Origin of the sequence: Paraburkholderia oxyphila NBRC 105797, from assembly GCF_000685075.1 — a bacterium.
Lineage (GTDB): Bacteria > Pseudomonadota > Gammaproteobacteria > Burkholderiales > Burkholderiaceae > Paraburkholderia > Paraburkholderia oxyphila.
On sequence record NZ_BAYD01000054.1, the window covers coordinates 1 to 57,671 of the forward strand.

Below are 57,671 nucleotides of genomic sequence, written 5' to 3' on the forward strand. Positions count from 1 at the left end.
AAAAGCGCGAAAAGCGCGAAAAGCGCGAAAAGCGCGAAAGGCACGCACAGCACGGCAACTGCACAAGGCGCACCAGCCTTAGCCACCCTGTACCCGCTTGCGGGCCTCATCATACATCCACCGCAGTGTCGCCTCGATAGGCGTGCAAACCGACTCCCCAACAATCGACCGCAGCTTCGCGTTCGAGCCCACAAGATGGCGCACTTCATTAGCGCGCACGAACCGCTGATCGACCTTCACCTCGATCTCATACCCAGCGATACCCGAAAGCATATCGAGCACTTCACCGAGCGTCCAGCCGGTGCCCGAGCAGACATTGACCGTTTCGCCGCGCGGCGCTGCCGCGATAAGCCTGGCATAGGCATCCACCACATCGCGCACATCGGAGAAGTCGCGGCTCACTTCGGTGTTGCCGAGCGAGATCGTCCGGTCGCCACGCGCATAGTGCTCAACGATCTTGGGCAGCAGAAAGTCAGTGCTCTGACCCACGCCCGTATAGTTGAACGGCCGTGCGATCACGATAGGCAGTTGCGCGTTCCAGCACTTCGCGAGATATTCCATCGCGAGCTTGCTCACTGCGTAATCGTTCGCCGGCTGCGGGGCCACCGCTTCGTCGATGACGCCGGGTGTCGCGTTGCCGTAGACGTTGGCGCTGCTCGCGAGCAGCACGGCGCGCGGGACATGACGCTGGCGTGCGAGCGCGTCGAGCAGGTTGCGCGTGCCGACTACGTTGACGATGTAGGTGCGGGAAACGTCGCCGTTGGCGACGTTCGCCACTGCCGCGAGATGCACGACCACATCGGGTCGCACCGTTTCCACAGCGTGCGCGAGCGCTTGCGTGTCTAGCAGGTCGGCGGCGATCGTGGCGATGCCGCCCGGCACGCCATCTTCGCCCACGGACTCGCCGGGGCGCACGGTGCCCCAGACCTGATAGCCGTCCGCGGCGAGACGCGCGGCCATGTAGCGGCCCGTAAAGCCGCCCTCGCCGGTGATGAGCGCGCGTGGCGCGCGCGTAGCTTCAGAATGTGTCATGTCGCTCGTTGCGTGCGAGGTCGGCCGTGACCATCATCTGGCAGAGTTGCTCGAGCGAGGTCTGCGGCTCCCAGCCGAGCTTGCTGCGCGCCTTGTCCGCGTCGCCGATCAGCAGATCGACTTCGGCGGGCCGGTAAAAGCGCGGGCTCACGCGCACCAGCGTGCGGCCCGTCGCAATGTCGACAGCGGTCTCGCGCTCGGCACGGCCCGACCATTCGAGCTGGAAGCCGGCCGCGGCGAAAGCCATCGTCACGAAATCGCGTACGGTTTCGGTGCGGCCCGTGGCGAGCACGTAGGTGTCCGGATCGTCAACCTGCAGCATGCGCCACATGCCTTCCACGTATTCGGAGGCGTAGCCCCAGTCGCGCTTGGCATCCATGTTGCCGAGCTCGAGCACGCTCTGCTTGCCGAGCTTGATCTTCGCGACCGCGTCGGTGATCTTGCGCGTGACAAACTCGCGGCCACGCAACGGCGACTCGTGATTGAAGAGAATGCCGCTGGTCGCGAAGATGTCGTAAGACTCGCGGTAGTTGACCGTGGACCAGTGCGCGAACAGCTTGGCAATGCCGTACGGGCTGCGCGGGTAGAAGGGCGTGTCCTCGCGCTGCGGCACGGCCTGGACCTTGCCGAACATTTCGGAGGTCGATGCCTGGTAGTAGCGCGTGCGCGGGTTGACGACGCGAATGGCCTCGAGCAGATTCAGCGCGCCGATGCCGGTCACTTCGGCCGTGGTCACAGGCTGATCGAAGGACACGCCCACGAAGCTTTGCGCGGCGAGGTTGTAGACCTCGCTTGCCTGCGAGCGCTCGAGCAGGCGCAGGGTCGAGCCCGCGTCGGTGAGATCGTGCTCGACGAGTTCGAGCGAGGGATGATCCGTGACGCCGAGTTCGTTCATGCGCCAGAAGTTGACCGAGCTGGTGCGCCGGTAGGTGCCGACCACCTGATAGCCCTTGTCGAGCAGCAGCTTGGTCAGATACGCGCCGTCCTGGCCGGATACGCCGGTGATGATCGCTTTGCGTCGTTCGTTCATGTGTCAGTACCTTTGAAGTAGCGAACGTGGATTCGGAACCTGTTTATCGGGTTTGAGATTCAGGACTGCGAGGTGGTGGCGCTCACGCGGGCGCGCACGGTGGCTTCCGCAGACAGGTGCCGGCGGCTCGGCCCACGCGTGAGGCGCTTTTCGATGAGGAACCAGCTTGCGCTCGCATAGACAAGCGTGATGGAGAGCGCGATTGCGGCGCTCACCGGGCGGCTGAAGTGGAGCGGCCACACCGCATAGAGAATCGTGAGGTGAATCAGGTAGATCGTGTAGCTGATGGTGCCGATGTAGACCAGCACCGGGTTGCAAAGCAGGCGTTTGATGAAGCCCTTCGATTGCAGCGCGATGACGACGATCGACGTGCAGAACACGAGCGAGACGCTGTAGAGCAGGGCGTTCGAGAGCGGCGTGTTGGCGGCGCGAAAGCGCGGGTAATGCAGGTGCAGCCACGCGAGTACGGCGAGCATGGCGAAGAACAGAATCGCGGCGGGCACCTTGAAGGGCTCGAGCGCATTGCGGTCGCGCCGCACGAGCACGGCAAGCAGCGCGCCGGAGGCGAGCAGGTCCATGCGGAACGGCGTGAGGTAGTAAATGGGCCAGAAGGAATCGAACCACGGCGTCGCGACGGCGCGCAGCACGGGCACGATGAAAACGAGCGCCGCGGCCACGACGGCGAGCGCGCGTTCGGGCAGCAGCAGCACCACGAAGGGCCAGAAGATATAGAACTGCTCTTCGACGGCGAGCGACCAGAGGATGTTCAGGCTGTCGTGACCGCTCTGGTTCAGCGCGTCGCCAATATTGGTCGCGAAGAACGCGTACCACGGCCAGTAGTGTGCCCAGCCGAAACCGAACAGCAGCGACGAGACGATCATCAGCAGAATGTACGGCGGCAGGATGCGGCGCACGCGGCGCGCGTAGAAGTAGCTGAAATACGATTGCCCGCGCGCCTTGCGCTCGAGCAGGATGCCGGTGATCAGAAAGCCGCTCAGCACGAAGAACAGGTCGACGCCCATCCACAGCGGTGCTTTCAGTGCGTGCTGCGCGAACACAGCGAGCACGGCGAAGGCGCGCAGGCCGTCGAGCTGGACGATGCGGTGGGAATGTTGCGGCGGGCTGGCGAGGCTGTTTACGGTCATCGGCTATCCGGTTGTTTCATGCATGCACAGGCCGGTTCATTCTAGAAAGAATTAAATGGTCAAAAAGCCGAAATATATTGGTGGGCGATTTTGAAAATGAAAGCGATTTGATTAGCCGGAATATGGGCGTCAGTATCGTGGCGATTTCGTTGCAGTTTCGTTTCGGGAATCGGGACAAGTTCGCGCTGGGGCCGCGTCGCGGGCCTTCGCGCGGCACGCGGCGATTTATTTCGCATGTGCGCCGGCAGGCACCGCGAATACTGAATTTTTTTGAATTATTTTCGCTTTTTGTGCTGTGATTTTTCTTCGTGAATGTACGGCATGATCCAGACGGATTCAACCGACCGGAGGAATTGCTTTGCCGTTTCCGATTCCCGACCGCCGTATGCGCAGGACGCTGGCGCTCGCTGCACTCAGTGCGTTCGTCTGCACCTCTTCGGTTCAGACCCTCGCCGCGCCGCAACTCAATGTAACGACATCGTGGATCGGCAACACGTACGGCAATGGCCAGGGTACGTGGACTCAGATCAACATCACCGCCATCGCCGTGACGCCCGATGGCAAGGTCTACACGGACGCGCCCTGGGATGAAAGCGGTGCGGAGATCAGCGCGTATCAAAACGGCAAGGTGCTCGGCTTTGCCGGCGGCACGCATGGCTGGGGCGGATACGGCGGCAACGCCGTGGCCGTGAACCACCGCTATCTGTATGCGGCCGTGGCCGTGGGCAACGAAAGGGGCCACCTGGTCGGCCCCGGTATCTGGCCCGAGAAGGGGCGCCAGTGGTACGGGGTCACGCGCAGGCCGATTGACGATCCCAAGCGCGCCGCGGCCTTCCAGGCCGCACCCGATCCGCTCAATCCACACGCGCAGCTTGCAAGCGCATTTCTCAAGGTCTCCGACGTGCCGGCCGTCGCCCATCCCGACCCTGCTATACACGTCGCCGATGTGGGCGGTCTCGCGGCAACCGATTCGCTGCTCTACGTGAGCAACACGATGGCGAACCGTATCGAGATCTATGACGCGAACTCGATGCAGCGCAAGTCGCAATTCGACGTGCACGAGCCGGGCAAGATCGCGGTGGCGGGAGACGGCTCGCTGTGGGTGGTCACGGGCAGCGTGACCGATCAGACGCCGCGCATCGCGCACTATTCGGCGGATGGCAAGCCGCTCTCCAGCACGATCGAGCTGCCTGCCGACTCGGTGCCCGTGGACGTGGCCGTGGATCCCCAGCAGCGCGTGCTGGTGGCCGACAACGGCCCGCGCCAGCAGATCCTCATCTATTCGCACGAGGGTGGCGGCTACAAGGAGAGCGGCACGCTCGGCGAACGTGGCGGCATCTTCTCCGGCGACGCGGGCCGGCCGGGACCGGGCCGCTTCAACGGCCTGACCGGCGTGGGCACGGACGCGAAGGGCAACATCTACGTGTCGACCAACGGCATCGGACCGCGCCAGGGCACGATCGGTGCCGGGCTGGGCGCCACGCTCGAAAGCTATTCGCCCGACGGCAAGCGCTTGTGGAACGTGGAAGGGCTGCTGTTCGTGGACGGAGCATGGGTGGACCCTTCGCGGCCCAATAGCGTCTACACCGGCAACAAGCGCTTCGAACTCGATCTTTCGAAGCCGCCGGGGCAGGACTGGAAATATGTAGGGTTCCTCTCCAATCGATTCAAGTATCCGCAGGACCCCGTGTTCAACGGCGACATGTGGCCGGGCCTGCCCACCGCGCGCGAGCTGAACGGCCACACGTTCCTCTATCTCACCGACATGTATGCGGATCACCTGAAGATCTACCGCTTCGATTCGCAGCGCGACGGCGAGACCGCCATTCCCTCGGGCTTCATCGCGGGGCGTGCGCGGCCCGTGGAGCACGTCCCGAACGCGCCGCCGGGCGGCGACTGGATCTGGCGCGACTCGAACGGCAACGGCGCGTTCGATGCCGGCGAATTCGCGAAGTATCCGGGACCGGGCCATCTGGCCGGCGGCTGGGGCTGGTGGATCGACACACGCGGCGACATCTGGCGCGCGCGCGACAACAAGGGCATCACGCGTTTCCGCTTCGGCGGCCTCGATGCGAAGGGCAACCCGATCTACTCGTACGACAAGATGGACCAGTACGCGATGCCCGCGCCCTTTACCGAGGTGCACCGCGCGATCTACGAGCCGAAGACCGACACGCTTTACGTGGCGGGCTATACCGCGGACTCGCCACACGATCCAGGCTTCGTGAAGGAAGCGGGCCGTGTGCTCGTGCGTTACGACAAGTGGTCGAGCGGCAACCCGCAGCAGCGCTATCTGCTGCAACTGCCCTGGGACCCCAAGGCGAAGCCGCCGGTCACGCCGGCGGGCGTCACCGTGGAAGGGCAGTACCTGTTCGTGGTCGAGCCCGCGGGCAACGTCCACGTGTACGACAAGGACAGCGCGAAGGAGATCGGCACGTTCGGTCCAGGCGCGGAAGTCGGCAATACCTCGGGCTGGGTGGACGTGCCCTTCGGCATTACCGCACATCGTCAGCCCAACGGCGAATACCTGATCTTCGTTGAAGAAGACGCGCGCGGCAAAGTGATGATGTACCGCTGGAAGCCGGCTTGAGAGTCCGACTGAGGGGCTCATCGAGGACCCAACCGAGGACCCAGCCGAAGGGCCGACTGAGGCCCGCATTCCCAAGCCGCGCCGCACGCTACCGGAACACATATGGATAAAGGCATACTGCGCAACGTCGCGATCAATCTGTTTGGCCTCGTGCTGCCGACCTTCGTGTCGCTGGTCACGGTGCCGCCGTACATCAAGATGCTCGGCGTCGACCGCTATGGCGTGATCGCGCTCGTGTGGACGCTGATCGGCTATTTCAGCGTGCTCGATCTGGGCATGAGCATGGCCGCGCAGAACCAGATTTCGAAGGCCTATGCGTCGAAGGATGCCGAAGCCTGCGAGCGCGTGTTCTGGAGCGCGTTCTGGCTGAACTTCATCACGGGCGCGATCGGCGGCCTCTTGATTTATTCAGGCGGCGCGCTCTATACGGCGTACTTCACGCACGTGAGCGCCGAACTGCGCCACGAGGTCTATCTCGCGCTGCCGTGGCTCGCGGTGGCGATTCCCATTGCCAACGTCTCGTGGGTGTTCGCCGGCGCGATCAACGGCGCGGAGCGCTTTGGCATCTACAACACGAATCAGACGCTCGGCACGTTCCTGTTCCAGTTGCTGCCGCTCGGTGCCGCATGGGCGATTGCGCCGAACCTGCAGACCGTGATTGCCGCCGCCGTGTTCGCGCGCCTGCTGGCGGGCCTGCTGCTCGGGCGCGCCGCGCTGCGCGTGCTCGGCATCAAGCAGGTACGCGGGCCGCGCTTCGACACGTCGAAGGCGCTGTTCAATTTCGGCGGCTGGATGCTGGTTGCCAGCGTCTCCACGATGGTCGCCGATTCGCTCGACCGCATGATGCTGGGCGCGGGCCTGGGCGCGCGCTTCGTCACCTATTACACGGTGCCGCAGAACCTCGTGACGCGCCTGAACATGGTACCCAACGCGCTCGTGCGCACGCTGTTCCCGCGGCTTTCCTCGCTGCATCGTGAACATGCGGACGAAATAGCGGCGCAGTCGCTGCAGTTTCTCAACGCGGTATTCACGCCGGTGGCCATTGGCGCGATCGTGGTGCTCGAGCCCTTCCTGCGTGCGTGGGTGGGCCCCGAGATCGCCGGGCACGGCGCACCGGTTGGGCGCTTCCTGATCATCGCCGTATGGCTGATCGGGCAGGCCGGTGTCACGCGCATCCTGATCCAGTCGCAGAACAATCCCGCCGCCGCCGCGCGCGTGGGCCTCGTCGAGCTGCCGCTCTACGCCGGCTTGCTGTGGCTGGGCATTTCGCGCTTCGGCCTGCCTGGCGCCGCTGCGGCGGTGCTGTTCCGCGCGCTCTTCGACTATGTCGTGCTCTTGTGGCTCTCGCGCATTCACAGCCGCACGATCGCGGTCGACATGTTCGCACACCTGAGTTTTCTCGCTGCCGCGCTTGCCATTGCGTGGTGGCTGCCCGATGCGATCTATGCGATCGGCGCGGGCGTCGTGCTGGCGCTGGCCAATTGCGTGTGGTCCGTTGCGACCACGCCCATGCTGCGCGGCTACGCCCGTTCCCTTCTGTTTCGTCTGAACCTACGGAAAAGCGCATGAGTCACGAACTGATCGACGAAGTGGCGCCGTCCGAAAGCGCCGCCGCGCCCGCCCAACGGCGCGATACCCACACCCATGCCCGCGGCGAGTCCAGCGTGACCGTATTGCGGCCGCACCAGGAAGCGCGCCCGCAGCACCTCGAGCGACCCACGCGCGCCGCCAACCGCAAGCCGCGCGTGGCCATCGTGCATGACTGGCTCGTCACCTATGCGGGCGCCGAGCGCGTGCTCGAGCAGATCATCGACTGCTTCCCCGACGCGGATCTGTTCTCGGTGGTCGATTTCGTCGAGGACAAGGACCGCAAGTTCCTGCGCGGCAAGCGCGCGACGACCTCGTTCATCCAGCGCCTGCCGAAGGCGCGCACGAAGTACCGCGCGTATCTGCCGTTCATGCCGCTCGCCATCGAGCAGCTCGACGTTTCGGGCTACGACGTGGTGATTTCGAGCTCGCATGCGGTGGCCAAGGGCGTGCTGACCGGCCCCGACCAGTTTCACATCAGCTACGTGCATTCGCCGATCCGCTACGCGTGGGATCTCCAGCATCAGTACCTTCAGGAGTCGCAGCTCACGCAGGGGCCGAAGTCGATGCTCGCGCGGCTGATTCTCCACTACATCCGCAACTGGGACGTGCGTACGGCCAACTCGGTCGACCAGTTCGTGGCAAATTCGTCGTTCATCGCGCGGCGCATTCACAAGGTGTATCAGCGCGAGGCCGAGGTGGTGTATCCGCCTGTCGACGTCGACGCGTTCGAGCTCGAGACGCAAAAGGAAGACTTCTATCTGACCGCTTCGCGGCTCGTGCCGTACAAGAAGATCGACCTCATCGTCGAGGCGTTCTCGCGCATGCCGGAGAAGCGCCTCGTCGTGATCGGTGACGGTCCCGACATGCAGAAGGTGCGCGCGAAGGCGAGCCCGAATGTCGAGGTGATGGGCTATCAGCCGTTTTCGGTGCTGCACGATCGCATGCGCCGTGCGAAGGCCTTCGTGTTCGCGGCCGAAGAGGACTTCGGCATTTCGGTCGTGGAAGCGCAGGCGTGCGGCACGCCCGTGATCGCCTACGGCAAGGGCGGTGCGCTAGAAACCGTGCGCGACTCGGGCTCGCAGCCCACGGGGCTGTTCTTCGAGGAGCAGCGTGCCGAGTCCATCATCGCGGCGGTCGAGTCGTTCGAGCGCGATCCGGGGCGTTTTCGCGCCGAGGATTGCCGCGCCAACGCGGAGCGTTTTTCCGCGGCGCACTTCCGCGAGCAGTTCTTCGCGCGCGTGGCGCGGGCCGTGCCGGCCATCGCCGAGGCGGGGCTGCAGCGCGACAGCGCACCTGAGGCGCGCGCGGGCGACGATGACGAAGGCGGGCGAGCGGCGACGCAAGACACGGCACAAGAAGCCCCGCAAGACGCGCCTCGTGTGCTGGCGATCGACCAGAGCGGCATGCTGGGCGGTGCGGAGCTTTCGCTGCTGGAAGTCGTGAAGGGTCTGCGCGCGCGCATCGAGGTGCTGCTGTTCAACGACGGGCCGTTTCGCGAGGCGCTCGACGCCGCGGGCGCCCGCGTGGACGTGCTCGACTCGGGCGCGTTGCGCAACGTGCGCCGTGACGGCGGCGCCGTGCCCAAGCTCGGCGTGCTCGCGGGCATTGCCGCGCTCGTGCGCGAGACGCGCCGCCGTGCACGCGGCGCCGACGTGCTCTACGCCAATACGCAGCGCGCGATGGTGATCGGCGTGCTGGCAGGCAAGCTCGCGCGCAAGCCGGTGGTCTGGCATCTGCGCGACATCGTGAGCGACGAGCATTTCGGGCGCGTGCAGCGCGCCGTCATCAAGGGTTGCGCGAAACTCGGCCTTGCGCACGTGATTGCGAACTCGCACGCTTCGGCGCAGGTGTTTGCCGATCTCACGAAGTTCGACGCGCGGCGCATCGACGTCGTGCACAACGGCGTGGACGAGTCGCCGTTCCGCGCGCTCGCCCGCGTGCCGCAGGCGCAACTGCGCGCGCAGATCGGCCTGCCGCAGGACGCGTTTCTGGTTGGCGCATTCAGCCGCCTCGCGCGCTGGAAAGGCCAGCACGTGCTGCTCGAAGCGCTCTTGCTCGAGCCGCGCGCGCATGCGGTGTTCGTCGGCGCGCCGCTGTTCGGCGAAGATGCCTATGCGCAGGAACTGCGCGATTTCGTTGCCGCGCGGGGTCTCGCGGACCGTGTCCATTTCCTCGGCTTCCGCCACGACATTGCGGCCTGCATGCGCGCGATGGACGTGGTCGCGCATACCTCCATCACGCCGGAGCCGTTCGGCCGCGTCGTAGTGGAGGGCATGCTCGCGCAGCGGCCCGTGGTGGCCTCGCGCGACGGCGGCGTGAAAGAGATCGTCGAGCACGGCAAGAGCGGGCTGCTCTGCACGCCGGGCGACGCGCAGGAGCTCGCGAAGACGCTTGCCGCGCTCTGCGATGACGCGGCGCTGCGCGAGCGTCTCGCGCAAAACGGGCTTGCAGTGGCGCGCGAGCGCTTCGGCAAGGAGCAGTACGTGGAGGCGGTCGGGCGCGTGCTGGATGGCGTCGTGACGCGCGCGCGATAGAGCCTCAGGGAGAAGCGAGGGGCCGTCGAATCCGGGCGGCGAGGGCGGGGCCGTGTGAGAGCGGCCCCGCTATTTTTTCGCGTGTAGCGCGCCACTTTTGGAGGAAGCGCGCTCGCCTGGGAAGACCCGATTGAAAAGGGCCGCTATAGCTTTGGCTATAGCGGCCCGTCTTCACGAAACATCGACGCGCAATCTAAACGTTCATCAAGCAGCCCGCTTGCGCAGGCGTGCAGCGACGTTGAGCGCCGGCAGCTCGAAGAGGCGATAGAAGACCCACGCGACCGGCAGCACGGCGAGCGTGAAGCCGAACGAAGGCCAGATCGAGGTCTGCAGGGCCGAGCGGAACAGCAGCGAGCCGAGCAGCACGAAGAGCGGCAGATGGATCAGGTAGAGCGAATAGCTGAAGGCGCCGAGCTTCGAAAACGCCTGCATGAGCACACCGCCGGTTGCGGCCGGCTGCGCGAGCGCCTTCACGAGATAGCAGGCGAAGGCGCAGGCCCAGAGCTGGAATGCGCCGTACTGGCCGAAGTGGAACGCCACGCAGCCCGCCACCGCGAAGAGCGCCGCGGCCACGTAAGCGAAACGGAAGCCTGCCGCGCCGCGCAGGCGCGCTTCCGCAATCCACGCGCCGAGCATCCATGAGAACCAGTACGACGTGAAGACAACGATCTCGTGCCGCGCGAGCGTGAGCGCCGAAATCACGTTGATGGCGGCGATGCCAGCCAGCACCGCGTTGAATCCGACGCGGCGGCGCACGGCGAACAGCAGGGGATAGAGCAGGTAGAACTGCACTTCGAGCGAGAGCGTCCACAGCGCGCCGTTGGAGCCGTAGGTCGGGCCCGCCACGCCTTGCAGCGAGAGCAGGTTGACGAGGAACGCGTGCGGCCCGATGTCGAGAATCTTGTGGCTCACGGGCGTCATCGTGAGGCTGAACGAATCGGCCACGAAGGTGAGCACGAGCGCGGCGAGCAGCACGGGGTAGATCCGCACGAAGCGGCGCAGCCAGAACTGCCCGGCATCGAGCTGGAAATCGGGGTTCTTCAAGAGGCGCGCCGCGCCGCTGCGGTGAATGCAATAGCCGCTGATGACGAAAAAGATCGGCACGCCGGCGGAGCCCCACGCAACGGGCAGCGTGAGCCACGCGGCGATCGTGCCGGGGCTCGCGAGGCTCGCGTGGGCCTGATGGAAGGCGCCCATGCCGATCCAGGTGACCTGGCGGCAATGGAAATACGCCACCAGCAGGGCGGCGAAGCCGCGCAGCGCATCGATCAGGTGATCGCTGGCGACGGCACCGGCAGGCCGCGCCACGGCGGCGGGCAGGGTAGTGGCTGGCGGCAGGACGGTTTCGAGTGCGGGATCGCTCATTGGGGCGTGGCGTGCGTGATGGTGGGAGGCTACCCGGCGATCATAGGGGGCCTCGCGCGAGGAAATTATGCAAAAGTTTTTCAAAAAATATTCATGGCGCTTATTCGGCTTCACTCGGGCCGCATACGAAAAATCCATAGCCGAATCGAAATCGAGAAATAAAACCTTGTAACGAGAAAGCGATTTATTTGTGTGATTTTAAATGCTAATTTGATGGGGATCGCCTAAGGTCGATGGAGATTTCGATGAACCTGCATTTGCTGGCCGGCATTGCCGTGCTGTTGATTCTCGTCGCGGTGTCGGCGTATCGCGAGGCGCTGCGAAACGAGCCTATCCGGCGTTCGCGCACGCAAACGAGTAGCTTGCCGCCCGCCGACGAAGTCGAGTAAACTGCGCGGTCATGCAATATCTGCCATTGCGCCGCGATTGCAAGCCAGCTTGAAATTTGCTTGCTTGACGATCGAAACCGGATCAGGAAATTCATGCCGATTATTCGGGGCGCATGGCAATCAATCAGGCAATAATTGCCGCTGGTCTGCTTGACCGTCGCATTCGGAATTTCGTCTCTTTTTTTAGTGGTGGACGGACCCGACCCTTTTGAACACAAAAACTGCCCAGCAGAAAGACCCAACAGAACCCTCGGGGACGCCGGCTTGCCTTGCTGCGAGACCGTTACTCAAACGATCGAACTGGGAATGAACATCATGCTCAAAGTTACCAAAGCGGTATTTCCTGTTGCGGGCCTCGGTACGCGCTTCTTGCCCGCCACCAAGGCCAGCCCCAAGGAAATGCTGCCGATCGTCGACAAGCCGCTCATTCAGTACGCGGTGGAAGAGGCGATCGCTGCGGGAATCACCGAAATGATTTTCGTGACCGGCCGCAGCAAGCGCGCGATCGAAGATCATTTCGACAAATCGTACGAGATCGAAGCCGAGCTCGAAGCGCGCAACAAGCAGAAGCTGCTCGACCTCGTGCGCAGCATCAAGCCGAGCAACGTGGACTGCTTCTACGTGCGCCAGGCCGAAGCGCTGGGCCTCGGCCACGCGGTGATGTGCGCCGAAAAGCTCGTGGGCGGCGCGCCGTTCGCCGTCATTCTCGCCGACGACCTGCTCTATAGCCCCAAGCCGGTGATGAAGCAGCTCGTGGACACCTTCAACCACTATCACAGCTCGGTGGTGGGCGTGGAAGCGATCGCGCGCGAAAACAGCGCGTCGTACGGCATCGTGGACGGCCGCGAGTGGGAAGAGGATGTGTTCAAGCTCTCGGGCATCGTGGAAAAGCCCGCGCCGGAAGCCGCGCCGTCCAATCTCGGCGTGGTGGGCCGCTACGTGCTGATGCCCACGATCTTCAATCACCTGCGCGCGCTGAAGCCCGGCGCGGGTGGCGAGCTTCAGCTCACCGACGCGCTGCAATCGCTCCTCGCGGAAGAGCAGGTGCTCGCGTATCGCTACATGGGTACGCGCTTCGATTGCGGCAGCAAGATCGGCTATCTGAAGGCCACCGTCGAGTTCGCATTGCGCCACCCTGAAGTGAAGGACGAGTTCGAGGCCTATCTGCAGAACCACCTGCCGCAGGCATTGGCCGCGGCGGCCTGAAATTAGCGATCCTTATTGAAGCACGCTGTGCGCATGGGCGCCCAGCGTGCTTTTTCTTTTGGTGCCCACTTGCGCGGATTGCGTGCGGGCATGTGCGTTCGGCCAGCCCCGCGCGATGCGTGATGCATTGGCAGCGTCGGCATCATCGGCAGGGAAGTGCCGGCTGCGTGTGCCCGCGGGCCAGGCCGATGGCGCAAAGGCGTCGACGACTCGCTCGGCGCGTGGAACTCGCATAATCGGTTGTGTGTCCGAATGCGAACGACTACGTGCTCATCGAGGAGATCAGGCCATGATCAGGCGTCCCGTAGCAGGCAGTGAACACCCGGTGCCGACCGGCGCGCAGTGCGTCGGTGCGTGCGATCCCACGGAACATTTCAACGTCGTCGTGATCGTGCGGCGTCAGGCCGAGCCCGCGTTCCGCGAGCTGGTCGAGCGCATCGCGTCGGGCGCGCCCGGCGCGCATCCGATCTCGCGCGAGCAATACGACCAGCGCTTCGGTGCGGACGCCGCCGACATCGCGCGCGTGGAGGCGTTCGCGAAGGCGCACGGCCTGGCGGTCGTGAAGGCCGACCCCAGCGCGCGCCGCGTCGTGCTTTCGGGCACCGTGCAGCAGTACAACGCCGCATTCGGCGTGGACTTGCAGCGCTTCGAGCATCAGGTTGGCAAGCTCAAGCAGCACTTTCGCCAGCCCACTGGCCCCGTGCATCTGCCCGACGACCTGCACGGGATCGTCACCGCGGTCGTCGGCCTCGACAGCCGCGCCAAGGCGCGGGCGCATTTCCGCATCGATTCGACGGCGCTCGCGACAACCCCGGCGAAAAGCCCGCCGGTTGTCACGGCCACGGGCTCCGGCGGGGCCGTGCACGCGCCGATCCGCGCCGCGCGCGCGGTGAGCCGTTCATTCACGCCGCTGCAACTCGCCGCGCTCTACGATTTTCCGGCCGGCGACGGCCAGGGCCAATGCATCGCGCTGATCGAAATGGGCGGCGGCTACGCCCAGTCGGACCTCGATGCCTATTTCAGCGCGCTTGGCGTCTCGCCGCCGCGTGTGGAAGCCGTCTCGGTCGATCAGGCGACCAACGCGCCGAACGGCGACCCCAGTGGACCCGACGGCGAAGTCACGCTCGACGTGGAGATCGCCGGCGCGCTCGCGCCCGGGGCGCTGATCGCCGTCTACTTCGCGCCGAACAGCGAAGCCGGTTTCGTCGACGCCGTGAGCGCGGCGCTGCATGACAGCCAGCGCAAGCCATCGGTCATTTCGATCAGCTGGGGCGCGCCCGAATCGGTGTGGTCGCAGCAGACGCTGGGCGCGCTCAACGACGCGCTGCAGACCGCTGTGGCGCTGGGCGTGACGGTGTGCTGCGCGGCGGGCGACAGCGGCTCGTCGGACGGCGTGGGCGATGGCGCCGACCATGTCGACTTCCCCGCGTCCAGCCCCTATGCGCTCGGCTGCGGCGGCACGCAACTCAGCGCGGCAAACGGCAAGATCGCGCGTGAGACCGTGTGGAGCAGCGGCGAGAACGGCGCGACCGGCGGCGGCGTGAGCGCGACGTTCGCGCTGCCCGCGTGGCAGCAGGGCTTGAAGGCGGCGCGCAGCAGCGGCGCAGCGGTTGCGCTCGCGCAGCGCGGCGTGCCCGACGTGGCCGCCGACGCCGACCCGTCCACGGGCTACGAGGTGCACGTCGGCGGGACGGACACCGTGGTGGGCGGCACGAGCGCCGTCGCGCCGCTGTGGGCCGCGCTGATCGCGCGGATCAACGGGAGCAGCGGCAAGGCGGCGGGCTTCGTCAACGCGAAGCTCTATGCGCAGCCCGGCGCGTTCAACGACATCACGAGCGGCAACAACGGCGACTACGCGGCCGCGCCCGGCTGGGACGCCTGCACGGGGCTCGGCACGCCCGTGGGCACGAAGGTGGCAGCCGCGCTTGGCTCGGCGTAGCATCGGGGACCTGCGTGCCGCGTGACGGAACGCGGCGCGCATGCAAAAGTTTTCCTGGTTTCCCAAGCGAAACCGCGTTCCGGGCGATCGATATACCACGGCGTACCACGAGCAAGGAGACAAGATGAACGAAGAGGCTCAGACCAACGAAGGCACCGCAGCGGCAAGCGGCAACGGCAAGCACCGCAGCCCGAACGACCAGCCGTGCTTCGATCCCACCGCTTATGGCAACGGTCCCGACGACTTCGTGACCGACATGACCGAGAACGCCGCCATCACGCATCATGCGATCCAGATCGGCAGCGAGGTGATTGCCTATACAGCGACCGCGGGCCATCTCGTCACGGTCGACCCGAGCAGCTCGCAGCCCAACGCCAAGATCTTCTACGTGGCGTTCACGAAGGACGGCGTACAGGCCCAGGACCGTCCCGTCACGTTCTTCTATAACGGCGGCCCGGGTTCCTCCTCGGTGTTCGTGCTGCTCGGTTCGTTCGCGCCCAGGCGCATCAAGACCTCCATGCCGGGCTTCACGCCGCCCGCGCCCTATACGCTCGAAGACAACCCCGACAGCCTGCTCGACAAGAGCGATCTGGTCTTCATCAATCCGGTGGGAACGGGCTACTCGGCGGCCATCGCGCCGCATCACAACCGCGACTTCTGGGGCGTGGATCAGGACGCGGATTCGCTCAAGCAGTTCATCAAACGCTACCTGAGCGCCAACGACCGCTGGAATTCCCCGAAGTTTCTTTACGGAGAATCGTACGGCACGGCGCGCAGCTGCGTGCTCGCGTATCGCCTTCACGAAGACGGCGTGGACCTGAACGGCATCACCTTGCAGTCTTCGATTCTGGACTACACGCAAAGCGGCAATCCGGTTGGCGCGCTGCCCACGGCGGCGGCCGACGCGTGGTATCACCAGCGTTTGGGTGTGAAGCCGGCGCCCAAGGATCTGCAGACGTTCGCGGCTCAGGTAGCGCAGTTCGCGCGCACCGACTACCGGGTCGCGCTGGAAAAATTCCCCGATCCGAAAAATCCGGCGATCCCCGCTACGCTGAAGACACTTTCGGAATACACGGGTATCGACACGCAAACGCTGCAGGCCTGGGACCTCAACATCGCGGCCTACGACAGCCGCGGCAACTCGCTGTTCCTCACCACGCTGCTCAAGGACAAGGGCGTGGCGCTCGGCTCGTACGACGGCCGCGTGACCGCGATCGACACGGGCATTGCCGGCAACATCGATCCGAATTCCGGCGGCAACGACCCCACCATGACGGCGGTGAGCGGCGTGTACACGGCCATGTGGAACAGCTATCTGAACGAGACGCTCAAGTTCCGCACCAACTCGTCGTTCACGGACCTCAACGACCAGGCCTTCAAGAACTGGAACTTCAGTCACATCGACCCGACGGGCGCGCAAAAGGGCGTCGACGCGCAGGGCAATATCGTGCTCTACACGGCGGGCGACCTGGCCGCGGTGATGGCGCTGAATCCGGATTTGCGCGTGCTCTCCGCCAACGGCTACTACGATTTCGTCACGCCGTTCTACCAGACCGTGATCGATTTGCAGAAGATGCCGCTCGTGGACCAGAAAGTGCGCAACAACCTGAGCGCGCGCTTCTATCCATCGGGACACATGGTGTATCTCGACGGCGCCTCGCGCACCGCGCTCAAGGCCGATGTCGCGAAGCTCTACCAGACCGCGGTGGCCGACCGTCCGGCGGTCGCGCGCATCCGCGCGCTGCAGCGCATGAGCACGATGCACCACTGAGGGCGCCACGCCGCCTGGCGTGCAGCGGGTGCCGCGAGCGCAGCGGCGCGGCGTGATGCGCCGTCGTGCGCGGTGGTGCGCCGTCGTGCGGCGGGGCGGCTAGTCCAGCCGTCCCCGCGCCATGGCCGCGAGGCACGCGCGCGCGTCGCCCGGCACGATGCGCGCCGCGCACGCGATCATGAGGTTTTTCGGCAGCCCGAAGTCCTCGACGAGAAAACCGCGCTCGCAGACCCGGCCCTGCGCACTGGGGTGCGAAGGCACGCGCTCGATCAGCGTGCCGGTGTCGGCTGAATAAGCCCAGATCTCCTTGCCTAGTGCGGCGGCAAAGCCGATCTCGAAAGCCGTGCCCGAGTCAGGCTCGCCCGGGCCGCGAAAATCGTTGACATTGGCCATCACGATGTCCGCGCTGCGGATGGCGTCGATGTTGGCGCGGTAGATCCACGCGGCCTGGCGCGGGCCGTCGAGATCGGCGGGCACCTGTACGTCCAGCGGGTAAAGACCCTCGAAGCCGAAGTCGCCACATGCGGCGACGAGCTGTGCGCCGTATTCGAGCGCGTCGGGGCGAAACACGTCGAATCCCGCGAGATAGACGCGCGGGCGACGGGGCGGGGCGGCATGAGTCATGGCGTGCGCTTCTCCATGCAATGTATCCGATACGAAACTCGACCGATGATTGTAGCCCTGCACCGGGCGTGCCCACAGATTCGGCCTTGCTTACATAATGGTGACAGTGCCGATTGCGTGCCGCTACGATTGTCCACTTTCCATTCACTGCAAGGCAGGGGCGTGGCCGGTAACATCGCGCCTGCAACGCCAGGCATAAGACCCGATTTTCCTGGCCGGTGCAGCGATGGCTCGCATGAACAACGCACGACCAACGCATGCAAGCGCCAGACCCATGATGGGGAGACCATGAATACCCTTACCAGCGGCCTTGCGAGCGCCCAACGGCAGCAGCTCGAATCCCGGGCCTACGCGAAAGCGACACTGCACCTGTTGCCCTTTCTCTTTCTTTGCTACGTTGCGGCCTATCTCGACCGCGTGAACGTCGGCTTCGCCAGGCTGCAGATGCTGAGCGACCTGCAATTCAGCGAGACCGTCTACGGCCTCGGGGCGGGGATCTTTTTCATCGGCTATTTCTTCTTCGAAGTCCCAGGCAATCTGCTCATGCATCGCGTGGGCGCGCGCAGGTGGATCGCGCGCATCATGCTCACGTGGGCGGTGATATCGGCGGCCTCGCTGTTCGTTAAGATGCCCACCCAGTTTCATCGGCTGGATGAAGGACGTCACGCATAGCACCAACGCGGGCATGTACTGCGTGGCGGCGGCGATGGTGCTGGGCGCCGCGCTCTCGCTGCCGCAGCCGAAGGAGATCGTCAACGGCTGAGCACGCGAGGCGGACCCATGCGACGCGAATGCAGCGGCTGCGGCCGCTGCTTTTTTTTCGCCTTGCGTTTCTCGCGACGGCGCCCGCGCGCTAACATCGCATTGGGCGGCGCGCCGTGCGAGCCATGCGGATCGGGCGCGTTGTGCAGGGCGCATCACTTCACGAATCGAAACGTCCATCGGGCATGGGGGAGCGAGTCATGAACCGGCTCAAGCGCGTGGCGAAGGGGCGGTGCCGGGCGTTGCGCAGTCTCGCCGGCGCGGCAATGCTGGCGCTGCCGTTGCTATTGCTGCAACCGGCTGGCGCACAGGTTGCGCAGCCCACGCTCGATAAGGTCCGCGCCGCGAACATGATTGCAATCGGCTATCGCGAGACGTCCGTGCCATTCTCGTATGTGGATGCGAACGGCAATGTGATCGGCTTTTCGCAGGACATCTGCAATCATGTCGTCGATGCGATAAAGGCGCAGATGCATCGCCCGAATCTGCAGGTTCGCTTCATTCCCGTGACTTCGCAGAACCGCATTCCGCTCGTGCAGAACGGCACCGTCGATCTCGAATGCGGCGTCACCACCAATCTGCAGGCGCGCCACAGCCAGGTGACGTTTTCCGATACGTTCTTCATTGCGAGCACGCGGCTCTTGACGCGCAAGGACTCGGGCATCCACGACTTCGGCGATCTCGTGGGCAAGACCGTGCTCACCAATCAGGGCACGACGTCCGAGACGATCCTGCGCCGCATGAATCTCGAGAAGCATATGAACATGCAGGTGATCAGCGCGAAGGACTACCGGCAGGGGCGCGAGATACTCGAATCGGGGCGCGCGGTTGCGTACATGATGGACGACGTGCTGCTCGCCGGCACGCGCTCGCTGACCGCGCATCCGTCCGACTGGGTGATCGTCGGCACGCCACAATCCTGGGAGCCCTATGCATTCATGCTGCGCAACGGCGATCCGGCTTTCCAGCAACTCGTGAACGAGACGATGAGCGCGCTCATGAAGAGCGGGCAGATCGGCGCGCTCTATACGAAGTGGTTCGAGCAGCCGGTGCCGCCCAAGGGCGTGAACTTTCACTTTCCGATGAGCGATACGCTGCGCGCGCTCTACGCGGCGCCGAACGACCGCGCGCTCGATTGATGGCGTGGTTGTCCTGCGGGCTCGTGCCATGTACACAAGCCGGGGCTTTGCCGTCCGCCGTGCAGACGTGAGATGATGCCGGTCCCGGCGCGCGCGGGCGGTGCGCGTCGTCAAGCCCAGACTGGCAAGGTGCCGTGCTCGATGGCCATGGCCCATGCGTGCGGCGAATCAATGAACGGGAGCGGACATGCAGGAAGCAGGCAACACAGTGGTGATCGTCGGGGCAGGGCACGCGGGCGGCAACGCGGCGGCGCTGCTGCGCCAGTACGGTTTCGAGGGGCGCATCGTGCTGGTGGGCGAAGAGCCGGTGCCGCCGTATCATCGTCCGCCGCTGAGCAAGACCTACCTGAAAGGCGAGGCCGATCTCGAGCGGCTCTGGCTCAAGCCGCGCCAGTTCTACGACGATCAGCGCATCGAACTGAAGCTCGGCGCGAGCGCGCAATCGCTCGACCGCGCGAGCCACACGCTGACGCTCAGCGACGGTACCGCGCTGCACTACGACAAGCTCATTCTCGCGACCGGCTCGACGCCGCGTGCCTTGACATTGCCGGGACACGACCTCGCGGGCATCGTGGCGCTGCGCTCGCTCGCCGACGCCGACGTGCTGCGCGAGCGCGTGAAGCCCGGCGAGCGGCTCGTGGTGATCGGCGCGGGCTACATCGGCCTCGAGGCCGCGGCCGCCGCCCGTCAACTGGGGCACGAGGTGACGGTGCTCGAGGCCGCGCCGCGCGTGCTGGGGCGCGTGACCGGCGAGACGGTCTCCACGTTCTACGAGAACGAACATCGCGCGCAGGGCGTCGACCTGCGCCTGAATTCGAAGATCGAGGCGTTCGTGGGCGAGCACGGCAAGCTCACGGGCGTGAAGCTCGCGGGCGGCGAGATCGTGCCCGCCACGCTCGCGCTGATCGGCATCGGCATCACGCCGAACGTCACGCTCGCCCAGGTGGCCGGCATCGCGTGCGCCAACGGCATCGAGGTCGATGAGGACGCGCGCACGTCGGACCCCGACGTGTTCGCCATTGGCGACTGCGCGAGCCGGCCGCTCGCGCACTACAGCCGCACGGGCCGGCTCGAGAGCGTGCACAACGCGGTGGAGCAGGCGAAGCTCGCCGCTTCGGCCATCGTCGGGAAGGCGCGGCCCGCGTGCGACGCGCCGTGGTTCTGGTCCGATCAGTACGACCTGAAGCTGCAGACGGTGGGGCTGCACGAGGGTTACGACGAAACCGTCGTGCGCGGCGACCCGGCCGCGCGCCGCTTCGCTGTCTACTACCTGAAGGACGGCGCGCTGCTGGCGGTCGATGCGGTGAGCTCGATGCCGGATTTCCTGTGCGGCAAGAAGCTCGTGGGCTCGGGCAAGCGGCTCGATCTCGCCGCGCTGCGCGACCCGGCCACGGATCTCGGCAAGTTCGCGGCGGCGGCGCTGGCGTAGCGCGCGAGCGCACCTTGAATTGCGGGGCTTGCTATTTGGCGAAGTTTTGATCTGCGTGCCGGGGCGCGGGGGCGGTGCTGCACTATCATCGCGGGCGCGACGGATCCGGGCGTTCTGGCTCGTCCGTCCGTCTCGAATATCGCAGCCACGCCAACAAGGTCCGCACGGTGCATGCATCCGATCATCCAGAATCGCGTCCCGCTCCTGAAGTTTCCGGGTTTTCCGATACGCAACGCGGCAGCCACGCGGCCAGTTTCGCGCGCGTGGACGCCCCTTGCCTTGAAGGCCCCGAGGGCATCCGCTACGACTTCAACTACGGGTGCCGTGTGCAGGTGCCGGTGGCGGGCTGGCGCGTGCGCATGGTCGATCTCGACACGCAGAACCTCGTGTTCGACGCCGCGCCTGCGGCCGGCGAGATCGTGGCGAGCCGCCGCAAATACTTCGTGCGATTCCTGCTGGAGGTGTTCGACGGCACCCGGCTGGTCTTCTCCCATGCATTCGATGCCGCCGACAAGCACGTCTGGATGACCATCGGCTCGGGCGCGCTGGGCGACGCGATCGCCTGGGTGCCGGCTATCGAGGCCTTTCGGCAGCGACACGCCTGCTCGGTGACGGTGCAGATGCGGCCATGGCTGCACGCGCTGTTCGAAGCCGGCTATCCGGCGCTGCGTTTCGTATCGGAAATGCCCGAGGCTTCCGGTACCCTGGACGACGACGGCAAGCCCATCTATGCAACCTACCGCGTGGGCTGCTTTTCGCCGTATGCCGACCGCGATCACCAGCCCACCGATCCGCGCGTGAGCAGCCTGCAAGACTTTGCCTCCTATCTGCTGGGCGTGCCGGCGGTGGAGCGGCGCACCCACGTCGTAGTGGCCGACCGCTCGCGCACCGTGGCGCAGCCCTATGTGTGCATCGCGGCACAGGCCTCGACGCAGTGCAAATACTGGAACAATCCGGACGGCTGGCGCAGGCTGGTCGCGCACCTGAAGGCGCGCGGCTATCGCGTGCTGTGCATCGACCGGGATCGCGAATATGGCCTGCCCGGCGCGCTTAACACGATGCCGGAAGGCGCCGAGGACTTCACCGGCGAGCGGCCCCTGCAGGAACGCGCGAGTCTGCTCGCGCACGCGGACTTCTTCGTCGGGCTGAGCAGCGGACTCTCCTGGCTTGCGTGGGCGGTGGGGGCGCCTGTGGTCATGATCAGCGGCTTTTCGCATCCGAAAAACGAGTTCCATACACCGTGGCGCGTGATCAATTTTCATGGCTGCAATAGCTGCTACAACGACAGCACAGTCGAGTTCGACAGCGACTTCGGCTGGTGTCCGCGCCACGCGGGCGACGCGCTGCGCTATCAGTGCACGACCGTGATCACCGCGGGCCAGGTCATCAGCGTGGTGGAAGAGCTGATCGCAGCGCGTGGCGCATCGTTAAGGGGCGTGTCTTGACTCTCGGCTAAAATGCAGGCGCGCGCCGGTGCGGCGCCGCAACCCGAGGAGATCGAAGCGATGGAACAACGCTCCCGTTTCGGCGCGAGCCTGCTGCCTTATCTGCTGGTCGGCCCACAACTCGCGGTCACGGCCGTATTCTTTCTCTGGCCCGCGGGCGTCGCGCTCCTGCAATCCACCGAGGCCGAAGACGCCTTCGGCACCTCCTCGGAATTCGTCGGCTTCGCGAATTTCGCGCATCTGTTCAAAGACCCGCTGTATCTGGATTCCATCAAGACGACGGTCGTCTTTGCCGCGCTCGTGACCGTGTGCGGCCTCGTGCTCTCGCTCGTGCTCGCCGCCATGGCGCATCATGTCACGCGCGGCAAGCGCTTTTACCAGACCTTCCTGATCTGGCCGTACGCGGTGGCGCCGGTGATCGCGGCGGTGCTCTGGGGCTTTCTCTTCAATCCGAGCATCGGCCTCGTGACTTACACGCTCGCGCGCGTGCATGTCGTATGGAATCACGCGCTCAATCCAGGGCAGGCCATGACGCTCGTGGTGGTGGCGTCCGTGTGGCAGCAGATCAGCTATAACTTCCTGTTTTTCTACGCGGGGCTGCAGGCCATTCCGCAGTCGCTCTTCGAGGCCGCGGCCATCGACGGAGCGGGGCCGGTGCGGCGCTTCTTCGGCATTGCCTTGCCGCTGCTCTCGCCCACGAGTTTCTTTCTGCTCGTCGTGAATGTGGTCTACGCACTGTTCGACACTTTCCCGGTGATCGACGCGGCGACGGGCGGCGGCCCAGGGCAGGCTACGCGTACGCTCGTCTACAAGATCTTCGACGAAGGCTTTCGCGGGCTCGATATCGGCAGCTCGGGCGCGCAGTCCGTGGTGCTGATGCTGCTCGTCACGGCGCTCACGATCTTCCAGTTCCGCTTCATCGAACGGCGGGTCCAGTATTAGGGGTTGCTCACCTATGATCGAGAACCGCAAATACTTCAACCTCTTCTGCCACGCGATGCTGTTGCTCGGCGTGGCCGTGGTGGCGTTTCCCGTCTATGTCGCGTTCTGCGCGGCGACGATGAACGCGCAACAGGTCTTTTCGGTGCCGCTTTCGCTCGTGCCCAGCACGCATCTGCTCGAGAACGCGGCAACGGTCTGGAACGTGGGCACGGGTAATGCCGCGAGCCCGTTCGGCAAGATGCTGCTCAACAGCGTCATCACGGCGCTGGTGATCTCGGTGGGCAAGATCGCGATCTCCATCATTTCCGCCTATGCGATCGTGTTTTTCCGCTTCCCGTTTCGGCGCCTTTCGTTCTGGCTCATCTTCGTGACGCTGATGCTGCCCGTGGAAGTGCGCATCTTTCCCACGGTGCAGGTCGCGGCCACGCTGCATCTCACCAACACCTATGCGGGGCTCACGCTGCCGCTGATCGCCTCGGCCACCGCCACGTTTCTGTTTCGCCAGTTCTTTCTCACGCTGCCCAACGAGCTGATCGAGGCGGCGCGCATCGACGGAGCGGGTCCGCTGCGCTTCTTCTGGGACGTGGTGCTGCCGCTTTCGAAGACCAATATCGCGTCGCTCTTCGTCATCACGTTCATCTACGGCTGGAACCAGTACTTGTGGCCGATCCTGATGTCGAGCACGGCGTCCATGACGACTTCCGTGGTCGGCATCAAGAGCATGATCGCGAGCGGCGACGCGGCCACGCAATGGCATCTCGTGATGTGCGCGACGATGATCGCGATGCTGCCGCCGCTCGTCGTGGTGCTGGCGATGCAGCGCTGGTTCGTGCGCGGGCTAGTGGATGTGGAGAAGTGACGCGTGATGATGAAGGCGAGGCATATCGGGCAGACGGTGAACGAACAAGCGAACGAGCCAACGAAACATCGAACGAAACTTCAAACGAGTGAGCGGGAGACGGCATGGCGGCATTGAGCATGCGGGGCGTGACGAAATCGTACGACGGTGCGCAGCGGGTGCTGCACGGCATCGACGTGGAGGTGGCGGACGGCGAATTCATGGTGCTCGTGGGGCCTTCCGGCTGCGGGAAATCCACGCTGCTGCGCATGGTGGCCGGGCTCGAGAGCGTGAGCTCGGGCGAGATCGGGATTGGCGGCAAGGTCGTCAACCGCATGGAGCCGAAGGACCGCGACATCGCGATGGTGTTTCAGAACTACGCGCTTTATCCGCATATGACGGTGGCGCGCAACATGGGCTACAGCCTCAGGCTGCAGGGGCTCGAGCGCCGTGAGATCGATGCGCGCGTGGCGGCGGCGGCCGAGATCCTCGAGCTCGGCGCGCTGCTCGAACGCAAGCCGCGCGAGCTCTCGGGCGGGCAGCGCCAGCGCGTGGCGATGGGGCGGGCCATCGTGCGCGAGCCCTCGGTGTTTCTCTTCGACGAACCGCTTTCGAATCTCGACGCGAAGCTGCGCGTGCAGATGCGCCTCGAGATCCAGCGCCTGCATGCGCGCCTGCGCACGACGAGCCTCTATGTCACGCACGACCAGATCGAGGCGATGACGCTCGCGCAGCGCGTGATGGTGCTCAACGGCGGGCGCGCCGAGCAGATCGGCACGCCCGGCGAGGTGTACGACCGGCCCGCGTCGATGTTCGTGGCGAGCTTCATCGGATCGCCGGCAATGAATCTGCTGCGCGGCCGCGTGAGCGCGGATGGCCAGCGCTTCGAGACGGCGGGCATGGGCCCGCAACTGCCGCTGCCGATCGAGCAGCTCCCGGCCGGCTTGCGCGCGGCGCTGCAGCCGGGACGCGAATGCGTGCTGGGTGTGCGCCCCGAGCACATGCACGGCAATGGCAATGGCGGCGATAGCGGCGATAGCGGCAATCGGCAGCCGGAGGCGGGCGAGCCCGCCTCCCTCGAGGTCGAGACCTGCGAGCTGCTTGGCGCGGACAATCTCGCGCATGGCCGCTGGGGCAGCAACGAGGTGGTCGTGCGTCTGCCGCACGAGGTGCGCCCCGCGCGCGGCGAGCGCATTGCCGTGCGCCTGCCGGCGGAGCGCCTGCATTTCTTCGATCCCGCCGCGGGAACCCGCCTCGGCTGAGGCGCCAATGTCGTAACATGTCGCTTCGGGCCGGCCTGCACCGCCGGCCCGCGCCGCGCTTTGCATCGCGCTTGGCATCGATTTCCCTTCGGTTTCGTATCGGAAAGCGCGCGCGGCGCATCAGATTTCCTATCGGCAACAAACATTACCAGGCGACATGGCCGCATTCCTTACGCTTGAAGCTCGCTCACAGCGCTTAGCAATCGATCACGGCGGCCATACCGCCCGCGCCCCTCGAGGAGGCTGCCTTTGAGCGCGCGCGAATTGCCCGCGGGGCTGATGCTCGTTCACGGCAACGAACCCGAGCGCCTGCGCGACCTGATCGTGCAATGGATCGGCCAGCACCCCATCGCGCCGCTCGAAAAGGAAATGTTGCTCGTGCAAAGCAACGGCATTGCGCAGTGGCTCAAGCTCGCGTTTGCGGCCGACCCCGAGGACGGCGGCTGCGGCATCGCGGCGGCGCTCGAAATGTCGCTGCCGTCGCGCTTTCTTTGGGCGGTGTATCGCGCCGTGCTGGGCGAGGACGCGGTGCCGCCCGTTTCTCCGTTCGACAAATCGCGCCTCGTCTGGCGTCTCATGCGCATGTTGCCCGCGCTGCTCGACACGCCCGGCTATGAGCCGCTCAAGCGCTTCATGGCGAACGACGAGGAGCAGCGCAAGTGCTTCCAGCTCGCGCAGCGCGTGGCCGATCTGTTCGACCAGTACCAGGTCTATCGGGCCGACTGGCTCGCCGCGTGGGCCGCGCACGACGACGTGGTGATCGACGCGCGCAACAACCGCGTGCCGCTCGCCGACGACGCCCGCTGGCAGGCCGCGCTTTGGCGCGCGCTGCTGGCCGACGTGAGCGCGAGCGCGCCGCAAGGCAGCGAGCTTGCACAAACGGGCCGCGCCGCCGTGCACGAACGCTTCATGGCGCGTGCGCAGGCGTGGCAGGAGGGCGATGCGCGTCCGCGCGCGCTGCCGCGCCGCCTCGTCGTGTTCGGCATTTCGAGCCTGCCGCGCCAGTCGCTCGAAGTGCTTGCCGCGCTCGCGCGCTGGAGCCAGGTGCTGCTGTGCGTGCACAACCCCTGCATGCATTATTGGGCCGACATCGTCGCCGATCAGGACCTGCTGCGCGCGCGGCACGCGCGCCAGCGCCGCCGTGCGGGCGCGCCGGCCATACTCGACGAGTCGCAACTGCATCTGCACGCGCAGCCCTTGCTGGCGGCATGGGGCAAGCAGGGGCGCGACTTCATCGGCCTGCTCGACGAATACGATAGCGACGAAGCGCGCGAGACCTACACGCCGCATTTCACGCGCATCGGCCAGCGCATCGATCTGTTCGACGGCGCCGACGCGCACACGCTGCTGCAGCAATTGCAGGACGACATTCGCGATCTGCGGCCCTTGCCCGAAACGCGCGAGCATTGGCCCGCGGTCGACCCGCAGGTGGACGAGTCGATCCGTTTCCATGTCGCGCACAGCGCGCAGCGCGAAGTGGAGATCCTGTATGACCGGCTGCTCGCGGCATTCGCGGCGGACCCGGCCCTGCGGCCGCGCGACGTGATCGTCATGGTGCCCGACATCGAGGTCTACACGCCGCACATTCAGGCCGTGTTCGGCCTCGTCGAGAGCGACGATCCGCGCTATATCCCGTTCAGCATCGCGGACCGCGCGCAACGTGCATTCGATCCGCTGATTGGCGCGCTGGAAATGCTGCTCTCGCTGCCCCACGCGCGCGTGACGGTGAGCGACGTGCTCGACCTGCTCGAAGTGCCGGCCGTGCGCGCGCGCTTTGGCATCGAGGCCGAGGACGTGCCCACGCTGCGCAACTGGATCGACGGCGCGAATATCCGCTGGGGCCTGCATGGCGAGCAGCGCGCAAGCCTGGGGCTGCCACAAGGCGCAGATGCGAGCGCGCCAAATAGCTGGGCCTTCGGGCTGCGGCGCATGCTGCTCGGCTACGCAGCGGGAGACCGTTCGGGCACATGGCGCGGCATCGAGCCGTATGCGGAAATCGGCGGCCTTGACGCCGCGTTGCTCGGGCCGCTCACGCGTCTCGTCGATGCGCTCGACCATGCATGGCGCACGCTGCGCGAGCCGGCCAGCGTCGACGTCTGGTGCGAGCGACTGCGCGCGTTGAAGGCCACGTTCTTCGCCGCCGATGAGGGCGAGGACGCCTATACGCTGGAACGTCTCGACAACGCGCTGGAAACGTGGCGCGAGGCGTGTAGCGAAGCTGCGCTCACGCAAGCGCTGCCGCTCGCGATTGTCGCGGAAAACTGGCTCGGGCAGCTCGACGGCGGCGGTCTCGCGCAGCGCTTTTTCGCGGGCGCGGTGACGTTCGCGACGCTCATGCCGATGCGGGCGATTCCGTTTCGCCATGTCTGCCTGCTGGGCATGAACGACGGCGACTATCCGCGCAGCCGCACGCCGCTCGATTTCGACCTGATGCGGCGTGACTATCGGCCTGGTGATCGCTCGCGCCGCGAGGACGACCGCTATCTGTTTCTCGAAGCGCTGCTTTCCGCGCGCGATCATCTGCATATTTCGTGGGTGGGCCGCAGCGTGACCGACAATACGCCACGGCCGCCCTCGGTGCTGGTCGGGCAGTTGCGCGACCATCTGAAGGCCGGCTGGCGGCTCGAGCGCGAAGGACGCGAGGAGCACGAAGAGGACAATGAGCACGAAGCGCCTCACGCGCTGCTCGATGCACTGACGATCGAACATCGGCTGCAGCCGTTCAGCCCCGACTATTTTCCCGCCGATCCGCGCAGCGCGACGCTCTATACCTATGCGCACGAATGGAGCCGCCCCGCGCCGTTGGCCGGCGCGGCGCAGGTGGACGCATCATTGCCCGCGTCCGAGCGCGACGAGCCGCTGTCCGTGCGCGAGCTGGGCGAATTCCTGCGCGATCCGGTGCGCAGCTTCTTTCGCCAGCGTCTGCGCGTCGGGCTCGAAATGCAGGACGAGGCGAGCGAGAATCACGAGCCCTTCGAAGTGGATGCGCTGCAGGCGTGGCAGTTGCAGGGCGAATTGATCCGTGCGCAGTTGAGCGCGATGGAGCAAGGCGAAGCGGGCCTCGACACAGCGGCGCGCGCACGGCTCGAACGCATGCACCGCAGCGGCGACCTCGCGGCGGGCGGCTTCGGCGAAGTCATCGGCGAAGAACTGCTCGCGCCAATGCAGGACCTGTTCGGCGAATATCGCAAGGCGCTCGCGCGCTGGCCCACGCCGCTCGCGGGCCAATACGAAATACGCCTCGATGCGCAGATCGGCGGGCGCGCGCTCGCGATTCAGGACTGGATCGACGACGTCCGCGAAGGCGAGGGCGGCGCACTGGGGCGCGTCATTCTCGACGCCGGCACGCTCGTGAAGGACAACAAATATCGCGGCGAGCGTCTCGTCGCTTACTGGGTCGCGCATGTCGCCGCGCAACTGGCCGCGGGCGAGGTCACGACGGTGATCGTGAGCAAGGTGGGCGTGGCGGAGTTTGCGCCCGTGGCGCCGGCCGTCGCGCGCGCGTGGCTGCTCGCGCTGCTCGCAGCCTGGGACGAAGGCGGGCGGCGGCCGCTTCCGCTGGCCGTGAAGACCGCGTTTGCATGGCTGCGCAAGCTGCCAGTCGATTTCGGCGGTTCGGCCGGAACGGTGCCGGCCGAGGCGTGGGACGCTGCGCGCACGGCCTATGAGGGCGCTGCGCGCATGCCCGGCGAGCGCGAGACCAATCCCTATCTGCGCCGGGCGTTCGCCGATTTCGATGCACTCATTGAAAGCGACGAATTCGTTGCGCTGGCAACCACATTGCTGCAGCCGGTGCAGCGCGCACCGCTTGCTTCATCGAAACCCGACCGTGCCGCGCCGAGCGCAGCCGACTCCGCTGGAGAAACCGCATGACCCCGGCAGACGACATGATCGCCGACGTGCTGGAGCCATTGCGCTTCCCCCTTTACGGCAGCCGCCTGATCGAAGCGAGCGCGGGCACCGGCAAGACGTTCACGATTGCGATGCTGTACGTGCGTCTCGTGCTGGGCCATAGTGGCCAGAGCGCGGGGCAGGGCGACGAAGCACTCGAGCACGACGCAACGGGGGGAGCGCATGGGGGCATGCGCCCGCTCACGCCACCCGAGATCCTCGTGGTGACCTTCACGGACGCCGCCACGAAAGAGCTGCGTGAGCGCATTCGCGCGCGCTTGATCGAAGCGGCCGAGTATTTCCGCGCGCTGCCCGAAGACGTGCCGCTGCGCTCGCCCGGCGAGGATCTGCTATACGACTTGCGGGAGGAGTACGCGCCGGAGCGGTGGCCCGCTTGTGCGCGGCGCCTGCAGCTTGCCGCCGAATGGATGGACGAGGCGGCCGTCTCGACGATCCACGGCTGGTGCAACCGCATGCTCAGCGAGCACGCGTTCGATAGCGACAGCCTCTTTTCGCAGACGCTGGAGACGGACCAGACCGAGCTGCGTGCCGAAGTGGTGCGTGACTACTGGCGCACCTTCATGGCGCCGCTCGATGCGCAGAGCGCGAAAGAAGTCCGTGCATGGTTTGGGAGTCCAGACGACTTGCACGGTGCGATTCGCGGGCTGCTCGCGCATGCGGATCTGTTGCCCGACGCGCCCGCGCCCGCGGAGGCGCTGCTCGACGCCCGCACGCGGGCGCAAGAGGCGCTCGAAGCCCTCAAGGCGCCGTGGCGCGCAGGCATCGACGAAGCCCAGGGGCTGATCGCGGCGGCGCGCGAAAAGAAGCAGTTCGACGCGAAGAGGCTGAACACGCGCCATGGAGAAACGTGGTTCGGCAAGCTGCGCGAATGGGCGAACGACCCGCAGAGCACGCACCCCGGCTTCAAGGACGACGCGGCGGTCTGGACGCGTCTCACGCCTGCGGGCCTCGCCGAAATCTGGAAGGACGGCCCGCCGCCGGTACACGCCTGCTTCACCGCGATGGAGACCTTGCGCGAGGCGCTTGCTGCGCGCCCCGAGGCGAAGCTGCCCATTCTCTGCCATGCGGCGCGGTGGGTGGCGCAACGCTTCGAGCAAGAAGAGGCCCGTCGTTCGCAAATGGGCTTCGACGACCTGCTCACGCGCCTGCTCGCGGCGCTGAAAAAGCCGAACGGGCCGCGTCTTGCCGAAATCATACGCAAGCAGTATCCGGTTGCGCTGATCGACGAGTTCCAGGATACCGATCCGGTGCAGTACCAGATCTTCGATGCGGTCTACGACATCGAAGCGAACCGCAGCGAGACGGCCATCATATTGATTGGCGATCCGAAGCAGGCGATTTACGCGTTTCGCGGCGCCGATATTTATACCTACCTGCGTGCGCGGCGCGCGTGTGCGGGGCGTCTCTACACGCTCAAGAAGAACTTCCGCTCCACACGTGCGATGGTCGATGCGGTGAACCGCTGTTTCGAGGCGGCGGAGTTGCGCCCCGAAGGGAGCGGTGCATTTCTGTTTCGTGGCGCGCAAGGCGAGACGAACGCGTTGCCGTTCGTTGCCGCGGATGCGCATGGCCGCGCCGACGAACTGGAGGCGGCCGGCAACGTGCTTGCGGCGCTCAACGTCTGGTGGCTGCCCGGCACGGAAGACGGCAAGCCGTTGAGCAAGACCGCTTACTTTGCAAGCATGGCCGCGAGCTGCGCGACCGAGATGGTGCGCCTGCTCAACCTGGGCCAGGCACAGGCGGCGGGCTTCGCAGGCGAGCACGGGCTGCGGCCCTTGAGGCCTGCGGACATGGCCGTGCTCGTGAACAATCGCGACGAGGCGCGCGCCATTCGCGAGGCGCTCGCGCAGCGTGGCGTGCGCAGCGTCTATCTGTCCGATCGCGATTCCGTCTATCAAACGCCGCAGGCGGAGGAGTTGCGCTACTGGCTCGGCGCCTGCGCGGAACCCGACGATGGGCGCCTCGTGCGCAGCGCGCTCGCGACGGCAACGCTTGGCCTCGCGTGGAGCGAGCTCGATGCGCTCGGCCGCGACGAGATCGCATGGGAAGCGCGCGTGCTGCAATTCCGCGGCTATCGGGAGGTATGGCGCAAGAAGGGCGTGCTGCCGATGCTGCGGCGTCTGCTCAACGACTTTCACGTGCCGCAGCGCCTGCTCGGGCAGAGCGCGGCTTCGGGCCTCAATGGCGAGCGCGCGCTCACGAACCTGCTGCATCTGGCTGAGCTGCTTCAGCAGGCGAGCACGCAGCTCGACGGCGAGCATGCGCTCATCCGCTATCTCGACGAGCAGCGCGATGACGAAAGCGCGGGCGGCGGAGGCGATGCGCGCCAGCTGCGCCTCGAAAGCGATGCGGGGCTCGTGCAGGTGGTGACGATCCACAAGTCGAAGGGTCTTGAATACCCGCTCGTGTTCTTGCCGTTCGCGTGCGCGCATCGCGCCGTGAAGGCCGACGACGTGCCGTTCAAGTGGCACGATGAAGACGGCGAGCTGCGTGTCACGCTCGAAGCGGACCCGCGCGTGCTCGAACAGGCCGACCGCGAACGGCTCGGCGAGGACCTGCGCAAGTTGTACGTCGCGCTCACGCGCGCGCGCTACGCGACGTGGATCGGCTACGCGCCCGTGCAAAGCTTGGAGTCGAGCGCGTTCGGCTACCTCGTGGGCGGCGGCGCGGCATTGCCGGCGGACCAGAGCGCGACGCTGCTCGAGACCTTGCGCGGATCGTGCACGGATATTGCCGTGGCGCAGGCGCCGGAGCCCGGCAACGAAGTCTTCGCACAGCAGGGACCGGGCGCGGTGCGCGGACGTGCACGCACGTTCCCGCGCCGCGCGCGCGTACCGTGGTGGATCGCGAGCTATTCGAGCCTGAAGACGGTGGAAGGTGCGCAGGACGCCTATGCCGCGCACGCTGAAGAAGAGGCGCGCTTGGCGCCCGATACGCGCGGCGAAGACGTGTTCCTCGAACTGCTGGGTGCCAGCGCGCCCGCTGACGATGACGCCGCGCTTGCGATGCCCGAGGCGAACGCCATTGCGCCAGCGGACGCGCCGATGCACGGCTTCCCACGCGGCGCCGATGCAGGCAGCTTCCTGCATGAGTTGATGGAATGGGTGGCGAACGAGGGCTTCGCGGAGATCGCGCAAGACAGGGACAACGCGCGATTGCGCGACATGATCGCGCGCCGCTGCAGCGTGCGCGGCTGGGATCGCTGGATCGACACGCTCACGCAGTGGATGCTGGAGTTCATCAGCATGCCGTTGCATTTGCCGGCATTCGATGGCGAGGCGGTGCCGCCCGTCGTGCCCGCGGCGCTCGACAAGTCGTCCTATATGGCCGAAATGGAGTTCTGGGTCGCCGTGCACAAGGTGGACACGCAGGAACTCGACGCGCTGGTCACGGCGCTGACACTGGACGGCGCCGCTCGCCCGCCACTGGACGCGGCGCGGCTGAACGGCATGCTCAAGGGCTTTATCGACCTCGTGTTCATCCATGAAGGCCGCTACTACGTGGCCGACTACAAGTCGAACTGGCTGGGACCCGACGACGCGTCGTATACGGCAGCAAAGATGCGCTCGCAAATCCTCCATTCGCGCTATGAATTGCAATACGTGCTTTATCTGTTCGCGCTGCACCGCCTGCTCAAGTCGCGCTTGCCTGACTACGACTACGACCGTCACGTGGGCGGCGCGGTCTACATGTTCCTGCGCGGCGGCCGCGCGCCGAGCCAGGGGCTGCACTGCGAGCGCCCACCGCGCGAGCTGATCGAGCAACTCGATGCGCTGTTCGCGCATCACGGCGCGCTGGAGGACGCAGTATGACGAAGCGACGTATCACGGGGGCACGCGGGCCGAAGGACGGCATCGGCGTGACCGGGGACCTGTTCGAGCAATTCGATGGCGGCCAGGACGAGACGCCGGAGGAGCCGGTGCGCAGCATCATGCAAACCGATTTGGTTGTGTGCGCAACGGCATGCGAATCGTCTGCGCAGATGCTCGCTACCCTCGGCCGCTGGGTCGAGCGCGGCTGGCTGCGTACGCTCGACGGCGCCTTCGCCCGCTTTCTGCTGGACGAAGCGCCCGATGCACCGCCGCTGTTATTGCTGGCCGCCGCGCTCGCGAGTCACCAGCTGGGGCGTGGGCACGTTTGCCTCGACTTGCACGCGACGCTCGACGATCCGGCCTTCGCGCTTTCGTTGCCGCCGGATGGCCCGCAGCTGCCTGCCGACGAACCCCCTTTGCCGCCCGCCGAGGTGCTGGCTGGCGTGACGCTCACGCAGTGGCTGGGCGCGCTCGACATGCCCGAGCTGGTCGGCCGCGAGCAAGGCAATACGCCGCTCGTGCTCGCGGGCACGCGCCTCTACCTGCGGCGCTACTGGCAGTACGAGCAGGATGTGCGTGCGGGTATCGAAGCGCGGCTCGCGCAGGGCGCCCGGCTCGAGGCCGAGTTGCCCCCGGCGCTCGCGCGTGCGGCGCTCGAGGCGCTGTTTGCGCCGCGCCGCGCCGATGCGAAAGGCGCGGACTGGCAGAAGCTCGCTTGTGCGCTCGCGGCGCGCAGCGCCTTCAGCATCATCACGGGCGGTCCCGGCACCGGCAAGACGACCACGGTCGTGAAGCTGCTCGCGCTGCTGCAGACGCTGGCGCTGGGCCGCGCGGCGAATCCGCAGAACCCCGGCGGGCGGCCGCTGCGGATTCGCCTCGCGGCGCCCACGGGCAAGGCGGCGGCGCGCCTGAACGAATCGATCGCGGGCGCCGTTGCACGGCTGCCGTTCGAGGCGCTCGCGCAGCAGGTGGACGCCGCCGCGCTGAGCAGCGCGATTCCCACCGTGGTGACGACGTTGCACCGCGTGCTCGGCACGCGGCCGGGGAGCCGGCGCTTTCGCCACGACGCGGGCAATCCGCTGCCCGTCGACGTGCTCGTGATCGACGAGGCCTCCATGGTCGATCTCGAGATGATGGCGGCCGTGCTCGATGCCTTGCCGCCCACGGCGCGTCTCGTCCTGCTCGGCGACAAGGATCAATTGGCCTCGGTGGAAGCGGGCGCGGTGCTGGGCGAGCTCTGCAACCGCGCGCGCGAAGGCCACTACACGCAGGCGTCGCGCAGCTGGCTCGAGGCCGCGACGGGCGAGCGGATCGATGCCGCGATGCTCGATGCGCGCGGCACGCCGCTCGATCAGGCCGTGGCCATGCTGCGCGAGAGTCATCGTTTCGCATCGGAAAGCGGCATCGGCGCGCTGGCCGATCTCGTCAACGTGGGCGACGCCACGGGCGTGGCGAAAATCTGGCGGCATGGCTACGCGGATCTCGCACGGCTCGTTTGTCCTGCGCACGACGACGCGCCGCTGCGCGCGCTCATCGTCGACGGCGTCGTGAGCGAGGCGCCGGAAGCGCACGAGGCGCGCGATGTCCCCGGGCGGGACGCGCAGCGGCGCGGCTACCGGCACTACCTGACGACGATGCGTGCCTTGCGTCCCGCGCCGGGCGCGTCGCCCGAGGCGCTGTCCGAATGGGCGGCCGCGGTGCTGAGGGCGCATACCGAGTTCCAGCTGCTGTGCGCGCTGCGGCGCGGCGCATGGGGCGTGGAAGGGCTCAACCGGCGCGTTGCGCGGATCTTGCAGGAGGAGAGGCTGATCGATCCGCTCGGCGACTGGTACGCGGGCCGGCCGGTGCTCGTCACGCATAACGACTACGAGCTCGGCTTGATGAACGGCGATATCGGCATCGCGCTCGATCTGCCGGTGGAGGCGGGCGCGCCTCCGGTGCTGCGCGTGGCCTTCCCGGCCGGTGACGGCACGGGTGGGGTGAAATGGGTGTCGCCGAGCCGCCTGCAGGGTGTCGAGACCGTGTTTGCGCTCACCGTCCACAAGTCCCAGGGCTCGGAGTTCACGCACGCGGCGCTCGTGCTGCCCGATACCTACAGTCCGATCCTCACGCGCGAACTCGTCTACACCGGTATCACGCGGGCGCGTGCGTTTCTCACGCTGGCGCTTCCCGAGGGGCGCTCGGTGCTCGATCGCGCGGTTCAGGCGAAGGTCCAGCGCGCGAGCGGCTTGATGGCGGTGCTTGCCCGCGACGCCGAGGCTCAGTGAGGCTGGACGGCCCGCGCGGGTTTCTCATCCGATAAAGAGAAAACAATAAGGGCCGCGCGGGTCAGGCCACGCAGGCAAGTGAGCCTGGCGTGGTCCGGCCTGCGCGGCCCAGCCTGCGCGGCCCGACCGTTCCCATCGGAAATTGGGAAAACTAATCGGCAAAACCAATCGCAAAAACTACGGGCGCGCCCTTAAACGATCGTCAGCTTGACGTCGATGTTGTTGCGCGTGGCGTTCGAGTACGGGCACACGATGTGGGCCTTCTCGACCAGCGCCTCAGCGGCCGCGCGGTCCATGCCGGGCAGCGAGATGCGCAGCTCGACTTCGATGCCGAAACCGTTGGGGATCGCGCCGATGCCCACGCGGCCGTTGATGGAGACGTCGGCCGGAACGGCGATCTTGTCGCGCGCGCCGACGAACTTCATCGCACCGATGAAGCAGGCGCTATAGCCGGCCGCAAACAGTTGTTCGGGGTTGGCGCCGTCGCCGCCCGCGCCGCCGAGTTCGCGCGGCGTGGTGAGCTTGAAGTCGAGATGGCTGGCGGGAACGACCGCGCGGCCGTCACGGCCTCCGGTTGCGGTTGCGTCGGCGGTGTAGAGGACTTGTTCGATCGACATGACTGGCTCTCCTGAGTGAGCAATGCAGCAGTTGGACTGCGGGTGTTGAATCATTCGTCGTCCAGACCGACTGCGGTCTTCGCGACATGCTGGACTACGGCGTTACAACGACAATAGCGGTCATTCGTGGCGTAAGCATGATTGCCATCTTCCTGATGCTATCTATGACTAGATAGATGCATGAGCAAAGCAGAAACATACCTTACTCCGCCTGCATCGGGTTGCTTCGAAACTGATTCTATCTATTAAAAGATAGATAACTTGCCCCACAAAAAGGCGGCTAGCCGCCTTCGTTCAAATATTTCCGATCGTCCCCATCAGGAGACGGCTTTCCACGTGGCTTCCACGTCCTCGAGGCGCGCCTTCGTATGAAACAGGCGGCTCGCCAGCACGCTGCCCTGTAGCGCCGCGAACAACGTGCGCGCCGCGGCTTCGGGCTTGCCTTTGGCCACCAGCGTGCCTTCCTTGACGCCTTGCTCCAGCACTTTCGCGAGCCACGACTCGTTGGCGCGGAAGAACGCCTGCACCGCCTGACGCACCGCCTCGGGCAGCGTCTCGATGTCGGCGGCCAGCATGCCGCACAGGCAGATCTGGTTGCCGTCGCCGAGCGTCTTGCCGAACAGCCGCGTGTACAGGGCGAGCTTTTCGTTTGCCGGCAGCGCCGGGTCCACCGCCTTCAGGGCGTGCATGACCTCGTCGCTGTACTGGCTCACGGCTTCGAGCACCAGGTCGTCTTTCGACGGGAAGTAGTAGTGGATGCTCGACGTCTTCACGCCCACCAACTCGGACAGGTCGCGGTAGCTAAACCCGTTGTAGCCGCGCAGCATCATCAACGTAATGGCGTGGTCCACAACTTGTTCGCGCACTGTCAGTTTCGTTTCCATGGGCTTTAATTTATCTACTGGAAGATAGATTGTCAAGTGCCGATGCGAAAATTAATTTCCTGCGTTCCGGAACGATGCTGCCAGAATCGAGGCAGGCGACCGTACGCCCGATAAACGCCTGTTCCCCGGCTTTGACACCTTCCCGCGCCGTCCGAGTTTTTTTCGCGCCGCTTGTCCATCCGCACCCGGCCCGCGCGTCATTGAAATGGCGGCCCGATGTACTCATCCGCCACCAACCGATGATGGAGGCTCATATGCAATACCTGTTGATGATCTATTCACAAGAAAACCGCTGGGCCGAGATGAGCGACAGCGAGCGGCAGCAAGGCGTCGCCGCGTATCACGCGTACACCGAATCGTTGGAGAAGGCAGGGGCGCTGGTCGGCGCCAACCGGCTGCAGCACACGAACGCGGCCACCACGGTACGGCTCGTCGATGGCAAGCCGCAGGTGCTCGATGGACCGTATTCCGATTCGAAGGAGCAGCTCGCCGGCTACTACCTGATCGACGTGCCCAACCTCGATGCGGCGCTCGCGTGGGCTTCGCGTTGCCCCGGCGCGGCGCACGGCATCATGGAAGTGCGCCCGGTCTGGACCGCGCCTTACGAAGCGCCATCTGGGGCATGAGTCCGTCCGGCGGCGGTCGTGACGCGAGCGGCGCCGCGCAGGCGATGGCTGAGGCGGTCGCTCGCCGCAGCTACGGCAAGCTCGTCGCGCTGCTGGCGATGCGCACGCGCGACGTTGCCGCGGCCGAGGACGCGCTCGCTGACGCGTTCGCGGCCGCGCTCGCGGACTGGCCGGCACGCGGCTGCCCCGCCAATCCCGAAGCGTGGCTGATGACGGTTGCGCGCCGCCGCGCGATCGACGGCGCGCGCCATCGACTTGTCGGCGACGAAGTGACGAACCAGCTCGCGATCCTCGCCGACGAGATCGGCGAGGATGAAGCCGCCGCGTTGCCCGACCGGCGGCTTGCGCTGCTGTTCGCGTGCACGCACCCGGCGATCGACGCTGCGATTCGCACGCCGTTGATGTTGCAGGTGGTGCTGGGGCTCGAGGCGAAGACGATTGCGTCCGCGTTCCTGATGTCTCCCGCCGCGATGAGCAAGCGCCTCGCGCGGGCGAAGAACAAGATCCGGGACGCGGGCATTCCGTTCAGCGTGCCCGAGCACGAAGCATTGCCCGGCCGGCTTGCTGCGGTGCTGGAAGCGGTCTACGCGGCGTATGCGCAAGGGTGGACCGACCCGCTTGGCCGCGATGCCGAGCGGCGCGATCTCACCGGCGAGGCGCTGTTTCTCGCCCACCTGCTCGTCGAATTGCTGCCCGAGGAGCCCGAGACGCTGGGTCTGCTCGCGCTGATGCTGTATGCGCACGCGCGTTGCGATGCGCGCCGCGATGCGGCGGGTGATTATGTGCCGCTGTCGGCTCAGGATCCGGCGACATGGAACGCGCCAATGATCGACGCAGCCGATGCACTGCTGCGGCGCGCGAGCGCATTCCATGCAATCGGGCGCTTTCAGCTCGAGGCCGCACTGCAGTCGGCGCATGTGCATCGCTGCCGGACGCTACGCCCGAACTGGGACGAGATCGTGCAGCTCTACGACGCGCTGCTCGCGATTGCAGCCTCGCCGGTAGTGGCAGTGAACCGCGCGCTCGCGCTGGCGGAACGGGACGGCCCGCACGCGGCGCTCGCCGCGCTCGAGCCGTATGCGGACGATCCGCGGCTGGCCGACTACCAGCCGTACTGGGCCGCGCGTGCCGATTTGCTGGCACGCGCCGGCGCGAAGTCCGAAGCGCTCGGCGCGTACGATCTCGCGATCGGCCTGGAGCGCGATCCGGCCGTGCGCCGGTTCCTGCAGCGCAAGCGCATGGATCTGTGATCGGCGAGCACCTGGAACGGATAGTGCCTTGCGCAGGCAACGCGAGCTTGCACGCGCCGATTCGTATGAAAATAAGGCTCGCAAAACGCACTGCAGGCAGCTTGATACCCGAACTGTTTGAGATTTAAATGGTGATCGAGAGCGTCCCACGAGCCGGGGGACTATATGCGCTGTACCAATTGCGGCTTTGAATGCCGCGAGGGCGCCAGATTCTGCGAGCAGTGCGGCGGTGTCCTCGTTCGCACGGGAGCCACACCGTCGCCCATCGATTACACGCCATCGCATCTGGCTGAACAAATCCGTGCGGCACAGGCGGTTCTCGAAGCGCGCGGCAAGGCGGTCAGCGAACGTAAGACCATTACCGCGCTGTTCGCGGACATGGCCGGCTCGACTGCGCTGATCTACGATCTGGACCCCGAAGAGGCGCATCGACTGATCGCTCCCGTCATCGAGCTGATGATGGAGGCGGTTCATCATTACGAGGGCTTTGTTGCGAAGCTGCTCGGCGACGGCATCCTCGCCCTGTTCGGCGCGCCCATCGCGCACGAGGATCATCCGCAGCGCGCACTGTATGCGGCGCTCAGAATGCAACAGGCGATGCGCCGGCATAGCGACCGCATTCGCCTCGAGCACGCGATTCCGCTGCAAATCCGCGTGGGTGTCCACACCGGTGAGGTCGTCATGCGATCGATCCGCAAGGACGACTTGCACACGGACTATGACCCGGTCGGCAACACGATCCACATTGCCTCGCGCATGGAGGCGATTGCTACGCCGGCGTCGATTCTTGTGAGCCCGTCCACCTACCGGCTGACCGAGGGCTATTTCGAGTTCAAGGCTTTGGGCCAGACCCAGGTGAAAGGGGTCGCCGAATCGCTCGCCGTCTACGAACTGCATGGACCAGGCGTTTTGCGCACCCGTCTTCAGGTGGCCGAGCAGCGCGGGCTGACCCGGTTCGTGGGCCGCGAGGCGGAGTTCGACACATTGCGCAGGGCGCTCGATGCGACGAAAGCGGGGCAAGGCTCAGTCGTGGGCGTGATGGGCGAAGCGGGCGTAGGGAAATCGAGGCTCTTTCATGAGTTCAAGCGAGCCGCGTTAAAAGGCTGCCTCGTGGTGGAGACGTTCTCGGTCTCGCACGGCAAATCGTTCGCGTTATTGCCGCTCATTGAGTTGCTGAAGAATTATTTTCAGATCTCCTCCGCGGACGACGAACGACGGTGCCGCGAAAAGGTGACGGGTCGCGTACTGACGCTCGAGCGTAGTCTCGAGGATCGGGTGCCTTATCTGCTTCATCTGCTCGGGATCGGCGAGGCGAGTCCGGCGCTCGCGCAAATGGATTCGCATATCCGGCGCGATCGCACGTTCGAGGCGATCGCACAGCTTTTCGTGCGGGAAAGCGTGAATGAACCGGTCGCCCTGGTGTTCGAGGACCTGCAGTGGCTCGACAGCGAAACGCAGGCTTTCCTGGCTTTCCTTATCGATCAGGTATCGAGTGGCCGCTTGCTGCTGCTGCTCAACTACCGCCCCGAGTATCGGGATGACTGGAGCGGGCGCGACTGTTACACCCCGGTAGTGCTCGAACCACTGGGACCTGCCGATGCCCAGGGGCTCATCAGTGCGCTCGTTGGCGACGATCACACGCTCGTTGCCGTGAAGCAGCATGTCCTCGACAGAACGGAAGGCAATCCGTTCTTTATCGAAGAGGTGGTGCGAACGCTGGCCGAAGAGCGCGTGCTCGTGGGTGAGAAGGGCCATTACCGCATGCAGGCGGTGCCGCTCACGTTGCATATCCCGACCACGGTGCAGGGCGTGCTGGCTGCGCGTATCGACCGGCTGCCGGCCGCGGAAAAAGACTTGCTGCAAACGCTCGCCGTGATTGGGAAGACGTTCCCGGCGAACCTGGTGCAGTATGTCGTCGAACTGCCGGACGACGCGCTATACACGCTCCTCGCGCGCCTGGAAAAAGGGGGATTCATCGACGAGCAACCGGCTTTCCCGGCCGTGGAATATGTGTTCAAGCATGCGTTGACGCAGGAAGTGGCTGGCAATTCATTGCTTGCCGAGCGGCGCCGCCTGCTGCACGAACGCACCGGCCAGGCACTCGAGGCGCTTTTTGAGGCGCATCTCAAGGACCACTGGAGCGAACTCGCGCATCACTACAGCCTGAGCGGCAACGTGCCGAAAGCGGTCGAGTATTTGCATTGCGCCGGGCAACAGGCCTGGCAACGTTCGGCGAATGCCGAAGCGATTCGTCAGCTTGGCATGGCGCTGGATCTGCTCGAAGGCCTGCCTGAAACGCCCGAACGCGCCGATCGGGAACTCGCGTTGCGGCTTGCCATCGGGCCGGCCTTGATGGCCGCAAGAGGCTGGGCTTCGCCCGAAGTGAAGGCGACCTACACACGTGCGCTGGAGCTGTGCAGGCAGGCCGGACAAACGCCGCATCTGTTCCGGGCTCAAACCGGCCTGCGCATGGTTTATCAGCTGGGCGCCGAATACAAGACGGCCAGGGAGATCGCCGAAAGGCTGCTCGACCTGGCCGAGCGTGCGCACAATCCCGCGCAAATCATGGAGGCAAACTACCTGCTGGGCATGAGCTTGTTCAGGCTCGGGGAGCTGAATTCCGCGCATGCGTACCTTGCTGGCCTGGGGAAGTTGTCGCTACTGCATGACGCTGAGCCACTCGATGAGGAGGTCTTCGCGCACGGGCGAGATCCTCGCAGCGTTGGCGAAAGCAGCCTGGGCCTCGTCCTCTGGCACATGGGCTATCCGGATGAGGCGTTAAGGCGTGCCGAGCAGGCGCTCAGTCGCGCTCGCGCGTTGCACGACATGGTCAGTCTCGGGCAATCGCTTGTGTTCAAGGCGGAGCTTCATCAATTGCGCGGCGAGCCGAGACTCACGCATGACTGCGCGGAGGCCGCCATCGACCTTTCGACGGAGCAGGGCTTCCCCACGATACTTGCGTGGGCAACCATACTTGACGGTTGGGCGCTGGCCGAAGCGGGGGAAGCAGAGCAGGGTATGGCTCGCGTGCGCCACGGCCTCGCCGACTATGAAGCAACCGGGGCTCGCCTTGGCCGCACATACTTTCTGGCACTGTTGGCCGAGACCTGCGCAAGGGCAGGGCAGCGCGACGCGGGGCTGGATGCACTGGCAGAAGCCATGGCGGTAGCCGAAGAATCGGGCGAACGCCATCACGAGCCGGAACTGTATCGCCTCGGGGGCGAGTTGCTGCTTGCGGCGGGGCCGACGGCTACCGTTGCCACTGCGGCTGCCGCGGACCGCGATGCGGCCGAGGCGCGATTCAATGAGGCCATTGCCACGGCTCACCACCGTGGCGCCAGATCGCTCGAACTGCGCGCGGCGCTGAGCCTGGCGGGGCTGTATTCGACGCAAGGCAGGATGAGCGCGGCGAGGCAAGTACTCGCTCCTCTTCGTGACGCTTTCACGGAAGGATTCGGAACTGCGGATTTGCAGCGGGCTAAAGTGCGGCTTGAGGAATTGGCCGGCCTGCTTCACCCGCATCAGTGACGTACGCGAAGCCCAACACGACGCCGCGCCGCCGAACGGGTTGTTCAACGAACAATGATCAAAGCCGGGCGTGCCTGGCAGTGCGCCCCGTCGCATTCCGACCCGCTCTGCTGCCCGGCACCTTAAGCAGTACAAACCGGTTATCGAGCGGCGATGCCTTGCGCGCCAGGAGGTAGCCCGGTCACTGCGCCGATCGCATTCAAGCTGCCATCGGGTGCGACGCTGAAGCCAGCAACGGCGCCGTCACCTTCCCGGACATACAGGAACCGGCTATTCGCGCTAAGTGCGAGATCTAGCGGAGTACTAACGACTGCGGCAGTCGGATTGATCAGCTGCGTGGTTCCGTCGGCGTTCACGCGAAGGCTGCTGATCGTGCTGCTGCCCGCGTTGGCCGTATACGCAAAGCGCCCGTCACCGGTCGTGACGAGCCAGCACGGCGCCAATTGCCCGAGGGGGACGTTGCTGATCGGCGTCAGGTCCTGATTGCGCTCGATGTCGTAAGAGGCAACGGAGCCCGAGCCCGCCGCTGCCACGACTGCATAGCCACGGCGCGTGACCGAAAAGCCGAACGGCGTGACGCCGCTCGATGCATGTCGCACGGGGCCCGTCGCATATCCGGCGGGGTCGACATGATAGGTGTCGATCAGTTGCGTCCCTTTCTCGGTCACCAGCAGTTCATCGCTTTCCGGTGCGAAACCAATCTGACCGGGTTGAGCCGATGCGCCACCCGCGACCGGACGCAGCGAATTCGCCAGCGGAACCAGGCGCTTTCCAAAACCGTCGACGAAAAATCCGCTTATGTCGGGCGTCCCGCCTGCGTTGACCACGTAAGCGATAAACCCTTTTACCGTGACACTGACCGGCGTTTGCCCACCCGATGGCTCCCTGTCGAGCAGCGTGAGCTTCGTGCCTTCTACCTTGAACATGGAAACGTCGTTGCTGCCCGCGTTCACCGCAAACAGGAACCCGGACGACAACACCAGTGCGCCTTGCGAGCCCAGCGGATCGGCTCCGGTACCTGCGCCTTTGCCGCCCGTCGGGTAGGTGGCCTGGTACGCAAGTTGACCGTTCGCGTCCCGGGAGTACGCCAGCACGGCATTGCCGGTTGGCTGGTTCGACATGACAAAGACAGCGCCAGCCGGGTCGTTATCCGCATCGGCCCATGCAATCGAGGGTAAAGCCAGCGCGGCGGTGATCGCAAAGATGAAATTCTTGCGCGCTGCGCAGGAGAAAAGGCGGTCTGATTTCATTTACGGCTCCATAGGTTGGCAAATTACAAATCGAATACCGCAGGAGAGATCGTTACTGCCACGACCGGATTTTTGATGCATCGTTCGCCACTCGTACCCGTGCCGGATACACGAGCTAGTTCGCATGCGCGACGGCTCCGGTTACATGGGTCACAAATTGTTGTTGGGGCGAGACGTGAACGGATCGGTTGCCCAGCCCAAGGCGGGGGATGACGCGAGCACAGGCGTCGCGCCCGCGTTCAGGACGATTCAGACACGCACAATGCAAGCCGGCGAGAACCGTGACACCATGGGCGTTTGCTTCCCTTTACGACCATCGCGTATTCCGGATGGGTGAACACGCTGGAAGGAGATCGAAAATGTCAGATGAAGCGAAGTGTCCGTTCGACCATACGGCCGGCGGCGGGACGACGAACCGCGACTGGTGGCCGAATCAATTGCGGCTGGATCTGCTCAGCCAGCACTCGAGCAAGTCCAATCCGCTCGACAAGAACTTTGACTATGCCGAGGCGTTCAAGCGCCTCGATCTCGCCGCGGTCAAGAAGGACCTCGCGGCGCTCATGACCGACTCGCAGGACTGGTGGCCGGCGGACTTCGGGCACTACGGCGGGCTGTTCATCCGCATGGCCTGGCATAGCGCGGGCACCTATCGCATCGGCGACGGCCGCGGTGGCGCCGGGCGCGGCCAGCAGCGTTTCGCGCCGCTCAACAGCTGGCCCGATAACGTCAGCCTCGACAAGGCGCGCCGCCTGCTCTGGCCGATCAAGCAAAAATACGGCCAGAATATTTCCTGGGCCGATCTGCTGATCCTGACCGGCAATGTCGCGCTCGAAACCATGGGTTTCAAAACGTTCGGTTTCGCCGGCGGCCGCGAGGACACGTGGGAGCCGGACCAGGACGTCTACTGGGGCAGTGAGACCACGTGGCTCGCGTTGAGCGACAACCCCCACAGCCGCTACTCGGGCAAGCGCGATCTGGAGAATCCGCTTGCGGCCGTGCAGATGGGCCTGATCTATGTGAATCCGGAGGGCCCGGACGGCAACCCCGACCCGCTCGCGGCGGCGCACGATATCCGCGATACCTTTGGGCGCATGGCCATGGACGACGAGGAAACCGTCGCGCTGATCGCCGGCGGCCATACTTTCGGCAAGACGCATGGCGCGGGTCCGGCCGATAACGTGGGCGCGGCGCCCGAGGCGGCGCAGCTCGAAGAGCAGGGGCTCGGCTGGAAGAGCAGCTTTGGCACCGGCAAGGGCGCGGACGCGATCACGAGCGGCCTCGAGGTCACCTGGTCCAGCACGCCGACGCAATGGGGCATGGGCTTCTTCAAGAATCTGTTCGGGTACGAATGGGAGCTGACGAAGAGCCCGGCCGGCGCCCATCAGTGGGTTGCCAAGGATGCCGAAGCAACGATCCCGCACGCATTCGATGCTTCGAAGAAGCTGTTGCCGACGATGCTGACGACCGACCTGTCGCTGCGCTTCGATCCGGCCTACGAGAAAATTTCGCGGCGCTTCCTGGCGGATCCCGAAGCGTTCGCGGATGCCTTTGCCCGCGCGTGGTTCAAGCTCACACATCGTGACATGGGTCCGCGTGCACGCTATCTCGGCCCGGAAGTGCCTGCCGAGGAACTGATCTGGCAAGACCCGATTCCGGCGGTGAACCATCCGCTCGTCGATGACAAGGACATTGCCGCGCTCAAGCAGAAAGTCCTCGCGTCGGGTCTGTCGATTGCGGAGCTGGTCTCCACCGCGTGGGCCTCGGCGTCCAGCTTCCGCGGCTCGGACAAGCGCGGCGGCGCGAACGGCGCACGCATTCGCCTCGCTCCGATGAAGGACTGGGAGGTGAACCAGCCCGAACAACTGGCGAAGGTGCTGAAGGTGCTCGAAGGCATCCAGGGCGAGTTCAACGCCGCGCAGTCCGGCGGCAAGAAGATCTCGCTGGCGGACCTGATCGTGCTGGCCGGCAGCGCCGGCATCGAGCAGGCGGCAAAGAACGCAGGTCATGCAGTTGACGTGCCGTTCACGCCTGGCCGCATGGACGCATTGCAGGAGCAGACCGACGTGCAATCCGTTGCCATGCTCGAGTCGCCCGCCGATGGCTTCCGCAACTATGTCAAGGACGGGGTCCGCGTACCGGCCGAAGCGCTGCTGGTCGACAAGGCGCAATTGCTGACGCTGACTGCACCGGAAATGACGGTGCTGATCGGCGGCTTGCGTGTCCTCGGCGCCAACGACGGCAAGGCGACACACGGTGTGTTCACGGACCGCCCGCAGACGCTGACCAACGACTTCTTCCGCAACCTGCTCGACATGGGCACGGAGTGGAAGCCGGTTTCGGAAGCGCGCGACGTGTTCGAAGGACGCGACCGCAAGACGGGCGAGCTGAAGTGGACGGCTACCCGGGCGGATCTGGTGTTCGGTTCGAATGCGGTGCTGCGGGCACTTAGCGAGGTCTATGCCAGCAACGACGCCACGGAGAAGTTCGTCCGTGACTTCGCGGCTGCGTGGGTCAAGGTGATGAATCTCGACCGCTTCGACATCGCCTGACGTTGCCGCGCGTTCGATTGTGAGGCCATCGCGCTATTCGGCTTGATGAAGGCGCGATGGCCTTCACTTTCGCTTCGTCTACAAACTCGTCTGCAAACATTTGCCCGAGAGCCGCACATCGGCAGAAACGGGTGAATTCAATGCTCCGCCCGCGCACGGGCGGGCACCAGCAACACAGGCAGCGTGGTGCCGCGCAGCACCCGCTCTGCGACGCTGCCGAGTATCAGCCTTTGCAAGCCACGCCGCCCGTGCGTTCCCATCACGATGAGGTCCGCGCGCCAGTCGGCAGCGGCGAGCAGGATAGGGTGCGCAATGTCCTTGCCGGGACCCGAGATCTCGGCGAGGCATGTGGAACCCGCTACGCCGCGCGCTCTCATCTGCGCTTCGGCGTGGGCCAAGGCAACCCGCCCTTCGGCTGCGAAGGCATTGCGCATGATCGAGGGATCGAGCTCGGGTGACTCGAACGCGAGCACCGGCACGTCGATCACATAGAACGGCCGAAGCTCGGCCGCCATCTCCGCGGCGAGTTCAAGCGCGGCATCCAATGCAAGCGATGCGGCTTCGCTGCCATCCACCGGGACGAGGACTCGTCTGTACATGATGTGTGTCTCCTGCACCGCCGGGTTCTGCCTCGGTGATGGACCGTGCTGCGCGGCTTAGAGCCCGCGGTGCCCCGCGCTGAGAATCAGCCGCAAACCGAGTGCGGTGATCGCTCCGGCTGCAATGCGGTCGATCCAGCGCTTCGCGCGCAGATAGAGATCGCGCGGACGCTGGCTCGAAAAGCAGAGCGCGACCACGGTGTACCAGCCGGTTTCGATCGCGAACACGAGCGGCGGCAGCGCGAAATAGCACCAGAGCGGCGGATGCTGCGGGAGCAGGGCCACGAAGATGCTGCCGTAGGCAACCGCCGTCTTCGGATTGCTCAACTGGGTCGTGAGGCCGGTCCAGAACGACTTGCCCGGCCGCGCGCCGTCCATCTCGCTCTTGCTCATCGTCACCGGGTGACCCGCGCCGCGCCAGATGCGCGAGGCAATGTAGAGGAGATAGAGGCCGCCTGCGATCTTGAGTCCGGCATAGAGCCATGCGACGGTGGAGAGCAGCGTATAGAGGCCCGCGAGCGCAATGCCCGCGAAGCAGATCGCGCCGATGCCCATGCCGAATGCGGTGGCGACGCCATCGCGGCGCGACAGGCCGATTGCGTTACGCGCGACCATCACGAAGCTGGGGCCGGGGCTCATGGCGCCCAGCAGGACGGCGGCGAGTATGCCGAGGACGGCGGTGGTGGGGGACATGGCGGCACCGGTTGCGCGAGGAACGAATTTTTAACACTAGCACGTGCGCAGGCTGACCGCACGGCTCAGTTGCCGACGCTGGAGCGCAAAAGTGTGCGACGCGGCCCGAAGTTTCGGAAGCGGCTCAAAACGCCGGTGCGTTCCACGATCGGAAACGTGCGCCGCCATCGCGCTGATATTCAGCCACATTCAGCCACATTCGGGCGCATTCAGCCGCCCTGCGCCGGCCGGTCCCGCTTCGTGTCGCGCTCGCGGCTCCAGTGCTCGAGCAGCACGCGGGTTTGCTCGCCGATGTTGGCCTTGAGGAACTCGGCCTTTTCCGCGTCGATATCTTTCCACTCGAGCATCGTGAGCGTCGATTGGCGCGCGACATAGAAGAGCAAAAACTGTCCGTAAAGGCTGAACATGCGCACGATGGTGAGCGGGTCGTCGGCGCTCAGGCCGGTGATGCGGGCCAGCAGCGCCGTGTTCACCTTGTTCAGCGGCATGCGCACGCGATCGCGCAGCACTTCGGTGCCAATCTCGGGCTCGCCGCCGCCTTGCTCGCGTGCGAAGAAGAGGCGCTGGTCCGGCTCGCAGTGCTTCACGAAGGTGCGGTCGGCCACGATGCGCTGGATGTCGACGAACGCGTCGATGAGCGCGGCGGTGTCGGCGTTGCGCTCGAGCGCTGCGCGCGCGCGCAGCACGGCGGGCTCGAAGGCCTGCCACGATGCGTCGGCGAGCGACTCGGCGCAGGCGCGGTAGAGCCCTTCCTTGTTCTCGAAGTAGTACTGCAACGCAGGTGCGTTGACGCCGGCTCGCGCCGCGATGTCCCGCGTCGAGGCGCCCTCGAAGCCGTGCTGCCCGAACAGGCTGATGGCGGCTTCGATGATCTTGCGGCGCGTTTCGTCGCCGCGCGCATAGCCGCCCGCCGAGGGGCGGCGCAGTCGTTTCGGTTCGTTCATAAATTTCCGGTTTGCGCCCTCGCTCCAAGAAATATATCACTTGACACAATTTTTCCGGATGGAATAATTTTACCAACTGGAACAATTCTGGATTTGGCCAAACATGTCTACGACTGCAGGCGCAGCTGAGCGCGAGGCGCCGAGCGACGCCGTCACGCCTGAGCAATACGGGAAAACGCGCGGCGCGAAGCGCATCGTGCTGGTGGGTCTCGGGCTCGCGGCGCTCGTTGCCGCTGGGGTTTGGGGCGGCCATTGGTGGCTGGTCGGGCGCTTCATCGAGAGCACCGACGACGCCTATCTGCAGGCGGACAGCGTGACGATCGCGCCGAAGGTGAGCGGCTATGTCACCGACGTCTATGTGGCCGACAACCAGGCGGTCAAGGCTGGCGATCCGCTCGTGAAGCTCGACGCGCGTCAATACCAGGTCGCGCTCGATCAGTCCAACGCGACCGTCGATGCACGCAACGCGGACATCCAGCATGCCGAGGCGCAGATCGCGCAGCAGCACGCCAACATTGCCCAGACCCAGGCGCAGCAGGAAGTGGCGCGCGTGAGCCTGCGCCACGCGCAGGACGAAGTCGCGCGCTATGCGCCGCTCGCGGCGACGGGCGCGGAAACGGCCGAACGTCTCGCGGAACTCAAGAGCACGCGTGACCAGGCCCAGGCCACGCTGGCCGCGGATACGGCCGCAGTGGAAGCGGCGCGCTCGCAGATTGCCGCGCTCACCGCGCAACTCGCGCAGGCTCGCGCCCAACTCGAGGCGGCGCGCGCCAATGCGGCACAGTCGCAACTCGACCTGGACAACTCGGTGGTGAGGAGCGCGCTGGCGGGCCGCGTGGGCGACCGCACGGTGCGGGTGGGCCAGTACGTGCAGCCCGGTACGCGCATGCTCACCGTGGTGCCCGTGCAGAAGACCTACCTCACGGCGAATTTCAAGGAAACGCAGATCGGCCGCATGCGTGTGGGCCAACCGGTCGAGATGCATGTGGACGCGCTGCCGGGCCATACGCTGCATGGCGTGGTGGACAGTTTCTCGCCGGGCACGGGCGCGCAATTCGCGCTGCTGCCGCCCGAGAACGCCACCGGCAACTTCACGAAGATCGTGCAGCGCGTGCCGGTCCGCATCCGCCTCGATACCGGTCCCGAAACACGCAGCGTGCTGCTGCCGGGTATGTCGGTGACCGTGGACGTGGACACGCGCTCCGCGCGCGACGACGATCGCCGTATCGACGCCGAGAACCATCGTGGCTGAACACGCCAACGCACAAGCGGGCGGAGCGCATCCGCACGGCGAGCGCGCGAGCGCAGCCGACTGGGTTGCCGTGGCGGCGGGCGCGCTGGGTGCGCTGATGGCGACGCTCGACATCTCGATCACGAACTCGGCGCTGCCGCAGATTCAGGGCGAGATCGGCGCGACCGGCACCGAGGGCACATGGATCTCCACGGGCTATCTGATGTCCGAGATCGTGATGATTCCGCTTGCGGCATGGCTCACACGGGTCTTCGGACTGCGAAATTTTCTGCTCGCCAATTCCGCGCTGTTCATTGGCTTTTCGATGATGTGCGGCTGGTCGAACTCGCTTGGCCTGATGATCGCGGGGCGCATCGGCCAGGGCTTCACGGGCGGGGCGATGATTCCCACGGGGCAGACCATCATCCGCACGCGCCTGCCGCTCTCGCAGTTGCCGATCGGCATGACGGTGTTCGGCCTCATCGTGCTGCTCGGCCCGCTGCTCGGCCCGGTCGTGGGCGGCTGGCTCGCGGAGAACATCAGCTGGAGCTGGTGCTTCTTCATCAACCTGCCGGTGTGTCTTGCGCTCATCACGCTGCTGCTCGTTGGCCTCAAGCCCGATCGTCCGCATTGGGAGGCCTTTTTCAAGGCCGACTGGCTTGGCATCGTCGGCCTGGCCGTCGGTCTGAGCTCGCTCACCGTGGTGCTCGAAGAAGGGCAGCGCGAGCGCTGGTTCGAGTCGGACATGATCGTCGCGCTCACGTGGGTGACGCTCGCGGGCATGGCGCTGATCGCGCTTTCGCAGCTCACGGCAAAAAAGCCGATTCTGCGCCTCTCGCTCATGCGCAATCCGCGCTATGCGAGTGTGATTATTATCGTGTTCGCGGTGGGGGCAGGGCTCTATGGCATTTCCTATTTGCTGCCGCAGTTCCTGAGCCTCGTCGCGGGCTATAACGCGGAGCAGTCGGGTGCGATCATGCTGCTGTCGGGCCTGCCCGCATTCATCATGATGCCGGTGCTGCCGCGCCTGCTCGGTCAGGTGGACTTTCGCGTGCTGGTGGTGAGCGGGCTGCTGTTGTTCACATTGAGCTGCATGCTCGATATTTCGCTCACCGCACAGAGCGTGGGCCATGATTTCGTCTGGTCGCAACTCGTGCGCGGCGCGGCCCAGATGCTGGCGATGATGCCGCTCAATCAGGCTTCGATGGCAGCAGTCGCGCGCGAAGATTCCGGCGACGCGGCAGGGCTCTACAACATGGCGCGCAATCTGGGCGGCTCGGTGGGGCTCGCGATCATCGGCACGCTCATCGACCGCCGCGAGACCTTCCACACGGCGGTGCTGCGCGAGTCGCTCAGCGCCAACTCGCTGATCGGGCAGGAACGCGTGGCGGCGGGCGCGGCGAACTGGTTTGCGCAGACGGGCGACATGGCGTACTCGCAGATGCGCTCGCTGGGCCAGATCGCGGCGCAAATCCAGCAGCAATCGATGGTTATCACGTTCTCCGAAACATTCTGGGTGCTCGGCATCGCGCTGGCGGCATGCGTGCCGCTTGCACTCCTGCTCAAGAAACCGCAGCCCGGCGCACAGACGCCGTCCGCCGGTCACTGACGCTTTCACTCCTGACTCATGACCGCAATTCGCTCTTCCCGATCCGCAATCGCGCCGCTCACCGTGCTGGCTGCCGCCTGTGCGCTCGCGGCCTGCACAGTGGGCCCCGACTATCGCGGCGCACCGGCGGTCGCGCCGGAGGCGGCCAGCGCCGCCACCTTCGTTCGCACGCCGGCGCAAGGCGTGACGCCCGAGCGCGCGCCCAGCGAATGGTGGCTGGCGTTCGACGACCCGCAGCTCAATGCGCTGGTTGCCGCGGCTTTTGCCCACAATCCCGATCTGCGGGCGGCTCAGGCGCGGCTGCGCGAGTCGCGCGCGCAATTGCAGCAGCAACAGGCGGCCGAGATGCCCAAGGTCTCGGCCAGCGCCGCCGCGCCGCGCATGCGCGAGCCCAATCTCAGCGCGTTCTCGCAGCAGCCGGCCAGCTCCGGGTCGGGGCGCGGCCCGCTGCAGTTCTACACGGCGGGCTTTGATGCATCGTGGGAGATCGATCTGTTCGGCGGCACGCGCCGGGCGGTCGAGGCGGCGAGCGATGAAGCCGATGCCGTTCAGGCCGATCTCGCCGATGCGCAAGTCTCGCTCGCGGCCGAAGTGGCCCAGGCCTATATCGATCTGCGCGATGAACAGCAGCGCCTCGCGATTGCCCAACGCAACGCCGACCTGCAGCAACAGATGCTGACGCTGACCGAGCAGCGTCGCGCCGGCGGCACGGCGGCCGAGGTGGATGTCGAGCGGCTGACGACCCAGGTCGAGACCACGCGCTCGACACTCGCGCCGCTCGCGTCGCAGGTGGAGATGTCGCTCGACCAGCTTGCCGTGCTGACCGGCAAGGCGCCCGGTGCGCTCGATGCCGAACTGGCCGCGCCGCGCGCGCTCCCCGCGCTGCCTGCATCGGTGCCGGTGAGCGACCCCGCGACGATGCTCGCGCAGCGGCCCGACATTCGCGCGGCCGAGCGCCGGCTCGCGTCGAGCAACGCGCAAATCGGCGAGCATGTGGCCGACTTTCTGCCCAAGCTCACGCTGTTCGGCGATCTGGGCTTCACGGCAGCGGACCCGGGGCACCTGCTGCGCAAGAACAATTTCAGCTGGGTGGGTGTGCCGTATCTGCAGTGGAACGTATTCGACTTCGGCCGTACGCTCGGCGCAGTGCACGGCGCCGAGGCCGCGCGCGACGAAGCAGAGGCGCGCTACGAAAAGGCGGTGCTCGCTGCGCTGCAAGATGCGAACGGCGCGCTCTCACGCTATGGCTACCAGCGCGAGCATCTGGTGACGCTGCAAAAGGTGCAGGATTCCGCGCAGCGTTCGGCTACGTTGATGCGTCAACGCTATCGCGCCGGCGCGTCGAGCCTCGTCGACCTGCTCGATACGCAGCGCGCCGAATTCCTCGCGCAGCAAGACGTGATTTCGGGGCAGGCCCAGTTGCTGAAGGACTTTGTTTCGCTTCAGAAAAGCCTGGGGCTCGGCTGGCGCAGCACCGCAAGTTGAGCGCGGTGGCGCGACGTCATCTTGGTCAAATCCCTGTTCGCGCTCGTGCGTGAGGCATGTCGTCATGAGTTGGCGCCGCGCGCCATGCTGGCGAATACACCGTCGCGGCGAATGAGCGCGTGAAAGAGCGCCGCCGCGACGTGCAGCAGGATCGTCGCGTACAGCGCCATCGCCAGCCACGTATGCGCCGCGCGCAGCCATGCGTACAGCACGACGCTGTGCGGCGCAATGGGCGGCAGGTGCACGCCGCCGGCCAGCACGATGGGGTAGCCACCAGCCGAGAGCATCGACCAGCCGATCAGCGGCATGGCGATCATGAGCAGATAGAGCACGAGGTGCGAGCCGTGTGCCGCCAGGCGCGGCAAGGCCGGCATGTCGGTGGGCAGTTTCGGTGCGCCGTACAGGAGGCGTACGGCGAGGCGCACGACCACGAGCGCGAGCAGCGCGATGCCAAGCGGACGATGCAGCGCGAGCAAGGTGTTGTGCAGCCGCGAAACGGTCGAGACCATGCCCACCCCGACAAATAGCATGGTGACGATCAGGACTGCCATGGACCAGTGCAGGAGCCGGGAAAGGGCACTGAAATGCGAGCGAGGGGTCTTCATGGTTGCGCATTTTCCTGTGAGCGCGCGGCTTCTTCATGCGTGCGCCGGTTGAACGAGACCGAATAGGCGGCCGAGCGTGCAGCGAGCAGCGGATCGTCGGAGGGTTTCAGGCCGTCGGGCAGGATGGTGGGATCGTAGTTGACGTCGCGGCATGCGCCTTCGCGTTGCGGCGTCGCCCGGCGCAGCACGAGCGTGCCCGCGTCGATCTGCTCGCGTCCGTCCGGCCATTGCAGCGTGGCATCGTTGGTGGGGTCGCCGGGTGCGGCCACCGTCAGCACGAGGTGCCAGCGCAACGGGCCTTGAGCGAGCCGCGCGTCGAGATCGTCGGCGAGGAAATTCGGGGCGGCTTTCTGGGCAGAGGTTTCGGGCTCGAACGGCGTCTGCGGCACTACCTGCCAGCGGACGGCGCGTGTGTTGCCGTCCGCGTCGGTGGCTATGAACGCATTGATGCCATAGAAGGCCGTGTTCGCGAAACTGGACGCAGGCGGGTGTGCCTTGATCCATTGACGGAACGGCAAGGTTTCCGGATTGGCGCGGAAGAACGCGTCGAGCTTGGCGGGATCGGGCTTGCCGGTTGCGGGGTCGGGTTTCGACGCCACGAGCTGCCGGTAGAACTGATTCGGGGTGCGAACGACGAACACGGGCGTGGAGTTCATGCCGGTGCGCCATTGCTCTCCGTCTTTCAACTGAAACAGCAACGCCATGCTGCGCACGGGCGTGCTGGCGTCGGGCGCGGACGGATTGCTCCCCGGAATCGCGAAGCGCCCGATAACGGGCGTGTCGCCCGGCGCGAACACGGCGGCACGCGATACGCGCGCACCATTGCCGTTGCTCTCGAACGTGCCTTCGACGCAAAGCCCCTTGGCATGATTGCGCCGGTAGCCGGGGTGCACGCCATAGTTCGATTCGAAAGTGTTCACGATGTGCGGGGCATTCACGCGCGTCGGCGTAATCCAGCCGGCGGTCCACGCAAAGGCGGCGCCGGCGCAGGCTGTCGCCACCGCAATGGCCGCGAGCCGGCACGGCACGCAGATCGCGGTGCGGGTCATGGCTCGCCTCCCAATTGCATGCGTTCGTGCGGCCAGGGAAAAGCAATGGAATGCGCCACGCGTTCACGCGGGCGAGGTGGGCATATCAGTGCGCGATGAGGCATGATCGGTCCTGTAGAAGGGCTTTGAGGCCGTTGTGGATGTCAACAGGACGAGCAGGCGATCTATTCCATTCGAATTTGCGTGCGCAGGATGGAATGGACGTAAGGCTGTTGAAAGAAAATGGAAGCGGAATTGGGAGGGCGCGATGCTGACTGGCGGCTGCTTATGCGGAAAGATCCGCTATGAAATCTCGGGCGAAGCAATCGGCAATACGGTGTGCCATTGTGCGGATTGCCGCCGCGCGTCGGGCGCGCCTTTGGTCGGCTGGATGAGTGTCGCTCGTGCGGCGTTCAGATTCGTTGCGGGCGCACCAAAGACGTATGCGTCGAGCGCGCAGGTGGAGCGCAGTTTTTGCTCCGATTGCGGTACGCCGCTCATTTATCGCAACGCGGCGTTTGCGGATGAGGTCGATGTGGCTACCGGCACGCTCGATAACCCGGACGAGGCGCCGCCCGAGCACCACACGTGGACGTCGCAGCAGCTTGAGTGGATTCGACTGGCTGATGGATTGCCGCGATATCCGCGCGGCTATCCGGAGACGTAACACTTGCAACTCACGCGCCGCACGCGGAACCCCCACGCGCGGCGCGTTTTCCAATCAACGATGCTCGGTGACGAACTTCGTCACGAGATACGCTTCCATCGCCTCGGTGCCGCCTTCGGAGCCGTAGCCCGAATCCTTCACGCCGCCGAACGGCACTTCGGGCAGGGCGAGGCCGTGGTGGTTGATGGACAGCATGCCCGTTTCGATGTCTTCCGAGAGCGCCGCCGAAGTCGCGCTCGAGCGCGTATAGGCATACGCGGCGAGGCCGTAGGGCAGGCGGTTCGCTTCGGCCACCGCGTCTTCATAGCGCGAGAAGCGCGCTACGGGCGCGAGCGGGCCGAACGGCTCTTCGTTCATGATGCGCGCGGAGAGCGGCACGTCGGTCAGCACCGTGGGGGCGAAGAAGTAGCCTTCGCGGCCCACGCGCTCGCCACCGGTCAGGACCTTCGCGCCGTGCTCGCGCGCGTCGGCCACGAGGCGCTCCATCGCGGCGAGTCGGCGGTCGTTCGCGAGCGGCCCCATCTGCACGCCTTCGGTCAGGCCGTTGCCCACCTTGATCGCCTTGGTGGCCGCCACGAAGTGCTCGAGGAACTCGTCGTAGGCGGCGTCTTCGATCATGAAGCGCGTGGGCGAAATGCACACCTGGCCCGCGTTGCGGAACTTGGCGCCGGCGAGCAGCTTCGCGGCGCGCGGGATATCCGCGTCGGCGAACACGATGGCGGGCGCATGGCCGCCGAGCTCCATCGTCGCGCGCTTCATGTGCTCGCCGGCCTTCGAGGCAAGCAGCTTGCCCACCGGCGTCGAGCCCGTGAACGAGATCTTGCGGATGGCCGGGTGCGCGATCAGATACGACGACACTTCCGAAGGCACGCCGAACACGAGATTGAGCGCGCCCTGGGGCAGCCCTGCGTCGACGAACACCTGCACGAGCGCCGCGCAGCTCGCGGGCGTTTCTTCCGGTCCCTTGAGCACGACGGTGCAGCCCGACGCGAGTGCGGCGGACACCTTGCGTACGGCCTGATTGAGGGGGAAGTTCCAGGGCGTGAAGCAGGCGACCGGGCCCACCGGCTCGCGCGTGACGATCTGGCGGACAGCGTCCGTGCGCGAGGGCACCACGCGGCCATAGGTGCGGCGGCCTTCTTCGGCGAACCAGTCGATGACGTCGGCGCCCGCGAGCGTTTCGCCCTTCGCTTCGGCAAGCGGCTTGCCTTGCTCGCGCGTCATGATCGCGGCGATCTCGCCGGCGCGCTCGCGCAGCAGGTCGGCGGCGCGGCGCATCAGCTTGCTGCGCTCGAGCGGCGAGACCTTGCGCCATGCGCTGAAGGCGCGCGCGGCGGCCTCGGCGGCGTCCGAGAGGTCCTGCTCGCTGGCGAGGCTCAGGCGTCCGATCTCCGCCTCGGTGGCGGGGTCGACCACGGCAATCGTCTTCGCGCCGGCGCGCCACGCGCCGTCGACGTAAATCTGGGTATCCGGATAGGGCTTCACGCTGGAACTCATGATGGGACGATCCTCTTCAACGGTGCAACGGTGGGGAAGCGGGCGCCGCGCGCGGCAACGCGTGGGGCGCCGTGGCCGGGAAAATGCCGGAAAGCCTTCTATTCTGCCACCGCTTCGCAGGTTCTGCTGGCGCGCCAAATGCGCAGGGCCTTCGAGGAGATCGAAGGCCCTGACGGTTAGCCCCGTATTTAGCCCCTGTATTCAGGGCCGATTCTGGCGTTGCCGCGGCGCGTCAGCTCAGTTGCGTGACGGGCGCGACCGCGGCCGGATCGCTGATGCTCGGCTTGCCGTTCTCGACGTGGCCCGCGTAGCGGCGCGCGAAGGTGGTGTCGTCGCGGCTCGTGACCGTGAGGTCGTACCAGTGGTGGCTCGCGGCCAGCACCCAGGGCTCCTCGATGTGCGCGCCGGCCGGCACCACCAGCAGGCGCTCGCGCGCGCCATAGGCGTTGTCCGTCACCGTGAGGCGCGCGATGCCGCCGCCCGTGTTCGTGAACTTCAGGAACAGGTTGCCGTTCGCCACGTCGTAATGCGCCGCGACTTCGGGCTGCGGTGTGCCGCCTTTGCCCGTGTGGCCTTGCTGGGCGGCCGCTGCGGTAGCCGCAGTTGCACCGACGGTGCCCGAGAAGCGGCGCACGAAGCCGTTCGGGCCGTACACCTCGAACGCATAGACGCCGTTGGTCACGCTCAGGTCCCACGTGTCGTCGAGCGACTTGCCCGCTTCCACGGTATAGCGCCACGGGCCGTCGCTGCGGTTCGTGCCGTACACGTAGAAGTGTGCGCCCTGGCGGCCCTTGTTCGCGAACGTGATCGAGAGGGCATTCTTCGTCGTGTCGACGCGGGCGTTCACATGCAATTCGTACGGCAAGGCACGCGCGTAGCGCACGCCCGGCTCCTGCGGGTCGATCGGGCCCGGCGTGGCCGGCACGGTCGGCGCGGGGTTCGCGGAGCACTGGTTGTTCGCGAGCGTCATGTAGTTGCTCGTGTCCGGCAGCGTCGGCATGCTCGCGTCGGGCGTGCGGAAGTCGAACGCCGTCGTGAGGTCGCCGCACACCGCGCGGCGCCACGCCGTGATGTTCGGCTCGTGCACGCCGAAGCGCGCCTCGATGAAGCGGATCACCGAGGTATGGTCGAACACCTGCGAGCAGACGAAGCCACCCTTGCTCCAGGGCGAGACGATCGTCATCGGCACGCGCGGCCCGAGGCCGTAGGGCAGGCCGTCGGCGGTGTACTTGCCGCCGCGCCCCGGATTCACGACGTTATGGATCTCGCCGTCCACGCTCACGGTCGACTTGCCCTGCGACGGCGTGGTGGCCGGCTGCGGCGGCACCACGTGATCGAAGAAGCCGTCGTTCTCGTCGTACATGATGAAGAGCACGGTCTTGCTCCATACTTCGGGGTTCGAAGTAAGGGCATCGAGAATCTGCGAGGTGTATTCGGCGCCGTACGCGGGCGTGTATTTCGGATGCTCGGAGAACGCGGCCGGCGGCAGCAGCCACGAGACTTGCGGCAGCTGGTTCGCGAGCACGTCGTTCTTGAGGTCGGCGATCGTGCGCACGGTCTGCGCGCGTTGATACAGCGCCGAGCCC

At 65.8% G+C, this 57,671-nt stretch carries 40 protein-coding genes and 1 pseudogene (1 of these 41 running past the window's edge); 26 read left to right on the forward strand and 15 right to left on the reverse strand.

The window, feature by feature from the left end; translation table 11 throughout:
- Window positions 1-78: 78 nt before the first annotated feature.
- From BO1_RS28620 to BO1_RS28630, 3 genes are read right to left on the reverse strand one after another with little or no spacing between them, the layout of a single operon-like run.
- The gene (locus BO1_RS28620) at window positions 79-1,032 is read right to left on the reverse strand and encodes an NAD-dependent epimerase/dehydratase family protein (protein ID WP_028220489.1); all 954 of its coding nucleotides are present in this window, start codon (window positions 1,030-1,032) and stop codon (window positions 79-81) included.
- A complete protein-coding gene (gene gmd, locus BO1_RS28625) occupies window positions 1,019-2,062 on the reverse strand; it encodes a GDP-mannose 4,6-dehydratase (RefSeq protein ID WP_028220490.1) in 1,044 nt (347 codons plus the stop codon). The genes BO1_RS28620 and gmd overlap by 14 nt, the downstream gene beginning before the upstream one ends.
- Window positions 2,063-2,121: 59 nt before the next feature.
- Complete coding sequence (locus tag BO1_RS28630; RefSeq protein WP_028220491.1) at window positions 2,122-3,207, reverse strand: acyltransferase family protein; 1,086 nt, start codon at window positions 3,205-3,207, stop codon at window positions 2,122-2,124.
- A gap of 80 nt (window positions 3,208-3,287) precedes the next feature.
- Between BO1_RS28630 and BO1_RS59490 the strand changes: the two genes are divergently transcribed.
- The 4 genes from BO1_RS59490 to BO1_RS28650 all read left to right on the forward strand — a co-directional run bounded on the left by BO1_RS59490 (window position 3,288) and on the right by BO1_RS28650 (window position 9,921).
- Window positions 3,288-3,506 carry a hypothetical protein gene (locus BO1_RS59490; protein ID WP_156992432.1) on the forward strand — a complete coding sequence of 73 codons (219 nt, stop codon included), beginning with the start codon at window positions 3,288-3,290 and terminating at the stop codon, window positions 3,504-3,506.
- 86 nt (window positions 3,507-3,592) lie between these two features.
- On the forward strand, window positions 3,593-5,797 hold the full coding sequence (locus BO1_RS28640) for an NHL repeat-containing protein (RefSeq protein ID WP_028220492.1): 2,205 nt from the start codon (window positions 3,593-3,595) through the stop codon (window positions 5,795-5,797).
- A 102-nt stretch (window positions 5,798-5,899) separates the two neighbouring features.
- Window positions 5,900-7,366, forward strand: a complete 1,467-nt coding sequence (locus tag BO1_RS28645) for a flippase (protein WP_028220493.1) — start codon at window positions 5,900-5,902, stop codon at window positions 7,364-7,366.
- Window positions 7,363-9,921, forward strand: a complete 2,559-nt coding sequence (locus BO1_RS28650; protein WP_028220494.1) for a glycosyltransferase family 4 protein — start codon at window positions 7,363-7,365, stop codon at window positions 9,919-9,921. The genes BO1_RS28645 and BO1_RS28650 overlap by 4 nt, the downstream gene beginning before the upstream one ends.
- A gap of 204 nt (window positions 9,922-10,125) precedes the next feature.
- On the opposite strand, the gene BO1_RS28655 is transcribed toward BO1_RS28650, so the two are convergent.
- A complete protein-coding gene (locus BO1_RS28655; protein ID WP_028220495.1) occupies window positions 10,126-11,286 on the reverse strand; it encodes an acyltransferase family protein in 1,161 nt (386 codons plus the stop codon).
- A gap of 245 nt (window positions 11,287-11,531) precedes the next feature.
- Here BO1_RS28655 and BO1_RS60320 point away from each other — a divergent pair, with 245 nt between their 5' ends.
- The 4 genes from BO1_RS60320 to BO1_RS53115 all read left to right on the forward strand — a co-directional run bounded on the left by BO1_RS60320 (window position 11,532) and on the right by BO1_RS53115 (window position 16,591).
- Window positions 11,532-11,675 carry a hypothetical protein gene (locus BO1_RS60320; RefSeq protein WP_167338402.1) on the forward strand — a complete coding sequence of 48 codons (144 nt, stop codon included), beginning with the start codon at window positions 11,532-11,534 and terminating at the stop codon, window positions 11,673-11,675.
- Window positions 11,676-11,990: 315 nt separating this feature from the next.
- Complete coding sequence (galU, locus tag BO1_RS28665; RefSeq protein WP_028220496.1) at window positions 11,991-12,881, forward strand: UTP--glucose-1-phosphate uridylyltransferase GalU; 891 nt, start codon at window positions 11,991-11,993, stop codon at window positions 12,879-12,881.
- A gap of 289 nt (window positions 12,882-13,170) precedes the next feature.
- Window positions 13,171-14,820: a S53 family peptidase gene (locus BO1_RS28670; RefSeq protein ID WP_028220497.1), complete on the forward strand. Its 1,650-nt coding sequence runs from the start codon at window positions 13,171-13,173 to the stop codon at window positions 14,818-14,820.
- 124 nt (window positions 14,821-14,944) lie between these two features.
- Window positions 14,945-16,591 (forward strand): S10 family peptidase, encoded by a 1,647-nt coding sequence (locus BO1_RS53115; protein WP_043286978.1) that lies wholly within the window; start codon window positions 14,945-14,947, stop codon window positions 16,589-16,591.
- Window positions 16,592-16,690: 99 nt separating this feature from the next.
- On the opposite strand, the gene BO1_RS53120 is transcribed toward BO1_RS53115, so the two are convergent.
- Window positions 16,691-17,215: a nucleoside 2-deoxyribosyltransferase gene (locus BO1_RS53120; protein ID WP_043286956.1), complete on the reverse strand. Its 525-nt coding sequence runs from the start codon at window positions 17,213-17,215 to the stop codon at window positions 16,691-16,693.
- Between the two features lie 288 nt (window positions 17,216-17,503).
- Between BO1_RS53120 and BO1_RS28685 the strand changes: the two are divergent.
- The 10 genes and pseudogenes from BO1_RS28685 to recD all read left to right on the forward strand — a co-directional run.
- Window positions 17,504-17,866 (forward strand): annotated as a pseudogene (locus BO1_RS28685) (MFS transporter); the annotation flags it as partial.
- A gap of 377 nt (window positions 17,867-18,243) precedes the next feature.
- Window positions 18,244-19,116: a transporter substrate-binding domain-containing protein gene (locus tag BO1_RS28695; protein ID WP_028220499.1), complete on the forward strand. Its 873-nt coding sequence runs from the start codon at window positions 18,244-18,246 to the stop codon at window positions 19,114-19,116.
- Between the two features lie 187 nt (window positions 19,117-19,303).
- Complete coding sequence (locus BO1_RS28700) at window positions 19,304-20,545, forward strand: NAD(P)/FAD-dependent oxidoreductase (RefSeq protein WP_028220500.1); 1,242 nt, start codon at window positions 19,304-19,306, stop codon at window positions 20,543-20,545.
- 167 nt (window positions 20,546-20,712) lie between these two features.
- Entirely contained in the window at window positions 20,713-21,990 is a 1,278-nt protein-coding gene (locus BO1_RS53125) for an autotransporter strand-loop-strand O-heptosyltransferase (RefSeq protein WP_043286981.1), read from the forward strand.
- 60 nt (window positions 21,991-22,050) lie between these two features.
- The gene (ugpA, locus tag BO1_RS28710; RefSeq protein WP_028220501.1) at window positions 22,051-22,932 is read left to right on the forward strand and encodes a sn-glycerol-3-phosphate ABC transporter permease UgpA; all 882 of its coding nucleotides are present in this window, start codon (window positions 22,051-22,053) and stop codon (window positions 22,930-22,932) included.
- Window positions 22,933-22,945: 13 nt separating this feature from the next.
- The gene (gene ugpE / locus BO1_RS28715; RefSeq protein ID WP_028220502.1) at window positions 22,946-23,791 is read left to right on the forward strand and encodes a sn-glycerol-3-phosphate ABC transporter permease UgpE; all 846 of its coding nucleotides are present in this window, start codon (window positions 22,946-22,948) and stop codon (window positions 23,789-23,791) included.
- Window positions 23,792-23,895: 104 nt separating this feature from the next.
- The gene (locus BO1_RS28720; RefSeq protein WP_028220503.1) at window positions 23,896-25,032 is read left to right on the forward strand and encodes a sn-glycerol-3-phosphate import ATP-binding protein UgpC; all 1,137 of its coding nucleotides are present in this window, start codon (window positions 23,896-23,898) and stop codon (window positions 25,030-25,032) included.
- Between the two features lie 249 nt (window positions 25,033-25,281).
- On the forward strand, window positions 25,282-28,905 hold the full coding sequence (recC, locus tag BO1_RS28725) for an exodeoxyribonuclease V subunit gamma (RefSeq protein WP_245643924.1): 3,624 nt from the start codon (window positions 25,282-25,284) through the stop codon (window positions 28,903-28,905).
- Window positions 28,902-32,756, forward strand: coding sequence for an exodeoxyribonuclease V subunit beta (recB, locus tag BO1_RS28730; protein ID WP_043286961.1), 3,855 nt, complete (start codon window positions 28,902-28,904; stop codon window positions 32,754-32,756). The genes recC and recB overlap by 4 nt, the downstream gene beginning before the upstream one ends.
- Complete coding sequence (gene recD, locus BO1_RS28735) at window positions 32,753-35,023, forward strand: exodeoxyribonuclease V subunit alpha (protein ID WP_028220506.1); 2,271 nt, start codon at window positions 32,753-32,755, stop codon at window positions 35,021-35,023. The genes recB and recD overlap by 4 nt, the downstream gene beginning before the upstream one ends.
- 191 nt (window positions 35,024-35,214) lie before the next feature.
- Here the strand turns inward: recD and BO1_RS28740 are convergent, their stop codons facing one another.
- Window positions 35,215-35,640, reverse strand: a complete 426-nt coding sequence (locus BO1_RS28740; protein WP_028220507.1) for an organic hydroperoxide resistance protein — start codon at window positions 35,638-35,640, stop codon at window positions 35,215-35,217.
- Window positions 35,641-35,957: 317 nt separating this feature from the next.
- Window positions 35,958-36,524: a TetR/AcrR family transcriptional regulator gene (locus BO1_RS28745; RefSeq protein WP_028220508.1), complete on the reverse strand. Its 567-nt coding sequence runs from the start codon at window positions 36,522-36,524 to the stop codon at window positions 35,958-35,960.
- A 254-nt stretch (window positions 36,525-36,778) separates the two neighbouring features.
- On the opposite strand from BO1_RS28745, the gene BO1_RS28750 reads away from it, so the two are divergent.
- The 3 genes from BO1_RS28750 to BO1_RS28760 all read left to right on the forward strand — a co-directional run bounded on the left by BO1_RS28750 (window position 36,779) and on the right by BO1_RS28760 (window position 41,928).
- On the forward strand, window positions 36,779-37,150 hold the full coding sequence (locus tag BO1_RS28750) for a YciI family protein (protein ID WP_028220509.1): 372 nt from the start codon (window positions 36,779-36,781) through the stop codon (window positions 37,148-37,150).
- On the forward strand, window positions 37,147-38,400 hold the full coding sequence (locus BO1_RS28755) for an RNA polymerase sigma factor (RefSeq protein ID WP_028220510.1): 1,254 nt from the start codon (window positions 37,147-37,149) through the stop codon (window positions 38,398-38,400). Before BO1_RS28750 ends, BO1_RS28755 begins: the two co-directional genes overlap by 4 nt.
- 165 nt (window positions 38,401-38,565) lie before the next feature.
- Complete coding sequence (locus BO1_RS28760; protein ID WP_028220511.1) at window positions 38,566-41,928, forward strand: adenylate/guanylate cyclase domain-containing protein; 3,363 nt, start codon at window positions 38,566-38,568, stop codon at window positions 41,926-41,928.
- Between the two features lie 140 nt (window positions 41,929-42,068).
- On the opposite strand, the gene BO1_RS53130 is transcribed toward BO1_RS28760, so the two are convergent.
- A complete protein-coding gene (locus BO1_RS53130) occupies window positions 42,069-43,178 on the reverse strand; it encodes a lactonase family protein (protein WP_052409628.1) in 1,110 nt (369 codons plus the stop codon).
- A gap of 359 nt (window positions 43,179-43,537) precedes the next feature.
- On the opposite strand from BO1_RS53130, the gene katG reads away from it, so the two are divergent.
- Window positions 43,538-45,727, forward strand: coding sequence for a catalase/peroxidase HPI (katG, locus tag BO1_RS28775; RefSeq protein ID WP_028220513.1), 2,190 nt, complete (start codon window positions 43,538-43,540; stop codon window positions 45,725-45,727).
- A 137-nt stretch (window positions 45,728-45,864) separates the two neighbouring features.
- Here the strand turns inward: katG and BO1_RS28780 are convergent, their stop codons facing one another.
- From BO1_RS28780 to BO1_RS53135, 3 genes are all read right to left on the reverse strand, one after another.
- Entirely contained in the window at window positions 45,865-46,326 is a 462-nt protein-coding gene (locus BO1_RS28780) for a universal stress protein (protein ID WP_028220514.1), read from the reverse strand.
- Window positions 46,327-46,383: 57 nt separating this feature from the next.
- Window positions 46,384-47,019, reverse strand: a complete 636-nt coding sequence (locus BO1_RS28785) for a LysE family translocator (protein ID WP_028220515.1) — start codon at window positions 47,017-47,019, stop codon at window positions 46,384-46,386.
- Window positions 47,020-47,228: 209 nt separating this feature from the next.
- Window positions 47,229-47,963 (reverse strand): CerR family C-terminal domain-containing protein, encoded by a 735-nt coding sequence (locus BO1_RS53135; RefSeq protein WP_043286966.1) that lies wholly within the window; start codon window positions 47,961-47,963, stop codon window positions 47,229-47,231.
- Window positions 47,964-48,066: 103 nt separating this feature from the next.
- Here BO1_RS53135 and BO1_RS28795 point away from each other — a divergent pair, with 103 nt between their 5' ends.
- From BO1_RS28795 to BO1_RS28805, 3 genes are read left to right on the forward strand one after another with little or no spacing between them, the layout of a single operon-like run.
- A complete protein-coding gene (locus BO1_RS28795) occupies window positions 48,067-49,215 on the forward strand; it encodes an HlyD family secretion protein (protein WP_028220516.1) in 1,149 nt (382 codons plus the stop codon).
- The gene (locus BO1_RS28800) at window positions 49,208-50,803 is read left to right on the forward strand and encodes an MDR family MFS transporter (RefSeq protein ID WP_028220517.1); all 1,596 of its coding nucleotides are present in this window, start codon (window positions 49,208-49,210) and stop codon (window positions 50,801-50,803) included. Before BO1_RS28795 ends, BO1_RS28800 begins: the two co-directional genes overlap by 8 nt.
- An 18-nt stretch (window positions 50,804-50,821) precedes the next feature.
- Entirely contained in the window at window positions 50,822-52,288 is a 1,467-nt protein-coding gene (locus BO1_RS28805; protein ID WP_043286969.1) for an efflux transporter outer membrane subunit, read from the forward strand.
- Between the two features lie 62 nt (window positions 52,289-52,350).
- Here BO1_RS28805 and BO1_RS28810 read toward each other — a convergent pair whose 3' ends face one another.
- Complete coding sequence (locus BO1_RS28810) at window positions 52,351-52,893, reverse strand: cytochrome b (protein ID WP_028220519.1); 543 nt, start codon at window positions 52,891-52,893, stop codon at window positions 52,351-52,353.
- Complete coding sequence (locus BO1_RS28815; RefSeq protein WP_028220520.1) at window positions 52,890-53,942, reverse strand: catalase family peroxidase; 1,053 nt, start codon at window positions 53,940-53,942, stop codon at window positions 52,890-52,892. The genes BO1_RS28810 and BO1_RS28815 overlap by 4 nt, the downstream gene beginning before the upstream one ends.
- 136 nt (window positions 53,943-54,078) lie before the next feature.
- Here BO1_RS28815 and BO1_RS28820 point away from each other — a divergent pair, with 136 nt between their 5' ends.
- Window positions 54,079-54,588 (forward strand): GFA family protein, encoded by a 510-nt coding sequence (locus tag BO1_RS28820; protein ID WP_245643925.1) that lies wholly within the window; start codon window positions 54,079-54,081, stop codon window positions 54,586-54,588.
- Window positions 54,589-54,642: 54 nt separating this feature from the next.
- Here the strand turns inward: BO1_RS28820 and BO1_RS28825 are convergent, their stop codons facing one another.
- Window positions 54,643-56,085, reverse strand: coding sequence for an NAD-dependent succinate-semialdehyde dehydrogenase (locus BO1_RS28825; protein WP_028220522.1), 1,443 nt, complete (start codon window positions 56,083-56,085; stop codon window positions 54,643-54,645).
- 232 nt (window positions 56,086-56,317) lie between these two features.
- Window positions 56,318-57,671, reverse strand: partial view of a phosphocholine-specific phospholipase C gene (locus BO1_RS28830; RefSeq protein ID WP_028220523.1) — the 3' portion only. 803 nt of this gene lie beyond the right edge of the window; 1,354 of the gene's 2,157 nt are visible here — the last part of the coding sequence; its start codon lies off the right edge, out of view — the gene reads right to left on this strand; the stop codon is at window positions 56,318-56,320.

Coding starts and splice junctions, on each gene's coding strand:
- BO1_RS28620 (WP_028220489.1), bottom strand. CDS start 1,032: ATGACACATTCTGAAGCTACGCGCGCGCCACGCGCGCTCATCACCGGC.
- gmd (WP_028220490.1), bottom strand. CDS start 2,062: ATGAACGAACGACGCAAAGCGATCATCACCGGCGTATCCGGCCAGGAC.
- BO1_RS28630 (WP_028220491.1), bottom strand. CDS start 3,207: ATGACCGTAAACAGCCTCGCCAGCCCGCCGCAACATTCCCACCGCATC.
- BO1_RS28640 (WP_028220492.1), top strand. CDS start 3,593: ATGCGCAGGACGCTGGCGCTCGCTGCACTCAGTGCGTTCGTCTGCACC.
- BO1_RS28645 (WP_028220493.1), top strand. CDS start 5,900: ATGGATAAAGGCATACTGCGCAACGTCGCGATCAATCTGTTTGGCCTC.
- BO1_RS28650 (WP_028220494.1), top strand. CDS start 7,363: ATGAGTCACGAACTGATCGACGAAGTGGCGCCGTCCGAAAGCGCCGCC.
- BO1_RS28655 (WP_028220495.1), bottom strand. CDS start 11,286: ATGAGCGATCCCGCACTCGAAACCGTCCTGCCGCCAGCCACTACCCTG.
- BO1_RS60320 (WP_167338402.1), top strand. CDS start 11,532: ATGAACCTGCATTTGCTGGCCGGCATTGCCGTGCTGTTGATTCTCGTC.
- galU (WP_028220496.1), top strand. CDS start 11,991: ATGCTCAAAGTTACCAAAGCGGTATTTCCTGTTGCGGGCCTCGGTACG.
- BO1_RS28670 (WP_028220497.1), top strand. CDS start 13,171: ATGATCAGGCGTCCCGTAGCAGGCAGTGAACACCCGGTGCCGACCGGC.
- BO1_RS53115 (WP_043286978.1), top strand. CDS start 14,945: ATGAACGAAGAGGCTCAGACCAACGAAGGCACCGCAGCGGCAAGCGGC.
- BO1_RS53120 (WP_043286956.1), bottom strand. CDS start 17,215: ATGACTCATGCCGCCCCGCCCCGTCGCCCGCGCGTCTATCTCGCGGGA.
- BO1_RS28695 (WP_028220499.1), top strand. CDS start 18,244: ATGCTGGCGCTGCCGTTGCTATTGCTGCAACCGGCTGGCGCACAGGTT.
- BO1_RS28700 (WP_028220500.1), top strand. CDS start 19,304: ATGCAGGAAGCAGGCAACACAGTGGTGATCGTCGGGGCAGGGCACGCG.
- ugpA (WP_028220501.1), top strand. CDS start 22,051: ATGGAACAACGCTCCCGTTTCGGCGCGAGCCTGCTGCCTTATCTGCTG.
- ugpE (WP_028220502.1), top strand. CDS start 22,946: ATGATCGAGAACCGCAAATACTTCAACCTCTTCTGCCACGCGATGCTG.
- BO1_RS28720 (WP_028220503.1), top strand. CDS start 23,896: ATGGCGGCATTGAGCATGCGGGGCGTGACGAAATCGTACGACGGTGCG.
- recB (WP_043286961.1), top strand. CDS start 28,902: ATGACCCCGGCAGACGACATGATCGCCGACGTGCTGGAGCCATTGCGC.
- recD (WP_028220506.1), top strand. CDS start 32,753: ATGACGAAGCGACGTATCACGGGGGCACGCGGGCCGAAGGACGGCATC.
- BO1_RS28740 (WP_028220507.1), bottom strand. CDS start 35,640: ATGTCGATCGAACAAGTCCTCTACACCGCCGACGCAACCGCAACCGGA.
- BO1_RS28745 (WP_028220508.1), bottom strand. CDS start 36,524: ATGGAAACGAAACTGACAGTGCGCGAACAAGTTGTGGACCACGCCATT.
- BO1_RS28750 (WP_028220509.1), top strand. CDS start 36,779: ATGCAATACCTGTTGATGATCTATTCACAAGAAAACCGCTGGGCCGAG.
- BO1_RS28755 (WP_028220510.1), top strand. CDS start 37,147: ATGAGTCCGTCCGGCGGCGGTCGTGACGCGAGCGGCGCCGCGCAGGCG.
- BO1_RS28760 (WP_028220511.1), top strand. CDS start 38,566: ATGCGCTGTACCAATTGCGGCTTTGAATGCCGCGAGGGCGCCAGATTC.
- BO1_RS53130 (WP_052409628.1), bottom strand. CDS start 43,178: ATGAAATCAGACCGCCTTTTCTCCTGCGCAGCGCGCAAGAATTTCATC.
- katG (WP_028220513.1), top strand. CDS start 43,538: ATGTCAGATGAAGCGAAGTGTCCGTTCGACCATACGGCCGGCGGCGGG.
- BO1_RS28780 (WP_028220514.1), bottom strand. CDS start 46,326: ATGTACAGACGAGTCCTCGTCCCGGTGGATGGCAGCGAAGCCGCATCG.
- BO1_RS28785 (WP_028220515.1), bottom strand. CDS start 47,019: ATGTCCCCCACCACCGCCGTCCTCGGCATACTCGCCGCCGTCCTGCTG.
- BO1_RS53135 (WP_043286966.1), bottom strand. CDS start 47,963: ATGAACGAACCGAAACGACTGCGCCGCCCCTCGGCGGGCGGCTATGCG.
- BO1_RS28795 (WP_028220516.1), top strand. CDS start 48,067: ATGTCTACGACTGCAGGCGCAGCTGAGCGCGAGGCGCCGAGCGACGCC.
- BO1_RS28805 (WP_043286969.1), top strand. CDS start 50,822: ATGACCGCAATTCGCTCTTCCCGATCCGCAATCGCGCCGCTCACCGTG.
- BO1_RS28810 (WP_028220519.1), bottom strand. CDS start 52,893: ATGAAGACCCCTCGCTCGCATTTCAGTGCCCTTTCCCGGCTCCTGCAC.
- BO1_RS28815 (WP_028220520.1), bottom strand. CDS start 53,942: ATGACCCGCACCGCGATCTGCGTGCCGTGCCGGCTCGCGGCCATTGCG.
- BO1_RS28825 (WP_028220522.1), bottom strand. CDS start 56,085: ATGAGTTCCAGCGTGAAGCCCTATCCGGATACCCAGATTTACGTCGAC.